The organism is Nocardiopsis sp. LOL_012, from assembly GCF_048060475.1.
Lineage (GTDB): Bacteria > Actinomycetota > Actinomycetes > Streptosporangiales > Streptosporangiaceae > Nocardiopsis.
In genome coordinates this window covers 112,058-167,334 of sequence record NZ_JBHMIV010000006.1, presented here as the reverse complement: position 1 = coordinate 167,334, position 55,277 = coordinate 112,058, and the positions used below count along the sequence as shown (strand labels likewise).

Here is a 55,277-nt window from a genome sequence, read left to right as displayed (position 1 = left end):
CCGCACCCGTCGGCGCCTACGCCCAGTACGGGCAGGGCCGGCTCCGGCTGAGGGCCACCGTGGTCGCCACGGACGGCTCCGCCGCCGTGCGCCGTGAGGGCACCGCCGACGTCGACTCTCCCGAGGACCTGGCCGCCGCGACTGGGCTCGCCCGGGAACTGGCCCGGCAGATGATCGCGGAGGGGGCCGACCGCATCGTCGCCGAAGCCTTCGCCGAGAGGGACGACTCACAGTAGGAGCGAGCACGTGAACGCCAACGCCACCCCCCAGCCCCAGGAGCCGCGCCCCGCCGCCCGCTCCGGACACGTCGCGCTGGTCGGCTGCGGGCCGGGCGGCCCCGACCTGCTGACCCTGCGCGCCGCCGACCTGCTGGGCCGGGCCGACGTGGTCATCACCCCCAACGAACCCGGCGGTGAGGAGCTCGCCCCCTTCCGGAGACAGCTCCTGGACCACTGTTCGCGGGAGGTGTCCGTGGTCCAGGCCGACGAGTGCGGCGGCGACGCCAACGCGCTCGCGATCACCCGGGCCCGCGAGGGGCGGCGCGTGGTGCGCCTGTACTCCGGAGACCCGTTCTTCGGCTGCCGGGGCGGCGACCTCGTCGAGGCCTGCCACAAGGCCGGGATCGAGGTGGACGTCGCCCCGGGGGTCTCCGCCGTCACGTCCGTCCCCACGTTCGCGGGCATCCCCCTCCTGGGATCGGAGGGGGACGAGGTGCGCGTCATCCAGGCCCGCTCCCACGGCACCGGAGAGGTCGACTGGAACGAGGCGGCGGCCAGCGACGCCGCACTGGTGGTCCTGGGCGCGGACGCGCCCGCCGGAGAGCCCGAACGGCACCAGGGGCCCGGTTTCGACGTCCTGTGCAAGACCCTCATCGCCGGGGGCCGCCCGCCGTCGACACCCGTCGCCGTGGTGCGCGCCGGGGGCACCACCCGCCAGACCACGGTCACCTCGACCCTGAACCGGCTGGTCGCCGAACTCAAGTCCACCGACGCCAAGGGCCACCACCTGACGGCGCCCGCCCTGATGGTCGTCGGCGCCCCGGTCGGACGCCAGCGCGACCTGTCCTGGTACGAGTCCCAGCCCCTGTTCGGCTGGCGCGTGCTGGTGCCCCGCACCAAGGAGCAGGCCGCCTCGCTCTCCGAGCAGTTGCGCGAACACGGGTCGGTGCCCGAGGAGGTCCCGACGATCTCCGTGGAGCCGCCCCGCACCCCGCAGCAGATGGAGCGCGCCGTCCGCGGACTGGTCACCGGCCGGTACCAGTGGGTGGCGTTCACCTCCGTCAACGCCGTCCGGGCGATCCGCGAGCGGCTGGAGTCCTACGGCCTGGACGCCCGGGCGTTCGCCGGGGTCAAGGTCGCCGCCGTCGGCGACGCCACGGCTGAGGCGGTGCGCGGGTTCGGCATCCAGCCCGACCTCCTGCCGCCCGAGGACACCCAGTCCAGCGCAGGCCTGGTGTCGGTGTGGCCGCCCTACGACGCCGAGATCGACCCGATCGAGCGGGTGCTGCTACCGCGCGCCGACATCGCCACCGAGACGCTGTCCGCGGGGCTCACCGACCTCGGCTGGGAGGTCGACGACGTGACGGCCTACCGCACCGTCCGGGCCGCACCGCCGCCCGCGCCGATCCGCGAGGCCATCAAGGGCGGCGGGTTCGACGCGGTGCTGTTCACGTCCTCCTCCACCGTGCGCAACCTGGTGGGGATCGCGGGCAAGCCGCACAACACCACGGCGATCGCCGTGATCGGACCCGAGACCGAGAAGACCGCCGCCGAGTTCGGGCTGCGCGTCGACGTCGTGGCCGCCAGGCCGTCCGTCTCCGCCCTCGTGGAGGGCCTGGCGGAGTACGGCGCCGCCAAGCGCCGCGAGGCGATCGAGGCGGGCAAGCCCGTGCTCAAGCCGAGCCAGAAGCGCCGCGGCCGCCGCCGCAAGCTCTGACCCGACCGCGTCCCCGTCCGCCCCACACCCCGGGAGCCCCGAGATGACCGATACCGTCCGCGACGCCGCGTTCCCCGTGGCCCGGCCCCGCCGCCTGCGGCGCGGCCCCGCGATGCGGCGCCTGGTCGCCGAGACGCGCGTGCTCCCGGAGAACCTCGTCCTGCCGGTGTTCGTCAAGGAGGGGATCACCGAGCGAGTACCGATCTCCTCGATGCCGGGCCAGTTCCAGCACACGCGCGACAGCCTGCGTGCGGCGGCCCTCGAAGCGGCCGAGGCGGGGGTGGGCGGCCTGATGCTGTTCGGCATCCCCGGTCACAAGGACGAGCGCGGCTCGGCCGCCGACGACCCAGACGGGATCGTCCAGGCCGCCCTGCGCGACCTGGCCGCCGAGGTCGGCGACGACCTCGTGGTCATGGCCGACCTGTGCCTGTGCGAGTACACCGACCACGGCCACTGCGGACCGCTCATGGCCGACGGGCACGTGGACAACGACCTCACCCTGGAGCGGTACGCCTCCGTCGCGGCGGCACAGGCCCAGGCCGGAGCCGCGGTGGTTGCGCCCAGCGGCATGATGGACGGCCAGGTCGCGGCGATCCGCGCCGGGCTCGACCGGTCCGGGCACACCGGCGTGCCGATCCTCGCCTACGCCGCCAAGTACGCCTCCGTCTTCTACGGCCCCTTCCGCGAGGCGGCCGAGGGCGCGCCCAGGTTCGGCGACCGCTCCGGCTACCAGCAGGACCCCGCCAACGCGCGCGAGGCGCTGCGCGAGGTGGCGCTGGACGTCGCCGAGGGCGCCGACATGGTGATGGTCAAACCCGGTCTGGCCTACCTCGACATCATCGCGAAGGTGGCCGACTCCTCACCGGTCCCCGTGTCGGCCTACCAGGTCAGCGGCGAGTACGCGATGATCGAGGCGGCGGCACAGCGCGGCTGGCTGGATCGGGAACGGGCCATCGTGGAGACGCTGACCTCCTACCGCAGGGCCGGAGCGGAGCAGATCCTCACCTACTGGGCGACCGAGGCCGCGCACCTGCTCCGGTGAGACCGGGCCGCCGTCCGGTCGCGGTCGCCGGGCGCCGGGCCACGCAGAGAGCAGGCCGCGCCCGGAACACGACGACCAGGGGGCCCACGGTGGATGTGCTGTACCGACGGAAACGGCGGCCTGTGGCCGAGAGCATGCTCGACTCCGCGCTGCGCTACGCGGAACTGGGGTGGCCGGTGGTGCGCGGCGCCTCCCCGGGAGAGGACCGCGCGTGCACGTGCGACCGGATGGGCTGCCCCGACCCGGCCGCCCACCCGGTGACCATGGCCTGGGGGGCGGAGGCCAGCACGGACGCCGGGACGCTGCGCCGCTGGTGGACCGAGCATCCCGACGCCAACGTCATCCTGCCCACCGGCCGGGTCTTCGACGTGTTCGACGTGCCGCGTGAGGCCGGGGTGATGGCCATGGCGCGGATGGGCCGCTCGGGTGCCGTCCCGGGGCCGGTGGCGGCGGTGGACTCGTCGCGCTACCTGTTCTTCGTGGCCACCCGGTCGCCGACGGACGAGGACGAGTGGTGGTCGTGCCACCTGGACTGCGTGCCCGAGTCCGTGGAGGAGATGCCGGGGCTGCGCTGGCACTGCCGCGACAGCTTCGTGCCGGGCGCTCCGTCGCTGCTGCCCTCGGGCGGCCGAGTCACGTGGATCCGTGCCCCGCGGGTGGAGGACGGCGCGGTCGTGCTGCCCGACCCGATCGCGGTGCTGGACATCCTCTCCGACGCCAGCGAGGAGTTCGCCGCCAGCTGAGCCGCGCGGCCCCGGGAGGCTCAGATCCGCTCGGCGTTGACGACGATCCCGTCGTGGTCGCTGTAGAGCCACTCGCCCGGCACGAAGGTGACGTCGCCGAAGACCACCGGACCGTCCAGGACCCCGGCGGCGTCCTTGGCCGACTTGCGGGGGTTGGAGCCCAGGGCCTTGACCCCCAGGTCGAGGCCGCCCAGCGCGACGGTGTCGCGGACCACACCGTGGATGACCGCGCCGGCCCACCCGTTGGCCACCGCGGCCTCGGCGATCATGTCGCCCATCAGGGCGCTGCGCAGCGACCCGCCGCCGTCCACGACTAGGACCGCGCCCTCGCCCGGCGTGTTGAGGACCTTCTTGACCAGGCCGTTGTCCTCGTGGCACTTGACGGTGCGGATGGGGCCGGAGAACACCGCGCGCCCGCCGAACTGCCGGAACTGCGTGGAGCAACTGCGCAGGGTGTCGCCGTGGTCGTCGATCAGGTCCGCCGTGGTGAAGTCCGTGGTCATGTCGTCTCCGTCTTTCCGGGGTCGTACCCCAACCAAGCTACTGAGCGGTAGTTCAGTGCTCCCCGCCGGGTCCCGCGCGCCGGGTTCCCCTGTTCGGCGCGCCGCCACCATGGCCCACTGAAACGCCTGTGGAGGCGGGGTAAGACCACCATCCTCGGGCGGGGCGCCGGTCTGGGAAGCAGGAACCAGCGGACGCCGTGAGGCGCACCGCGCCCACAGCCGCGAGGCTGTGGGGATCCCCGGGGTTCACCCCGGGGAGAACGTCAATTCGACACGATGCGAGGCCACCCGGACGTCCGGACACACACGATCCGTCCCCGCAGGGCCAAGCACCCCCAGCGCGCGGCCGTGGTACGGGACGCGGCCCGCGCAGACCGCGACGAGTACACACAGGTGTGGGCGGTCTTCGACACCGACGGCCGCGACGTCTTCGCGCTGGTGTCCTCCGCCCGGCGCGACGGGATCGAGACCGCACCCTCCACCCCGTACTCCGCAGTGGCTGGGACAAGGGGCGGACCCGTTTCGGGGACTTCGCGCACGGCCTCGAAGCGGCCTGCGCGCGGGCCGAGCGCCTCCCGGAGGGGAGCGATCCGGGTACCGGGGTGCACCGTCTGGTGCGGGCGGTGCGCGGGCACTGAGTGCGGGGCGGGTCACGGTCACGGGACCTGGGGCGGCTGAGACACTGGTGACGTGGGTAATCAACAGACTTCCGCAGAGCTCTTCCAGCGTGCCACGGCGGCCGTCCCCGGCGGCGTCAACTCACCCGTCCGCGCCTTCGGCGCCGTCGGCGGCACCCCGCCCTTCTTCGTCAAGGGCGAGGGCCCCTACCTGACCGACACCGAGGGGCGCCGGTACGTCGACCTCGTCTGCTCCTGGGGGCCGCTCATCCTCGGCCACGCCGATCCGGGCGTCGTGGACGCGCTCCACACCGCGGTGGACGCGGGGACCTCCTACGGTGCCCCGACGCCCGGTGAGGTCGACCTCGCCGAACTGATCGTGGAGCGCACCCCGGTGCGCAAGGTGCGCCTGGTCAACTCCGGCACCGAGGCCACCATGTCCGCCATCCGCCTGGCCCGCGGCTTCACCGGGCGGAGCAAGATCGTCAAGTTCGCCGGCAACTACCATGGACACGTGGACGCCCTGCTGGCCGCCGCCGGATCGGGTCTGGCCACGTTCGCCCTGCCGGACTCCCCGGGGGTGACCGGGGCCAGCGCCGCCGACACCCTCGTCCTCCCCTACAACGACCTCGACGCCGTCGAACGCGCCTTCACCGAACACGGCGAGGAGATCGCCTGTGTCATCGCCGAGGCCTGTCCCGCCAACATGGGCGTGGTCCCGCCCAGGGCGGGGTTCAACGCCCGGCTCAAGGAGATCGCGCACGCCAACGGCGCCCTGCTCGTCCTCGACGAGGTGCTCACCGGTTTCCGGGTGAGCGCCTCCGGCTGGTACGGGCTGGAGGGCGTGGAGCCCGACCTGATGACCTTCGGCAAGGTCATGGGCGGCGGCCTGCCCGCCGCGGCCTTCGGCGGGCGCGCCGACGTCATGGACCGCCTCGCCCCCGAGGGCCCCGTCTACCAGGCGGGCACCCTCTCGGGGAACCCGCTGGCCACCGCCGCGGGCCTGGCCACGCTCCGCGGCGCCACGCCCTCCGTCTACGCCCACATCGACCACGTCTCCGCCCAGGTGGAGTCGGAGGTGTCCAAGGCGCTCAGCGCCGCAGGGGTGCCGCACCGGGTTCAGGGCGGGGGCAACCTGTTCACGGTGTTCTTCACCGACCAGGATGTTCACGACTTCGACACCGCCCGTACCACGGACACGGCCAGGTTCTCGGCGTTTTTCCACTCCATGCTGGAACAGGGCGTCTACCTGCCGCCCGCGGCGTTCGAGGCGTGGTTCTTCTCCGCCGCGCACGACGACACAGCGATCGACAGGGTGGTCTCCGCCCTGCCCCGGGCGGCCAGAGCGGCCGCGGAGGCCGGGGCCTGACCCACCGGGGCCGCTCCCCGGGGCACCGCCTCCACGATTCACCGACGAGAAGGACGACCGACGATGACGACGACCACCGTTGTGCACTTGTTGCGCCATGGCGAGGTGTACAACCCCGCCGGGGTCCTGTACGGCAGGCTCCCCGGATACCACCTGAGCGACCGTGGACAGCAGATGGCCGAACTCGCCGCCGAGTGGTTCGAGGGCCGTGACATCACCGCGCTGTTCTCCTCCCCCCTGGACCGGACCCAGGAGACCGCGGTCCCGCTCCAGAAGGTCCTGGACCTGCCCGTCGTCCTCGACGACCGGCTCGTGGAGGCGGGAAACAAGCTCCAGGGCCGCACCCTCTCCAGCCGGTCCGCACGTGATCCCCGTGTCCTGCGGCGCCTGTACAACCCGTTCCGGCCCTCCTGGGGGGAGCCCTACTCCCAGATCGTCGAGCGCATGCTCCAGGTGGTCAAGGTCGCACGCAAGACCGCTTGGGGACACGAGGCGGTCTGTGTGAGCCACCAGTTGCCGATCTGGATGATGCGCCGCGTGGCCGAGAGCAAACGCCTGTGGCACAGGCCGGACCGCCGAGAGTGCAACCTCGCGAGCGTCACCTCCCTGACCTTCGCAGACCAGAGCCTCGTCCGTGTGGACTACGCCGAACCGGCGGCCTCGCTCTACACCGGTGAGGCCGCTCCGCCCGGGGCATGAGCCCGAGCGCCGCCACGAACCGGTAAGCTGGGGCTTCGGGCGCGGTGGGTCCACATCCCCGCGATGTCGGCCCGGCCGCTTCGCCGGGGGCCGGATCGCCCGGGCCTTTCCGCGCCTGAAGCCGGTCGGCGCCGGGCACGGCGGCCGTACCCGAACTCCTCGCCGGTTCCCCACCGCCAGCGGTGCGGTGTGTCCGGCACGTCAGTCAGCGAGAAGGTGGTCCCATGGGTTCCGTCATCAAGAAGCGCCGCAAGCGGATGGCGAAGAAGAAGCACCGCAAGCTGCTCAAGCGCACTCGCGTGCAGCGCCGCAACAAGAAGTAGGGCCGGGCGCGGCGAACGTCGTCTCTCCGCGGACGGAGACGGGCCCCGTGCGCGTCCCCCGACGCGGAGAAGCCCTCCCCTCCCCCCCCGCGCTGTCGGGCGAGCGGCCAGAGGGAATGTTCCGGGCGTAGCGCCGTTATAGGTCATGTGTTCCGGTGGGCGGTACGCCTCCGGTGCGCCTTCGCCGGCTCTCCGCTCGCTGCTTCCAAGGAACGTGTCGCCATGGCTCGTGTCGCCGTCGTCACCGGCGTGTCCGCCCCCTTCGCCGCCAGGGTCGCCCAGATCCTCGCGGAGGCACCCGGCGTGCACCGGGTCATCGGCGCGGACTCCGTGCCGCCACTCGGGGGTGAGCCGCCGGGAGGGGTCGAGTACGCCCATGTCGACCTGCACGACGAGAGCCTGGCCCGGATCGTCTCCGAGTCCGGTGCCGACTTGGTCCTGCACCTGGGGCTGGACGCGACTCAGGGCCACGGGCGCGAGGAGCACCTCCTGGGGGCCATGCGGGCACTGACCGCCGCGCAGCGCTCCTCCTGCGTGCGACGCCTGGTCGTGCGGTCCAGCGCCGCTCTGGAGGACGGCGGCGCGGAGGAGGTCGAACGGCACACGCTCGGCCTGCTGCGCCGCCGCCCCGACATGTCGGTCGCGGTCCTGAGGTTCGCCAACCTCATCGGGCCCACCGCCGACACCCCCCTCACCCGTTACCTCGACTCCCCGGTCGTCCCCACCGTGCTCGGCCACGACCCGGACGTGCGGTTCCTGCACGAGGACGACGCCGTCGAGGCCGCCGCCCGGATGGCGCTCAGCGACGAGACCGGCCTCTTCGACCTGGCGGGCGAGGACTCCGTGCCCCTGTCGGAGTGCCTGCGCAAGGTCGGTGGACGCCGTATGCCGGTGCCCGCCGCCGGCTTGCGGGTGCTGCGCGGCCTCAACAGGCACGGCCGGATCGGCTACGCCAGTTCCAGCGCTCCTCGCATGGGTACCTCGGCGCCGGGGGAGTGGGAGCCCGCGCCGCTGGAGCACGCACTCCGGTGGGCGCCCGAGCACAGCTCTCCCCAGGCCTTCGAGTCCTACGCGGCCCACCGCCGCCGGGCCAGGGCCGGCCTGCGGGCCGTGCACCTGCTCACGCTCGCGAGGGCGGGTCTGCGGCGCTGAGGGCCGGGCCCGCCGAAAGGGCGCGTTGAGCGGGTCCCTTCCGCCCGTCGCACCCTCAGGGCGTTCCACGGCGCCGCAGGGCGCGTATCGCAACCGCTCCGGCCGCCGCCCCCGCGAGCGTGACCGGTATCGCCGTCTTCAGTGTCTGGCGGTGCCTGCGGAAGTCGTGCACGGGCCAGGCGTGCGTGCGCGCGTAGCGGCGCAGGTCCCCGTCGGGGTTGACCGCGTGCGGCTTGCCCACGAGCGACAGCAGAGGCAGGTCGTTGGAGGAGTCGCTGTAGGCCGAGCAGACCGCCAGGTCCCAGCCCTTCTCGCGGGCTAGCGCGTCCACCGCCTTGGCCTTGGCCGGACCGTGCAGCAGGTCGCCGTTGAGCCGTCCCGTGTACACGCCGTCGATCGTCTCGGCCCGGGTGCCGAGCGCACCGGTCAGCCCCAGGCGCTTGCGGATGATCTGGGCGAGTTCGACGGGGGTGGCCGTCACCAGCCACACCGCCTGTCCCGCGTCCAGGTGGTGTTGGACGAGCCTGCGCGTGCCCTCCCAGATGCGGTCGGCCATGGAGTCGTCGTAGATCTCCTCGCACAGGTCGACCAGGTCGGCGACGCCGTGTCCGGCCACGAACGCCAGGGCGGCCTCGCGGGCGGCGTCGATGTGCTCGGGCTGCTCGGAACCGGTGACGCGGAAGAGGGTCTGCCCCCACGCGAACCGGAGCAGGTCGCGGGTGGTGAACAGGTCGCGGGCCGCCAGGCCCCGCGCGAAGTGGTAGATCGACGCCCCGCGCATCAGGGTGTTGTCCACGTCGAAGAAGGCGGCTCCCGCCCCCGCCGCAGGCGGTCGCGGCACGTCGTGCGGCACGGTTCTCTCCTGGCTCGACTGGGAGGCGGAACCTCCGGCTGTCCGGGGTGAGGTCCCCGCTGACCCGACCCTATGGCCCTCCGGAGGGAGGGTGGGGCCACCTGCTTCCCACGATATTTCACGTGATGAACATCACATGGCTGGGGGCGAGATGCGCCTGCATTCTGCGAAATCATCCCATGTCATGCACTCTGTTCTCTTCGTTCTCTTCGTGACGTGCACATCCACCCGTCAGCGTGCAGCATCATTGTCGGGATGGTGACGGTAGGACTGGCATTCATAAGCGCGTTGGTGGCTTGGAGCGCCACCGCCGCGCTCGCCGCGTATGCCCAACGTCGTCCCAGCGCTTCCGCGGTCGGCTGGCTGGTCGCGGCCCTCGGCATGGCGGTCGGGCTCAGTTCCGGCGTGATCGGTGCGATCCTGGGCTTCGGCGAGTTCACCTTCCGACTGCTGCAGATCGGGGTCAGCCTCCTCGGACCGCTCTACATCGCCTGGGGCGCGGTCGAGTTCGGCGTGCGCTCCGCCCGGGGCCGGTTCACCTCCCGGCTGCTGCTGAGCGCGTTCACCGTCGTCCCGCTGGTGATCCTCTTCGTCGACCGGGTGAGCGGCCACTTCGAGCGCGCCTTCCCGGCGATGGGCGAGCACTACGACCTCATCCCGCGCGCGGTCCTCGGCGCCGCCCACGTGGTCGTGATCGCCTTCCTGGCCTGGGCCATGATCGCGTCGGCCCGGCGCCCGGACGGCGACCGCGACCGGCTCACCGAACTGTCCGTCCTCGGTCTGGCCGCTCTGGCGGCCCTGCTCAGCACCCTCGTCGGCCGTGTCGGCCTCGACGTCGTGGGGCCGCTCCTGGCACTGGGCTCCGTCGCCGCGCTGTGGGGCGCCTGCGCGCTGGCCGCGGGTGTGCCGCGGCGCTCGGCCCGCCGGGACGACGACTACGACGACTACGACGACGGGTTCGACGGTGACACAGAACCCTATGACGACCCCCGGGAGAAGCCCGTGCGCCGCAGGCGTCGCACCTCCAAGTCCGCCGACTACGACGACTACTACTACGACGAGGCGCCCGAGCCGGAGCGGGTCCCGTCCCGGCTGCGCGGCGTCATCACGATCTACACCCTCGCCGACGGCCAGGCCACCGAATTCGACCGGCTCACCGACGCCGTCGTGGCGGAGGTGTCGCGCCGGGAGCCGGACACCCTGCTGTTCGCGTGCCACACGGTCCCCAGCGCCCCCCTCCAGCGCATCGTCTACGCGATCTACCGCGATGAACTCGCCCAGGAGGAGCACGAGCGCCAGCCGCACGTCATGGAGTTCGCCCGCCGCGGCCCCGCCCACGTGGTCGCCACCAACGTGATCGAGCTCTCCCTCTCCGGGGCCTCGGCCAGCGACAGTCTCGTCTCGATGCTCATGCCGCACTGAGGCCGTGTGCGCGGGTGCTTCCCCGTACACGCGCGAGCCGCGGTCCGGTGAGCGGATGTATCGAACCGGTGTATTCGGTGCGGGTCGATGAACCGGCGCGAGACCCCTCGCGTCCGATGGGGGTGAAGTACCCTCCTAACTGTTCTCATGACCGGCCCCCTCTGGTGCCGAGGGCGTGCGATGACAGCCCGGCGGAACGCCCCGCCCGCGGCCGCGCCTGAGCGAAAGAAAGTGTGCTGGGACTCATGCGTAAGTTCCTCATCGTCCTGTTGTTCCTCATCGCGTGCGGCGTCGTGGCCGCCGACATCGTGCTCCGCGGCGTCGCGGAGGACCTGGCCTCGGAGCGGATCGTCCAGACCGGTGCGACCGACGAGGCGCACGTGGCCATCGGCGGATGGGCCTTCCTCCCCCAGGTCATCACCGGCGAGTACGAGCGGATCGTCATCACAGCGGACAGCGCGTCCGCCGCCGGTATGACCATCGAGCAGATCGAGGTCTCGGCGACCGGGGTCGAGGCGCCCCTGTCCGAACTGCTCGCACAGCCCTCGCTCGTCGCCGGTCAGGTCGAGGGCTCGTTCGTGGTCCCCTACTCCTACTTCGGCTCGCGCCTGCCGGAGGGCGTCTCCTTCAGCACCGAGGGCGGCGAACCGCGCATCAGCGGCGAACTGGCCCTGCCGGGGACCGGCAGGAGCGTCCCGGTCACGGCCGGCGGCGAGTTCACCGTCGACGGTGACGTCGTGGCCCTGACCCCCGTGGACGTGCAGGCGGGTGACGGCTCCCTCGACGCCGGACCCGTGGCCGAGGGCATGCTGAGCTTCGACTTCCAGACGCCCGAACTGCCGTTCGGCCTGTCGCTGACCGACATGGAGGCCGCCTCCAACGGGCTGCGGATCACCGGCGTCGGCCAGGACGTCTCCCTGACGGGATCCGAGGCGGCCTGACCGGAACCGCGCGCGGGGCCGGGGAGGCGCGGCGTCCGCCCCTGTGATCCAGGCCACCCGTGACAAACACCCGCGCGGGCCTGTAGTTTCGAGTGCGTGACTTCTTTGACGAGCGCGTATCTGACGAAGCGACGGGCAGTGGACTTCTGCCGTGTCGCCGCCGCGCTCTGTCTGTGTCCCTAGGGTGCGGGTCCCGCCGACCCGTCCCCCCGCGAACGGCCTGGTTTCCCACGCACGCGGTTGGAAACGATCACGCCATGCGCCTCGGTACCTCCCAGCGGCACACCGCCGCGCCCGCTCCGTGCCCCACCGCTTCCGGCACGCCGTGCGCACCCCCGTACCCGGGGCGCTTCCGCCGCGGAGCGCCCGACCCCCGGCCGACCGGGCGTAGTCTCTGCCCGGAGAGCACCGACCAGATACACGCGATCACCACGCGAACAACCACAGGAGGTTCCCTATGAGCCGCTCCGACGTCCTTGTGGACGCCGACTGGGTGGAGGCTCACCTGGACGATGACAACGTGGTCCTCGTCGAGGTCGACGAGGACACGTCGGCGTACGACAAGGGACACATCCCCGGCGCCGTCAAGATCGACTGGAAGAAGGACCTCCAGGACCCGGTCCGCCGCGACTTCGTCGACCGCACCGGCTTCGAGAAGCTGCTGTCCGCCAAGGGCATCTCCAACGACGACCTCGTGGTGCTGTACGGCGGCAACAACAACTGGTTCGCCGCCTACGCCTACTGGTACTTCAAGCTGTACGGCCACAGCAGCGTCCGCCTCATGGACGGCGGCCGCAAGAAATGGGAGCTCGACTCCCGCGCGCTCGTGGAGGAGGTCCCGGAGCGGGCCGCCACCCAGTACAAGGCCCAGGACCAGGACCTGTCCATCCGAGCCTTCCGCGACGAGGTCGTCGACGCCATCGGCGCCAAGGACCTGGTCGACGTACGCTCCCCCGACGAGTTCACCGGCAAGCTGCTGGCCCCCGCGCACCTGCCGCAGGAGACCTCGCAGCGCCCCGGCCACATCCCGACGGCGCGCAACATCCCGTGGGCGAAGACCGCCAACGAGGACGGCACGTTCAAGACCGCCGAGGAGCTGCGCGAGCTCTACACCGACGCCGGCGTGGACCTGGACAAGGACATCATCGCCTACTGCCGTATCGGTGAGCGCTCCTCGCACACCTGGTTCGCCCTGCACGAGATCGTGGGGCTGGAGAACGTGAAGAACTACGATGGCTCGTGGACCGAGTACGGCTCCCTGGTGGGAGTCCCGGTCGAGCTGGGAGAGGCTGAGGCCAAGTGAGTGACGGATGCGGAGCCCCGGTCGGCGGGGTGGCCCTCGCCGATGTCGACGCCGGTGACCAGGCGGTCATCCAGGGCACGGTGACCCGGGACGGCAAGCCGCTGCGCGGCGCCTACGCCCGGCTTCTGAACGAGTCCGACGACTTCGTCGGCGAGGTGGCCACCGGTGACGAGGGCACCTTCCGCTTCTTCGCCGCCGACGGCACGTGGAAGGTGCGCGTCCTGGCCTCCCAGGGCTTCAAGGGCGAGTACCCGGTCCAGGCCGAGGTGGGCAAGGTCATCGACCTCCAGGTCCAGGCCTGACCCACGGGCCCGGCACACCGAACGGGGCGCCGGCCGCGACGGGATCCCCCGCCGCAGCCGGTGCCCCGCCGCCGTCGGGGCACCCCCGCCGACGGCCCGCCGCCGCGCCGATTTCGGCGCCCTGGCCCTGGAAGCGCGGTGCGCGGCCTGCTTGACTTGGGGCCGCGGGCCGTCGACGGCCTCCGGTCCGCGGCTCGGACACGCAGCCGGACCACCCCGCCGAGGCCGCGCAGGAGGTGTTCGGGCCGTGGCCGAACGGTCGGGTGGCACAGCCCGCCCAGAGACCGGGCGTACCTACCTGGGCTGGTGCCACGCGGTGCTCCTCCCACACCCGGGCCCGCCCCCGCGTCGGCCGGTGCCCGACGGGGCCCTCGGCCTCAGCGAGGAGTGGATCGCCGGGGAGCGCGACAGCGAGGCCCGGACCAATCGGCCGCTGTACCTCTCCCTGACCGGTCTCGGCCTCCTCGCCGCGCTCTTCCTCCTGCTGTGGACACAGCGCATCCTCCCCGCCAGCCTCGCCGTGGGCGGGGTCCTGGCCTGCGCGGCCGTCGCCGCACCCGTGGCGGTCGCCCTCGTGCAGAGCCGACACGTGGTCGCCGCGCGTCTGGCCCGCGCCCGGGAGCGGCTGGAGGCGGAGCGGGAGGAGCGCGAACGCGCCCTCCACGAACGCCAGCGCGACCACGCCCGCCTGTATACGCGGTGGCAGGCGGCCACGCGGGCCTACGAGGCCCAGCCGCGCTGGTACGGCGTCACGGTCCCCGACGACACCGGGGCCGTCGTGGTCGTGGGCGGAACGGACACGGGCTGGTCGGCCCTGCTCACCACCATCGGGGTGTCCCGGCTGAGGGAGGGCGGCGATCTCACCGTCGTGGACCTCACCGGCCGGTCGGCCACCCGCGAACTGGTGCGCCTGGCCCGGCGGTGCGCCGTGGCGCCCCGCCACTGGGTCCTCCCCGCCGACCTGCCCCGGATGACGCTCGGGACCAACCTCGACGCGGGCCAGCGCGCCCGCATCCTGTCGGCGGTCGCCGCCGCGTCCGGTTCGTCCGAGGCCGTCGACGCCGACGAGACCCTCCTGCTGCGCCTCCTGGAGGTGCTGGGGCCCCGCGCGGGCATCGTCGAACTGATCGGCGGGTTGCGCGCCCTGCTCACCCCGGCCGGCGACACCGCCCACGACGACCCCGCGCTCGCCCGGCTGTCCGCCGAGCAGCGCACGGGGGTGCGCGAACGCTGCTCCGAGACACCCGGGCTCCGGGAGCGCGCCTGGGCGCTGGAACGCCGGCTCAGCCCCTTCGAATCGGTCGGCACTCGGGCGGAGGAGGCCGCCTACGCCCAGGTCAAGATCATCTCGACGGACCGGGCCTCCGGTGCGGCCGCGGCCCGGATGTACGGCACCTACGCGGTGGCCGCCCTGAGCGAACTCCTCGGCGACCCCGGCGGGACGCCCGCGCCGGGGGTCCGCCGGGACGGCGGCAGGACCCGCACCGTCGTGGTGTGCGGGGCCGAGACGCTCCCCGGCGGCGAGATCGACCAGGTCCTGCGCGCCGCCGCGGACGGCGGGGTCGAGGTGGTCCTCATGTTCCGCACGGCGGTCCCCGAGGCCCTCGAACGCTTCTCCGACCCCGGCTGCCTGCCCGTGGTGATGCGCCAGTGCGAGGGGCCGGTGGAGGCGGTCGCGCGTGCCGTGGCCGCCGTCCCGGGCGCGGCGTCCCACGGGCGGGCGCGGCTGGAGGTGCACCGCCTGAGCGAGGTCATCGGCGAGGCGCTGGGGGGAGCGGTGACCGAGCCCGAGACCGAGGCGGAGGCCGACGACCGCTTCTTCTCCGCCTCGCACACCGAGTCCGGCGCGATGATCCGCAACGCCGCCGCCGGGGTGTCCCCGCTCGATCTCGTTCGCCGTGTGAGATCAGCCACGTCATGGGGCAGGGCGACCGCCCAGGCCGCGGAGATCGGCACCCCGGCGGGCGCCGTCGGCGGTGAGGAGCCGCCGGTGACCGCCCTCGGCCTGGATGCCACGTCGCTGCGGGGTCTGCCGTGCACCGCCGCGCTGGTCCTGGGGCGCCGCGGTCCTGTTCTCGCCGACACCAATCCGGGTATTCTCACCCTGTCCACGGCCACCCTGGCCACAGTGGACGACTCCCGCAGCGCCGGGGCGGCGGCCGAGGCCGCACGCGCCGGCGGGGACCGTCCGCGGCGGACGGACGGCGCGGCGGCCCGCGGCGGCCCCGGCACAGCGGTGGGACCCGCCGGGGACCCCGGGCCGGACGGTGGTGGCGGGGCGTCCGATCCGGCCCCGCCCAACCTCGGTCCCCCGCCCGAACGCCTCGACTGGCGGGTTTGACCGAAAGTGGACAATAGGCTTGGTTCCACCGCCACCCGCGGCCGCCGCGCGCGGACGCGGTGATCCAGCGACCTGGAGTATGCATGAGCGAGCTTCCCCTACGCGCCCAGTTGGCATCGGTACTGGGTAGGAGCGCGGCCAGTCTGTCGCGCGCGACCGGTCGCGGAGACGGGTCGGTGATCGGCGGGAGGATCGCGCTCAAGGTCGAACCCGACCTGCTCTCCAAACTCGCGCGGGGCCGCCGCCTGGCCCTGGTCAGCGCCACCAACGGCAAGACCACCACCACCAAGCTCATCTCGCAGGCCCTGCGCGAGCTCGGCGAGGTCGCCACCAACGAGTTCGGCGCGAACATGCCCACCGGGCACATCACCGCCCTGTCCAACCACGCCGAGGCGGTCAACGGCGTCCTGGAGGTGGACGAGAAGTACCTCCCGCAGGTCCTGCTCGCCACCCAGCCCGCGTTCGTGGTGCTGATGAACCTGAGCCGCGACCAGATGGACCGCGCCTCGGAGATCAACCTGCTCGCCAAGAAGTGGCGCACCGCCCTCGGCCGCAGCAGCACGCACGTCGTCGCCAACGCCGACGACCCCCTCGTCGCCTGGGCTGGGCTGGGCGCCCCGAACGCCACCTGGGTGTCCGCGGGACAGCGCTGGAAGGAGGATTCCTGGTGCTGCCCCGAGTGCGGGGGCCACCTCAAGCGCGAGGTCGACCCGTACTGGGAGTGCCCCGAGTGCGGCCTGGCCCGCCCCCGCACCACCTGGGCGGTGGACAACGGCTCCGACACGCTCGTCACCCCCGAGGGGCAGCGCATCAAGCTGCGGCTCAACCTGCCCGGCGACGCCAACCGGGCCAACGCCGCCATCGCCGCCGCCACCGCCGCGGGGTACGGCATCCACCCCGAGCGCACCTTGCAGCGGCTGCGCGAGATCACCTCCGTCGCTGGCCGCTACACCTCCGTAGTCACCATGGGGGTGGAGGTGCGGCTCCTGCTGGCCAAGAACCCGGCCGGGTGGCTGGAGTCCTTCGCGGTCCTGGACCCGCCCCGGGTACCGGTGATCCTGTCCGTCAACGCCCAGATCCCCGACGGCAAGGACACCTCCTGGCTGTGGGACGTGGACTACTCCGTGCTGCGCGGCCGCCGCGTGTTCGTCATGGGCGAGCGCCGCACCGACCTGGCGCTGCGGCTGGAGACCGACGGGGTGGACTTCGAGACCGCCGACCGCGTCGACGAGGTCCTGGGCCGCCTCAAGGCCGAGCAGCCCGGTATCACCAAGGTCGACGTCATCGCCAACTACACCGCCTTCCAGCAGATCCGCACGGCGTACGGCCGCGTCCAGTAGGGGAGACAGACCATGACCGACACCAGCAGCGCCCTGCGGATCGTGTGGATCTACCCCGACCTGCTGAGCACCTACGGCGACCAGGGCAACGCCCTCATCCTGCGCCGCCGCGCCGAACTGCGCGGCATCGCCACCGAGATCGTGCACGTCCACTCCAGCGACCCGGTGCCCGAGCAGGGCGACATCTACCTGCTGGGCGGCGGAGAGGACCGCCCACAGATCCTCGCCGCCGAGCGCCTGCGCGCCGACGGCGGCCTGGCCCGCGCCGCCGCCCGCGGCGGCTGCGTCTTCGCGGTGTGCGCCGGGTACCAGATCATCGGGGAGACCTACGGCGACGACGAGGCCAACCCGCTGCCGGGCGTGGGCATCCTCGACATCCGCAGCGGGCGCGGCCAGACCCGCGCCGTCGGCGAGATCGTCGCCGACGTCGATCCGGCGCTGGGCGTGGGGCGCATCACCGGGTTCGAGAACCACCAGGGCCGCACGGAGATCGGCCCGTCCGCGCGCCCGCTGTCCACCACGGTGCGCGGCATCGGCAACGACGACCGCACCGAGGGCGCCTACCAGGGCCAGGTGCTGGGCACCTACATGCACGGCCCGGCGCTGCCCCGCAACCCGGCACTGGCCGACCTGCTGCTGCGCTGGCGCGTGGGCCAGCTCCCGCCGCTCGCCCCCTCCTGGGGCGAGCGCCTGCACGAGGAGCGCCTCGCCGCCGCGTTGAGCTGACGCACACCGGGGGTCCCGCGCCGCACGGGACCCCCGGCCGCACGGTTCAGGCGGCCTGGTGGTCGCCGTTCTCAGCGGGGGTGCTCTCGGCCGCCGCCGTTCTGGGAAGGTCCAGCGTGACGTTCAGAGGCCCCTGGGACACGGTCAGGTGCAGTTCGCCCCCGACGGCGCTGATGTAGGAGCGCAGGAGATCCAGGCTGTTGATCTGGCCGTGCTCGATCTGGGAGACGCGGGCCTGGCTGATCCCCATGACCTCGGCGACCTCTTTCTGTGTCATACCGCTGTCCCTACGCAGAGCCGAGAGCGCGTAGCCCTGCTGCTCGGCCTCGATGCGTTCGGTCTCCGCTTCGAAGATCTCCTGCGCCTCCTGGGAGGCGAACCAAGGGTCGGCCTTATCGGCTTCGGCTTTGATCTCTCGCCAGCTCTGTGCCTTCATGCCTCGTTCTCCTCTCGGTGCTGCAGGTATTCCAGATAGCGTTGCTCTGCGGTCGGGATGTTCTTCCGGTACCACTTGTTCCACTGGCCGGATTTGTCGCCTGCCACGAGGAACACCGTCTGTCGTTCCGGGTCGAAGGCGAAGAGGATCCGTATCTCGCTTCGTCCCGAGGATCCGGGCCGGAGCTCTTTGAGGTTGTGTATTCGGCTGTCTTTGATCTCGTCGACCAGGGGTCGCCTCAGGTCGGGTCCGCGTAGCTCCAGTTGAGCGAAGGCTGCTTAGAGCTGTACGGCGGTCGCTGGGTCGTCGGTCCGAAGCTTGAGGTACCAGTCCCTGACCGGCCCCAGCATGATGATGTCCCACATGCAGAAGAACATAATGCTTCTCTTATATCCAGTGTGGCCGAACGCGATGATTCGATCACCTGGGGCGCACATGCCGATGGCCCCGCAGTGCGGGGCCATCGGTCGTCGCTCAGGCGGCTCTAACGGGGACGGCGGCGCAGGTCGATCTGGGCGTTGGCGCCGGTGTCGGGGGCCACCACGACCTCCTGGCCCGCGGCGATCCCGTCGGCGGTGAGGTCGGTGTCCACGGGCACGGCGCGCTTGACCAGCCCCAGCGCGATCGGGCCCAGTTCGTGGTGGCGGGCCGACGAGCCCACGCGCCCCACGGTCCGCCCGTCGAACTCGACGGCCGAGCCCGCCTCCGGCAGGCGTTCGACGGTCCCGTCCAGGTGCAGCATGACCAGGCGGCGCGGCGGGCGGCCCAGGTTGTGCACGCGGGCGACCGTCTCCTGCCCCGGGTAGCAGCCCTTCTCCAGGTGCACGGCGCGGCCCACCCAGTCGACCTCGTGCGGGATGGTGCGCTCGTCGGTGTCCAGTCCGGGGCGGACCCGGTGCCCGGCGATCCGGTGCGCCTCGTAGGCCCACAGGCCCGCCGGGGACGCGCCCGCCTCCGTGAGCGCCTCGGCGGCCTCCACCAGGCGCTCCGAGGGCACGAACAGGTCGCTCTCGCCCTCCGCCGCGCGGACCGGCACGCCACCGATCCGCTCGACGGCCGCCGCAACTGCCTTGTCGCGCTCCGGGCCGAGCACGGTCAGCACCGACCGGGATCCGCTCAGGTCCGCCACCTCGACCCGCAGCATGAACCGCATCGAGTCCAGGAACGCCGCCAGCGCGGGCCCGTCCCCGGGTTCGGTGTGGATCCAGACGGCCTCCCCGTCGTCCACCAGGGACAGGTGGTGCCTCAGGTGGCCGCGGGTGTCCAGGACCAGGGCCTCCGTCCCGGCGCCCGGCACCAGGCCGAGGGTGAGCTGGCTCGTCAGGTCGTTGAGCCACCCCAGCCGGTCCGGGCCGCTCACCCGGACCACCCCGCGGTTGCTCCGGTCCACCCACGCGCCCGAGCGTTCGATGGCGCGGCCCTCGTGGGCGGGTCGGCCGTAGTGCGCGGCCACGCCCGCGTCGGTCGACTCGGCGCTCACGGCACCCGGTGTGGTCAGCAGCGGCGATGTCATACAGCCGAGCGTATCCGCCCCGCGCGCCCTACCGGAAAACCCGTCCCTGAACTGGTGTTACGCACCACGGAAAAACATTTGCCCCAGCGGCATCCGGGCGCATACCTTCGAGGCACGCAAGAAAGGAGGTGGTCCGAGGAATGAGTGACTCTAGGACTGGCGAGGTGGCCGTCCGCTAGGGCGACCCGCGCGTTCGCGCGACGTCGTTCGCAGCGAATCCCAGACGGACACCCGGATCCCGGGCCGCCGGAACTCGTCCGACCGGCCCCGCCCCGGCGGGAGAGGGCCCGGGATCCGCCTCTGCGCCCAAGCCCCGGTGAGGACGCCCTCCGCGCGTCACCCGGCCCCGTGTCAGCGCTTGTCGGCGCGCTTGAGCTGGGCGGACATGTACGGGCGCAGCTTGTGGCCGCGTGCGGCCAGGTCCCACGCGTACCCCAGTGTCTCCCGGTCGTCGCCGAACAGGCCGTACAACCGGTGCGAGGCCTTCACGTCGATCCCGGTCTCGGTGTGCACCACCGCGTCGGTGTGCATCTCCACACGGTGCGCGAACACGTTGCCCAGGTACACCTCGGTGAACCCCTCGGGGTGGGCGTACAGCGCCTCCAGGTGGACGATCTCGGACCCCTCCTCGGGGACCTCGGCGTCGCTGGCGGGTTCGGGCCGGGCACGCCAGTAGCCGTACTCCTCGGTGACCAGTTCCCCCCGGGCCCCGTCGGGGCCCATCCGCCAGGCCCGGCTGGAGAAGGTCAGGTACGGCGGCCCTGCGGCGGGGGCGAACTCCAGTTCCTGCTCGAAGCGGAACTCCTCCTCGTCGGCGTACCCGGCGACACCGGCGCCTTCCCAGCGGCCGAACAGGAAGGACAGTCTCGCCAGATCGGGGTGCACATCAGCGTCCATGACCCCGTAGCGTAGCCGCGCCCGGAGAGTGGGCGGGACCGGTCACGCGTGACCTGCGTGATCATCCGCGGGTCCAGGTCCGGTCATACCCAATTGGCCCCGCTTTCGCGGAGAACTGGTAAAGATTGTCAACGAAGCGGTGCGGCCACGGGGTGTGTCGAGCCCACCGCCGGGGTCGACCGCCACGGACTGGGACAAGGGGCATTCTGTGTTACTGCTGATCGGTTCGGTGCTGCTCGTCGCCGCAGCGGTCCTGGTTCCGCTCACGGTCGTCGCGCTGCGGCGCTGGTCGCGTCAGCGCGGTCTCACACTCCTGCGCCCCGCCGCGCTCGCGGCCCAGGAGGGCAGCCGTGTGACCCTCACCGGGGTGGCCGCACCCGGCCCCGCGGGCCCGATCGAGTCCAACCTGGCGGGCCTGGAGTGCGTCTGGCACGGCCACGAGGTCCTGCGCCACTACTGGCCCCTCGCCTCCGACCAGGAGGAGGGCACGGTCCGCGAGCGCGCCTGCGACTCCATCGCCGACCACGGCTCCGAGGAACTGTTCGGCCTGGTGGCCGCAGGCATGCCCCAGACCTCCGACCGCGTCTTCGTCGACCCCTCCGGCAGCGACCCCCGCAGCGCCGAACTCTGCCTCAAGCGCGTCGTGGGACGCCCCCAGCGGGGCGGGAACGCTTCCTCCGACGATCTCCTGTCCCGGGTGCGCGGCCGGATCTCCGGCGTCTTCCGCGGCGAGACTATCGAGTTCGAGTACCGCGAATGGGTCATCCGCCCGGGTGACCGGGTGCGTGTCAGCGGCGAGGTCCGCAAGCGCGACGGACACGTCCTGCTCGTGGCCCCCGACGGCGGTGCGGTCACCATCGAGCACGGAGCGGACGACCAGCCCGTGCGCGTCTCCCCCCGGCGCCGGGAGGCCCTGGTGCTCTGCGCGGCCCTGGCGTTCTGCGCGATCGCGGGGGCCCTGCTGGTCGCGGCCGGGCTCTGAGTAGGGTGGCGGCCATGGATCGTTCGATGGTGATCAAGGTCACGGTCGGGGGTGAGGCCCCCGAGCGGTGCAACCAGGCGTTCACGGTGGCGGCGGCCGCCCTGGCCTCCGGGGTCGGGGTGTCGCTGTGGCTGACCGGTGAGGCCGCCTGGTTCGCCGTTCCCGGGCGCGCCGAGGGCTTCGAACTCCCGCACGCCGCGCCCCTGGCAGACCTGCTGGGAGCGGTGCTCGCCGCGGGGCGGGTGACGGTGTGCACGCAGTGCGCCGCCCGCCGGAACCTGGAGCAGGGCGACCTCCTGGACGGGGTGCGCATCGCGGGTGCGCCCACGTTCGTGGAGGAGGCCCTCGCCGAGGGAGCCCGGGCCCTGGTGTACTGACCGCCCGCGCCGTGGCGGCGCGGGCGGTGACTGACGGGGGGAGGGGCTCCTACTTCTTGCCCTGGTTGGCCACGGCCGCGATGGCCGCCTCGGCGGCCTTCGGGTCGAGGTAGGTGCCGCCCGGGTTGCGCGGCTTCAGGTCCTCGTCCAGGTCGTAGGTGAGCGGGATGCCGGTGGGGATGTTCAGCCCCGCGATGTCGGCGTCGCCGATGCCGTCCAGGTGCTTGACCAGGGCGCGCAGCGAGTTGCCGTGTGCCGCGACCAGCACCGTCCTCCCGGCGACCAGGTCGGGGACGATGGAGTCGTACCAGTACGGCAGGGAGCGCTCCAGCACGTCCTTGAGGCACTCGGTGCGCGGCATCAGCTCCGACGGCAGGTCGGAGTAGCGGGCGTCGCCGGACTGCGAGTAGGGGTCGTCGTCGGCGATCACCGGCGGAGGGGTGTCGTAGGAGCGGCGCCAGACCATGAACTGCTCGTCACCGTACTCCTCGCGCGTCTGCGCCTTGTCCTTGCCCTGTAGGGCGCCGTAGTGGCGCTCGTTGAGGCGCCAGGTGCGCCGGACCGGCAGCCAGTGCAGGTCGGCGGTCTCCAGCGCCAGGTTGGCGGTGCGGATGGCGCGCTTGAGGAGGGAGGTGTGCAGGATGTCCGGCGTGATGTCGGCAGACTTCAACAGCTCCCCGCCGCGGCGGGCCTCGTCCTCGCCGGTGGCGGACAGGTCCACGTCCACCCAGCCGGTGAACAGGCCCTTCGCGTTCCAGACACTCTCACCGTGTCGCAGCAGTACCAGAGTTCCCATGGGGCCAAGCCTAGAGCCTGTTCCCCGAACGCGGTGCCGTGCCCCAGGGGGTCGGCGCGGGCGCCCGCGGGGCTCCGGGTCTTCGGCCCTACGGGCGGCCCCCGTCGTGGTGGTGCGGCTCGGCCAGGTGCGCGAACGCCTTCAGGTTGCGCATGTCGTGGCCGCGTTCGGCGCGCCAGATCCACTCCTTGCGGATCGCCGACGCGAACCCGCGCTCCAGCGCGGCGTTGAAGTTCTCGTCCGAGTAGGTGAGCACGCACCCCAGCAGCCGGTCGACCTCCTCCGGGGTGATGCCGGACAGCGGGAGCCGTCCGCGGATGTACACGTCGCCGACCTCGTCCGCGGCGAAGGCCATCCCGAACATGTCGGAGTTCCTGCCCATGAGCCACTGGTAGAACACTGCGTGGTTCTCGTCCGGCTGGCGGCAGAAGAACGACGTCAGTGTCAGGCTGTGCGGCCCGACCTCCAGCCACACCAGGGTCTTGAGCTTGGCCGTTCCCGGCAGGGTCACCAGGAACGAGCTCTCCCGGGGCCGCTCCGACTCCAGTCCGGCCTCGGCCACCGCTTCGGCGATCGCCCTCTCCGCGGCTTCGCGCACCGCATCCGTAGCCACCTCGTCCGCTCCTCTCGTTCGTCGGTCACCGGCACGCGGCCATCGGCAGGGGGGCCGGGGCGAGGCTCGTGCGGTACACGTCCAGCATGTCGTCCACGGTCCGCTCCCAGCCCAGGGTGGCGGCGTGCAGGGGGGCCTTCCCGGCCAGGGTGGCACGCCAGCCCGGCTCGGTGACCATCCGGTGCAGCACAGCGGCGTAGTCGTCGGGATCGTGGCCGTCCACCAGGACCCCGGAGAGCCCGTCCGCCACCGCCGTGGTCAGCCCGCCCACGCGCGAGGCCACCACGGGCGTTCCGCAGGCCTGGGACTCCACCGCCACCAGCCCGAAGGACTCGGAATAGGACGGGACCACCGTCACCGCGGCCGCGCGGTAGTAGTCGGCCAGCCGCACACGGTCCTGCGGCGGTTCGAGCCGGACCACGTCCGCCACCCCCAGGGAGCGCGCCAGGTCCCTCAGGAGTCCGGGTTCGCGCCGCCCGGTGCCGGAGAGCCCGCCCACCACGCCCACCACCAAGCGCGAGCGCAGCCCGGGTTCGCGTTCCAGCAGCCGGGCCGCGGCGCGGATGAGCACGTCCGGGGCCTTGAGCCGTTGCAGGCGCCCCACGAACAGCAGGAGTTCGGTGCCGGGGGCCAGCCCGATCCGCCGCAGGGCCTCCTGGCGCGGGCCGGGGCTGAACACGTCCAGGTCGACACCGGGCGGGACCACACTCAACTGCGACTCGCGTGCCCCGTAGAACTCGCGGAGCTGGCGGGCCTCGTCGTCGGTGTTGGCGATCAGTCGGTCGGCCTGGCGCACGAGCTGGTCCTCGCCGCGTACCCGGGCCTCGGGCTCGGGGGTGTCGCCCTCGGCGATGAAGGCGTTCTTGACCCGGGCCATGGTGTGCATGGACTGCACGAACGGCACCCCCCAGCGGCGGGCGGCGACGACACCGGCCCGCCCGGAGAGCCAGTAGTGTCCGTGGACGAGGCTGTAGTGGCCGGGCTCGCCCTGGGCCTCGGCCCGCATCATGCCGAAGATGAACGGGCACAGGTGGTCGGCGAGCGTGTTCTTGTCCACCTGGCCGTAGGGGCCGGCGGGCACGTGCCGCACCTGCACCCCGGGGGCCGGTTCGACGACGGGCGGGAGGTCCGGGCCGCTCGCCCGGGTGAACACGTCCACGGCCACGCCGCGTTCGGCCATGCGCCGGGCCACCTCGACGACGTAGACGTTCATACCGCCCGCGTCACCCGTTCCCGGCTGGTCGAGCGGGGAGGTGTGCAGACTGACGGTCGCCACGCGTCGCGGTACCGTCTGTTCTCCCTCAAGGACGATTCCGGACACCGGGGGTCCCTTCAGTTCGTGTATACGCCGCTGTCGTCAACAGCGATGAAGGTACACACTGTTCCCGCCTGGATTGTCCGAGGGGTCTGGTATTGACGGCCCGCTGCTCAGGAGGGGAGGGTCCAGCCCGAGACCAGGAACTCCGCGGCCCCGGGGAAGGCGCGTTTCCAGGCGGGGAAGCCGGGCTCGCCTCGGGGGCGGAGGGTGGCGACCGTCATACCGCGTCCGTCGAGCAGGCCGGCGAAGTGCGCCGCCCCTCCGCCGTCGCCCTCCTCCTGCGGCGGGGTGCGCTCCCGGGCGTCCTCGACGAGGACGAACCGGAGGTCGCCCACGGATCGGGAGTCCAGCAGGCGGTCTAGTTCGCTGTCACCGAAGCCCTCGGGGCCGTCGCCCCGGTAGCGGCCGGACCAGGACGCCACCTGTGTGTACAGCCCGGGGTTGCGCAGTGCCACGGCGGCCGCACCGTACCCGCCCGTGGCGAAGCCGCCGAGGGCGCGCAGCTTCCGGGGCCGGACGTGCTCACCCTCCACGGCGCGTACGGCCGCGCCGGTCACGAAGGACTCCAGCGCGAAGGAGCCGTCGGCGGCGTCGTCCCGCCCGGTGGCGGCTCCGGGCGCCGCCCGGACGTCGGGGGCCGCGATGACGAACTCGACGCCGGTGCGGCACATCTGCTCGTCCAGCAGCGCCCCGACCCCCTCCTCCATCAGGGTCTCGTGGGTGGACGCCGATCCGTGCAGCAGGTACAGCACGGGCAGGTCGGCGCTGTCGGGTCCAGGCGGCCGGCGGATCCAGACCTTGCGCTCACCCCCGGGCGCGGCCGAGTCCGGGGCGTTGACGACCTCGTCGCGGCCCGCCTCGTCGCACACCGCGACCTGTCCCGGCGCGGGGATCGGGGCGGGCACGGCGGCGTTCGGGAGGGAGGGCGGCCGCATCTCGCCCGCACCGGCCTCCGGAGCGGGGCCGGCCAGGCGCCGTCCGATCCGCTCGGCGAGCTGGCCGGGCGGCGCGATGGCGAGCAGGGCGGCGGAGGCGAAGACGGCACAGGAGCAGACGAGCACGAGGACAGGTCGGGAGAAGGAGGCGAACACACCGAAACCTCAGGGTTGGGGCCGGTCGGTGCCGGGGGATGCGGCGACACCGAATGTGACTCATTGTAGTCGCACCGATTCCCTGTGTCGCATGGGTGTTCCCTCTCGGCGGCTCAGACCGCCAGGGCGTGCCGCAGTCGCAGCTCGTCCGGGTAGGGGCGCAGGTAGGTCTGCTCGTGCGCCCACCCCGCGTCCTCGGCCGCGCAGTGGTGCCGCAGCAGCGCCACGGGCACGCTCAGCGGCGCTATCTCCGTGCGGTAGTCCTCGATCGCCGCCAGCAGGTCGTGCCTGCGCGCGTCGTCCAGCAGCGGGCTGAGCATCCCGAACACGTGCTGGAGCGTGTTGGCGTGCTTGCCGCGGCTCGTCCGTACCGCGAGGGCGCGGTGGAACTCCGCCGTGTAGGCCGCCGCGACCTCCCCGGGGTCGGAGCTCCCGGCCCGGGCCGCGATGCGCCCCGTCCGCCGGTACCCCTCCGGCGAGTGCGACATCAGTTGGAGCTTGTGCCGGGCGTGGAAGGCCACCAGGTCCCGGGGCGCCCAGTCCGACTCCAGGAGCGCGCGCAGCCGGGCGTGCGCGAAGACGCGCTGCACGAAGTGCTCCCGCAGTGCGGCGTCGGACAGGCGGCCCTGCTCCTCGACCGGCAGGTGCGGCAGGAGCCGGGTCAACCGTTCGGCGAAGGCCCCGCGGCCCTTGCCGTCCACCCGGTCGCCCTCGGGCGAGAACACCGGAAGGGCGAGCAGGCCGCAGCTCGGCGACTTGTTCTTGAGGATGTAGCCGTCGGCCCGGCGCAGTTGGAGGACGTGGTGGTCGGCGACGGAGGCGAGGTCGTCGGTGTGGTCGGCCCCGTCCTTGCTGGAGACCACGCGGTCGGCGCCCCCGCGCCGCTGCAACCGCAGTGTCGGCCGGGGCACGCCCAGACCGATCTCCGCCTCCGGGCACACCGGCAACCAGTCCACGTAGTGGTCCAGCTCGTCGGTCAGGAACCGTGAGCGGGAGTGGCCGCCGTTGTAGCGCACGGGCGCGCCGAGGAGGCAACTGGAGACCCCCAGCAGTGGGCGGACGGCCGTGGCGGTCTCGTGTACTGGTCTCATACCGTCTCCATGCCCGGGATCGGGGAGCGTACCCTCCGGATCGTCGATACGCTCGGTATCCGAGAAGCTACTCAAAGCGAGGATTCAGGTGCCGCCCGCCATCGTGCTGTTCACCCAGGACCTGCGCGTCCACGACCATCCGGCGCTGACGGCCGCCCTCGGGGACCGCGACGCCGTGCTGCCCCTGTTCGTGGTCGATCCGGCGATCACGGGCCGCGCGGCCCGCAACCGGTGCGCCTACCTGTCCGAGGCGCTCGCCGACCTGCGCGCGGCCCTGCGCGGTCGCGGCGGGGACCTCCTCGTCCGCGAGGGCGACACAGCCGACCGTGTCCGCGCGCTGGTGCGGGAGACCGGTGCCGACGCGGTGTTCCTCACCGCGGGGGTCGGCCGGTTCGCCGCGCGCCGCGAGCACCGGCTGCGGGAGGCCGTGCCCGCCGTGCACGCCCTCCCCGGGCTCACCGTGGTGCCTCCCGGCGCCGTCACCCCCGCGGGAGGCGACCACTACAAGGTGTTCACGCCGTACTCGCGGGCCTGGGCCGACCGCGAACGCAGGTCCGTCCTGCCCGCCCCGGAGAAGGTCCGCCTCCCCGCTGTCGACCCCGGCACCCTCCCCGGGGACCTGGCGGACCGGGGTGTGGGGGCACCGGCCCCCGACCGCCTCGCGGGAGGGGAGCGGGCCGCGCGCGCCCGGCTGCGCGCCTGGCTGGAGGGCGGACTGGCCTGGTACGACCGGACCCGTGACGACCTGCCCGGCGCGGCCACCTCGCACCTGTCCGCCGATCTGCGCTTCGGCTGCCTGTCCCCCCTGGAGACCGTGGAGGCGGCCGAGGCGTCCGGCGCCGGGCAGGGGGCCGAGGAGTTCGTCCGGCAGCTCGCCTGGCGCGACTTCCACCACCAGGTGGCCGCCGCCTTCCCCGGCCTGGCGGTCCGCGACTACCGGCCCAGGGACCGCGTGTGGCACGGGGACCCCGAGGCCCTCGACGCGTGGAAGCGCGGGAGGACCGGGGTTCCCGTCGTCGACGCGGGCATGCGCCAGCTCCTGCGGGAGGGGTTCATGCACAACCGGGCACGCATGATCACCGCCGCGTTCCTCACCCGGACCCTGCGCGTGCACTGGAAGGAGGGCGCCGACCACTTCCACGCCCACCTGGTGGACGGCGACATCGCCGACAACTACGGCAACTGGCAGTGGGTGGCCGGGACCGGCAACGACACCAGGCCGAACCGGCCGTTCAACCCGCTGCGCCAGGCGCGCCGGTTCGATCCGGAGGGGGACTACGTCCGGCGCTACGTGCCCGAACTCGCCGGACTTCCCGGCAGGCGGGCGCTCACCCCCTGGCGGGAGGAGCGGCTCCCCGACGGCTACCCGCCGCCGATCGCCGACCCCGGCCGCTGACCCCGGCCGAGGGGACACGAAGGTGGGGGCCCGCTCCTGGAGAAGGGAGTCCCGTGGGCTCCAGGAGCGGGGCGGTCTCTAGCCGCCCCGGCGGCACCGGTCCGCGAGTCGGGTGCGGAGTGCGGCGGCGTCGGCGGCGGGACAGCCGTTCGGCGGTGCGGTGGCGGACCACCGCCAGGGCGGACGGGTGCAGGTAGCGCAAAGCGCACACCTCCAGGGTCGGTTGCCGGGTGGGAGGCCCGGCGGGATGAGCACGAGACTCACCATGACCCTGTCAGACTGACGCGTCACTAGGATGTCGTCAGACTGACCGATATGCCCATTTCTGAACAGGAGCTTTATGATCCAGAAGGCTGAGAACCCCGAACCAGAGAAGGCAGACGCGCCCGTGGTACCACCGAACCAGCCCAGCATCGAGCGGCGCCGGCTGGCTGCCGAGCTGCGTAGTCTGCGCGAGGTCACCGGGATGACCATCGAGGAGGCGCGCATATCGCTCGGCTGGTCGTCAGGGCGCCTCAACCACATGGAAGGCGGACGGCACTCCGTTCCGGACACGTCCGGGCTCCGGGCACTTCTCCAGCTCTACGAGGTCACGGACCCGGCCCGGTGCGAAGCGCTCGAAGCGCTTCGCCAGGAAGCCAAAGCGCGGCCGTGGTGGCGCGACTTCGACGACGTCATCACCGATGGGTTCCTCGGTTGGGAAGAGCGGGCGCGGAGGATCTTCGCCTTCCACCCGATCGTCGTCCCCGGGCTGCTCCAGACCCCGGAGTACGCCGCAGCGTCCGCACGGGCTTCTCTGGCGCGTACAGAGGACGAGATCGAGCGCATCGTCGCTGCCCGTGTCCAGCGGCAGGAGCGCGTACTGGGGCGATCGGACGCCCCCGAGTTCCGGTGTGTCCTCGACGAAAGCGTTCTTCTCCGCCTCGCGGCCATGCCCGCTCCGCTGGCCAACAGGCAGCTCCGCCATCTCGTGGATGTCGCTACGGCGATCAACACCGTGAGCCTGCTGGTGCTGCCGATCGCCGTAGGCCTACACGGATGCCTGCACGGGTCGACCGTGTTGCTTGAGTATGACGACGAGCGGGACCCGCCCATCGTCTACCTCGAAACCCGCAGCCGCGGTACTTACGTGACAGGACCGGCCCAGGTTGCGGACTACCGTCTCGCGCTGGACGACGTGACCGCTGACGCACTGTCCAAGAGTGCCAGCGTCGACCTGATCAAGAGCATGATCACCGATTAGAAGAGGCACCCCGTGTATTCATCCCTGAATTTCCGCAAGAGCAGCTACAGCGCCAACGACTCCGCGTGTGTTGAGGTGGCCGATGCCCCTGGTGTGTCGGCCGTGCGCGACACCCAGAACCGAGACCAGGTGACCCTGGCGTTCCCGTCGAAGGAGTGGCGGGCAATGGTCACCTCTGCTCGCCGGGGGGTGTAGCAGACGTGCGGAAGCCCCCATCCCGTTTGGGGCGGGGGCTTCCGTGTACTCATCCCACGCCGAGCCTACCGCCCGGGGTGACCGTCGAGCAGATGCCGCCCGGCCCGGGGCGCACCCGGCCGTGGCCCCAGTGCCCGGGATCACCGGCCGCCGCCGTCCTTCGCTACCCGTACAGGGCCAGCACGGTGACCACGGCGGCGGCGTTCCACAGGCTGTGGGCGACCACGGTCGCCGCCAGGCGGCGCGTCAGCAGGAAGAGGCCGGTGTAGACCAGCCCGGCGAGGACGATGGCGACGACGTCGGGGCCCGACGTGGGCAGGTGCAGGGCCGCGAACAGCACGACCGACACCACCGCCGCCCCGTACAGGGCGGCCCTCCGGTGGACGAAGGCCTTCGGCAGTCCGCCCAGGAGGAAGCCGCGGAAGTAGAGCTCCTCGGCCAGGCCGCCCCCCACCACGCCCAGTACCAGCGCAGCGACGAGCGCGGCGACGCCCGCCGACGCGCTGGCGAGGACCTCCTGCACCCCCGGGTTCTGGGCGCCCCCGGCCATCGGGATCAGCACGCCGAACTCGATCAGCAGTCGGGGCGGCACCGTCGCGGCGCCGATGAGCGCGTCCCGCAGCCAGTGCCGCGAGGTCAGGCCGACGTCGGCCGGGGACAGGGAGCGCCGCCGCAGCCACCAGAACACGAGGAGCGCCGCCGCGACGAGTTCGACGAGGGCCACCGCGACCAGGGCCAGGGGCGGCGGCGACTCCCCGGCCAGCAGGCCCAGGGCCAGCGGCGGCCCCACGAAGCAGACGATCGCTCCGGCGAGGAAGAGCACCGACGAGCGGACGGGGGCGGGGGGCGGTGACGTATCGGCCAAAGGAGTCTCCGGGGTTCAGAGGGTGGGAAGTGGATCCTACCGACCACACGTTCGGAGCCGGCGCGGCTCACGCCGTTCCGAAAGCCCGCCGGAAGACCTCCAGCGCGCGGTCGCCGAACAGCACCAGCCGGACCTCGGACACCCGGACCTCCGCGCCCCGGACCGCCTCGGCGGCGATGTCGGCCGCGTCCTCCAGCGGCCAGCGGTACACCCCAGTGGAGATCGCGGGGAAGGCCACCGACTCCGCGCCCAGCCCGTCGGCCACCCGCAGCGACTCGGTGAAGCACGACGCCAGCAGCGCGCTGCGGTCCTCCGTGGTGCTGTGCACCGGGCCGACCGTGTGGACCACCCACCTGGCGGGCAGCAGCCCGGCCGTCGTCGCCACGGCCTGGCCCGTGGGCAGCCCGCCGCCGTAGCGGGAGGCGCGCAGGGCCCGGCACTCCTCCAGGATCGCCGCACCGCCCCTGCGGTGGATCGCCCCGTCCACCCCGCCGCCGCCCAGCAGGGAGCCGTTGGCCGCGTTGACGATCGCGTCCACCCGCTGTTCGGTGATGTCGCCCCTGATGACACTGAGGCGTGTGTCTCGTATACCGCTCATATCCGCTACCTTCCCGCGCTCCAGGGCGCCACGCGTGCACCACCGGATACCCTGGGGGACACGGTTGACCCGGATTTAACAGGGGCTACGACAGCGTGTAGTACTAGCACCGGTAGACTCAGGGTCATGACTCGGCTTGGCGAACTCGAACGCGCGGTGATGGATGTACTGTGGGCGAAGAACGAACCCATGACGGTTCGAGAGGTCGGCAAAGCGCTCGCCGAGCGCGACCTCGCCCACACGACCGTCATGACCGTGCTCGACAGGCTGGCGAAGAAGAAGGTCGTCACCCGGGCACGTGAAGGTCGTGCGTGGCGGTACCGTCCGGCAGCCAGCCGCGAGGCGTACGTGTCCGAGCTGATGTTCGACGCTCTCGGGCAGACCGGTGACCGGGACGCCGCCCTGGCCGCCTTCGTCCAGTCCATGGACGGCAAGGAGGCTGAAGCGCTCCGGCGCGCACTCGCGGAAATCGAGCAGCCAAGGAACTAGCCCGTATGGTCAGCGCCGCCCTCCTGTCCCTCGTCGCGGTCGGCTGCCTGCTCGCCATGGAGGCCCTGCACCGGGCCAAGTGGCCCGAGCGCGGCCCCTACACCGCTGTGGTCACCTGGCAGGCGCTCGGACTCGCCTGGGGCGTCTCCACCATCGGGGCGCTCCTGGCCTACGGCCTCTCCTCCTACGAACTCGGTGCGCTCGGCGGCCTGCTCGCCCTGGCCCGCGACGCCGTCACCGGCGAACTGCTGTCCGCCGAACTCGCCCAGGGCGCCGAAGGGGTCGGCCACATCGCGGCCGTGGCACTCGCCCTGGCCCTGACCCTGGTCCTCTTCTGCGGCCTGGTGTCCTCCTTCGTCCACGTCATGCGCGTGCGCCGCCGCCACCACGACCTCATCGAACTCGTGGCCAGCGAGCACCCCGACGTCCCGGGGGCCCGCGTCCTCGACCACCCGGCCGCCGCCGCCTACTGCCTGCCCGGCGTCCTGCGCTCCCAGGTCGTCATCAGCGCCGGCGCCATGGAGGTCCTCGACCACAGGGAACTGGCCGCCGTCCTCGCCCACGAGCGCGCCCACCTGCGCCAGCGCCACGACCTCGTCCTGCTGCCGTTCTCCTCGCTCAAACGGGCCTTCCCGCACGTGCGCCTCATCCGCTCCTACTACGAGAGCGTCGCCCTGCTCATCGAGATGTGCGCCGACGACCAGGCCCAGCGCCGCAGTTCGCGGCGCGAACTCGCCACGGCCCTGCTGCGCTTCGGCGCCGCCGGACCCGCCCCCGTGCCCGCCGGGGCGATGGCCGCCCTGGAACAGCCCCAGTCCGGCGTGATGCGCCGCGTGGACCGCCTCCTGCACCCCGGCAAGGAACTCCCCTACCACGCCGGTGCCGTCATCATGGGCTCGTCCGCGTTCCTCCTCGCCTCGATCACCTGCCTGTGGCACCTTCCCGTGTGACTTCTGACTCCGCGGGCACGTTTTCCGTCGTCGAAGCGTTGACCGAAAAGGGCGGAGCAGACCACCGCCCGGACGCGTCGTGGGAGTGTGCGTAGTGTTCGGACTCATCTGGCAGCTCATCTACCTGGTCACCTTCGTGGCCAGCCTGTACGCGCTGATCGAGGCGATCCGCACACCGGCCTCCGCGTTCGAGATCATGGACAAGCAGTCCAAGAAGCTCTGGGTCGCCCTCACCGGTGTGGCCAGCGGCCTGTCCCTGCTCGCCGTGTTCTCCGGCCGGGGCATGTTCGTCATCCTCGGCCTGGTCGCCACCCTGGTGTTCCTCCTGGACGTGCGCCCCGCCGTCAAGGGTGCGGGCGGCGGACGGAACCAGGGCCCCTACGGCCCCTGGTAGACCGCGCGTCTCCGGCTCAGCTTGAGATGCCGCTGCCTGGTCGTCGAGGACCGTCTCAGGACGAAACCGCGGGCCGAGGATCGCCGTGGGGCGAAGGCCGCCCCCACGCGGCCCCGTAGACGGCCGCCACTGAGGGGTCGGCCGCCCCTCAGGAACGGCGGTCGGCCATAGCGCTCAACACCCTCCACAGCGACTCGGCGTACTCCGGGTCGCCGGTGTAGCGGGAGTGGCCCAGGATCTCCGGTCGCAGGACCTCGCCGGGCAGCGGGTCGTAGGACCTCGGGTCCGGCAGGGGCCCCTTCGGCGGTACCGCTGCCATCCGCTCGGAGCCGTCGGGTGAGCGCTCCACCGTGCGCACCGGGTCGGCGATGGCGTCGGTGACCCGCCACAGGTTCCGCCAGCCCGGCACGCGCCGCTCCAGGTCCGCGAACGCCCGGGCGTTGAAGTAGGCGGGGAAGTAGCGGGAGTAGAGGCGGTCCAGCGGAGACCCGTGCGTGACCAGCCCCGCTCGCCCCGCGCAGTCCTCCGGAAGCTGCCACACCGTGGCGGCCGCCAGCACGGACCCCTGGGAGTGCCCCGAGAGCACCGTGTCCGTGCCCTCGCGCGCCATCCGCGCCACCCGGGCCGCCAACTGCGGAACCGCCCGCTCGGCGTAGGACGGCGGAGCCAGGGGGTGCGCGGCACGCGGCCAGAACGTCCCCACGTCCCACAGCGCGCCCACCGCCTGGCGGGTCGGCCGGTCCCGGTAGGCGCTGCGCCCGATCCACACCAGCGCGGCCAGGCACAGCCCGCCCAGGAACGAGCCGAAGCCCACCAGGACCGCGAGCACCTCTCGGCCGCCGAACCCTCCGCCGCCGGCCGAGAGCGCCGCCAGCGCGGCGTCCGCCGACACCGGACCGGCCAGCACCGTCCCGGAGACCGCCGCGTACAGCACCAGCGCGATCAGCGGCACCACCGGAACCACGAACGCCGTGAGCACCGCGGGCAGCGACTCCGTCATCCGTCCCAGCGCCCGCGCGCGGGCGATCTCCCAGGTCCGCCGGTCGCGCACGCTGCGGGCGTACTGCTCGGTCACCTCCGACAACTGGGCCCTGGTGGCACGGCGCAGCCTCAGCGCGAGCACGGCCAAGGCCGCGATCGCGATCGCCGCCTCCAGTACGAAGGCGAGCTGGAGCCACGAGTAGGCCGTGGGCGGTTCCAGGGCCAGACAGCCGGTCTCCGGCCCGGCCAGCGGTGGGCAGTCACCCAGCCACAGCGCGGCCTGGTACACCAGCGCGGCGGAGAAGACCCCGCCCAGCAGGGCGCCGAGGGCCGCCGTCGCCGGACCCGCGAGTCCGCGCATCGCGGCCCGGCCCCCGTCCCTGCCGGACCGGTACAGGACGGCCGCCGCCACCACCAGCACCAGCACCAAGGCCCCCTGGACGGCGAACAGGGCCGTGAGCGTGCTGCTGTGGCCCGGCAGACGGCCGACGGCCTCCCATCCGGGGCGGGGCCAGACCGCGTACACCGCGGCGGCCGCACCGACGATCAGGGCGGCGTCGCGCAGCAGCGCGCACAGCCGGTCGGCGCGGGCGTTCCACCGGGGGTCGGTGCCGGGGAGCAGCACGCCCGCGGCGGCCACCGCCGTCACCAGGCCCAGCACCGCGGCCAGGACCGCACCGACCGCCCACACCCCCGGGGAAGGGAAGCCGCCGCCCAGGTCGTGCCTCAGGGGCGGTACCAGCAGGAGCAGGGAGACCGTGTTCAGCGCCACCGCCACGTGCGCCGACCGCAGCCGCGCCAGCACCTCGCCGTTGCGCCAGAACCCGGGATCGCTGAGCGGAGCGGCCTCCGTGGCCACCGTCGGCTCGGGGGTCGACACCACCTCGTACTCGCCCCCGGAGCTGCGCGAGAGCCGCCACAGCACCGCGACCACCGCCAGCGGGGCCACGGCCCCCAGCAGCAGCACGGTGCCAGGTGCAGACAGGGCCGGGGGCGCCACCGCCAGGAACGCCGACCACGGGTGGGCCGCGGCGCACCGCTCGGCCTGGGCCGAGCACTGCCACGCCGCCACGTCCATCCCCACGCCCGCAGCGGCCAGGGTGATGAGCATGGTCAGGGCCAGCGCCAGGAGGCGGACCGACGCGCCGTAGACGGCACGGGCGGTCCGGGGCGCGCCCTCCGGACCGGTTCCCGCCCGCCCCGGACGCATCCAATAGGCCAGGTTCACCAGCATGAACGGCAGCAGCGTGAGCCACAGGGCACGCGAGGCGCGTCCGGAGGTCAGGTTCCCCCAGGCGAAGATCTCACGGCGCACCCCCGGAACGGTCTCCGTGTCGGCCGCCCGGCGCCAGCGGAAGAAACCGGACAGGCCGTCGCCCGCCACCCGCATGGCGGGTTCGACGTCGAGGAGCTCCTCGGCCTGCCCGCCCGCCACGCCGTGTACGCGCAGTTCCACATGGTCGCCTTCGGTCCGGGCGGGGGATTCGGGGCTGTCAGGGTCGGTGTGGGAGGGCATGGCCGACATAGTCAGCATCCTGCCACGCAGCGTGCTCCGGCGATACCGATTCCCCGGATCCGCGGCACTGCCGGGCGCTCAGCCCACCAGGGACCCGTCCTCCTCGGCCCACGTGTTGCACGCGCCCGGGGTCTGCTGTTCCCAGCCCGTGCGCGTCCACCGCACACTGTTGTCCACCGAGCCGTGGGTGCGGTCCTCCTCGGCGCCTCCGACGCGGTCGGCGGTCGCCGCGGCGTCGGCCAGCAGGGTGGCGAGGTCGCCGTCGTCCAGCGGGTAGCTCACCCGCACCGAACCCAGGAATACCCCCGCCAGGCAGTTCGCCTGGAGTTCGCTCCGGCGCGTCCAGGCGTTGCGGTCCGAGACGTCGTCCTCCAGCCGCCGCTGCTCGTGGTAGTACTCCAGCAGCCCCGACTCCCCCTGGACGTGGTGCGCGTACTCGTGGGCGAGCAGGGAGGCGTACACCACGCTCTCGGAGGTGCCGTGCCACTTGTCCACCACGTCCGAGACGCCGATGTACACGCCGGTGTCGGCACGGCAGTAGAAGGCGCCCGCCGCTGAGGGGTAGGCGCGGCACGGGCTCGTCCCCGGCTCCGACCAGAACACGCGCTCGGGCGGGTCGAAGGGGATCCCCGCCCGCGCGAACTGGGTGGCCCAGGCGTCGTCGAGGCAGTCGGCGACAGCGTGCAGGAACGCCGCCATCTCCTCTGGAGCGTCCACGTCCGGCTCCGGAGCCGGACACGGCAGCGGGCTGAGGCGGCCGGTGCCGTAGAGCGGGTTGGCGAGCAGGGCGTCCTGCCCGGAGGGGCGCCGGCTCCGGCCGAACTCGCCGAGGGCGTCCGCGGCGGTCCCCCCGGACGGCTCCCCGGCGGTGTCGGTGGAGGAGGCCCGCGCCTGGTCCGCGGTCGGCACCGGCGGCCCCGGGGCGTCCCCGGCCGCGGCGGTCCAGACCACGGCCGTCAGAGCCAGGAGCAGCGCCGTCAGGGCGGACACGGCACTGAGGAACCGCCGCCCGTCCGCCGCCCGCACGCGGTCCGCTGGCCGGGCCGTTTCCCCGAAACCTTCGAACACCCTGGTCAGTCCGTCCCCTCGACCTCGGGGACCGGCCCCTTCCGGCCCCGGCTCCCCGGCGGGCCTCACCCCACCAGGTCCTCGTCCGCGTTCCACGTGTTGCACGAGGCCGGGTCCCTGCGGTCCATCCCGTGCTCGGTCCACAGGCGCGCGTTCCGCTCCCGGCCGTGCGTACGCTCGGCGCCGTGGTCGCTGCGCCGGGCGACGTCGTCGAGGATATTCGCCCGCTCGGTCCCCCCGAGACCCAGGGAGTCGCCCGAAGCGCCGAGGAAGACCCCGGCCAGGCAGTCGGCCTGGAGTTCGCTGCGGCGGGTCAGCTCGTCGGCGGTCTCCTCGCCGGCACCCACGCGCGCGGAGTGGAATTCGGCCAGGATCAGGGCCTGACCCTGGACGTGGTGCCCGTACTCATGGCTGAGCAGGAAGGTGTAGACCTCGGGGTGGCCGTTGCCCGCCGACGCCGCCACGATGTCCCGCACCCCCAGGTACAGGCCCTGGTTGGCGCGGCAGTAGAAGGCGGCGGTGCCCTCACGGGGGAAGGGGCCGCACGGGCTGTGCCCGTTGGCGTACCAGTACACCCGGTTGGGCGAGGAGAAGGCCATCCCCGCCTCCTCGAAGTAGCCGCTCCACGCCAGGTCGAGGCAGTCGGCGATCGCGTGCACGAACACCTCCATCGACTCCGGGTCGTGGGCGTCCAGTCCGGGGGCGGTGCAGCTCACCTTCCCCATCTCACCGGCCCGGTACAGGGTGTTGTGCACGAGGGGGTCGCCGTCCGCCGAGTCCACGAGCGGCCGTTCGGCCGAACCGCCGCCCCCCGACGGGTCGGGTTGGGACCAGGCGGCGTCCGTGCCGGGCACCAGCGCGGAGATCGCGAGGAACCCGGTGAAGCCGATCGCGGCCAGGCCGGTGCCCAGGGTGAACGAGACGGCCGGCCCCAGGTGCTGGAAGAAGCCGGTCCGCTCGGACCAGAACTCGGGACTCCTGCGGCCTCTCACCGAGGAACCGTCCGGGGGCGGCGGTCGCGGTCGGCTCGGGAGGACGTCAGTGCACGGGGGTACCGGGGGGACCGGATAGGCTCTCGCGTCATGTGGTGGGTCGGCTCCAGGCGCCCGGCCGTCGTGTTCGCGGCGGCCGCGTTCGTGTTCTCCTCTGTGCTCGTGGCGACCGTCGCCGGACCCGTGGGGGAGGCCGGAGCCGCGACGGCGGTACCACCGGCCACCACAGTACAAGGGCCGTTCCAGGCCCCCTCAGGGCGGAGCCTCGCCGAGGAGAGCGCCATCACCAACGACATCCGGTTGGATCTGGACGCCGACGGCGTCCTCCACGGCAGGGAGACCCTCACCTTCGAGGGAGGGGCTCCGGAGGCCTTCACCCGCGCGCTCACCGAGACCATGATCTACGACACCGAGCACGACCGCGCCTACGAGGTGCGCGACGTCGCCGCGGCCGACGGCGGCGGCACACCGCTGGAGGTGCGCACCGAGGCCGAGGACGGCCGCCTGTACGCCACCGTCGAGACCGGCGGCGCCGAAACGGTCGTGCTCACCTACCGGGTGGAGGGCGCCGTGAGCCAGGTGGCGGGCGGGGTCCAGATGGAGTGGCGCGCCGTGGGCGCCTACAGCCACTCCGTGCGGACCACCGACGTCACCGTGACCGCCCCCATGCCCCCGGAGGGGCTGTCCTGCCTCGCGGGCGAGCCCCGCAGCGCCATCTACTGCACGGCCTCGGACATGGGGACCGACTCGGACGTGGCGCACTTCCTCCAGACGGACATGGAGCCCAGCGACCGCCTCGACATCGCCGTCTCCTACCCGCCCGGCACCGCCGAGGGCGAGCCGTTCCTCGAACGCCGCTGGACCCTCGGCTCGGCGTTCGCGGTCACGCCGTGGACGGCGAGCGTGTTCGGGCTCCTGCTCCTCGTCCTCATCGGCGGCCTGGTGCTGCTCATCCGGGTGCGCGGCCGGGACGAGCGGGCACTGCGCGAGGAGGCCGGACGGGGCGAGCAGGCGCCCGTGGCCACCGGCGCGCGGGGCCAGGTGCGGTTCGAGCCGCCGCACGGCGTCCACCCCGGGCAGATCGGGACACTCGTCAACGAGACGGTGGACATCACCGACCTCACCGGAGCCGTGGTGGACCTGGCCGTGCGCGGCTACATCCGCCTGGAGGAGCTCCCGCACGAGCACTTCACGTCGGTGGATTGGCGCCTGGTGCGCCTGGAGGGCCCGGAGGGGGAGCACCTGCTGCCCTACGAGCGCCTGCTCATGGACGCCCTCTTCGGCGGGCGTCCGACCGTCCGCCTGTCCCAGGTGGGCACGGCCGGGGTGTGCGCCGACTTCCCCGCACGCATCGACCGCGTCCGCGAGGAGCTGTACCGCGACATGGTGCGGCTGAAGTGGTTCGCGCGCTCACCCAACCAGGTACGCAGCCGGTGGAGCACGGGCGGTGTGGTCCTCACCGCGTTCGGTGTTCTCCTGACCGCGGTCCTGGCCGTGTTCACCACCGCGGCGTTCACCGGCCTCGCCGTCGTCATCGCCGGGGCCGCCGTCACGATGGGCGCTCAGTACATGCCTGCCAAGACCCGCCTGGGCAGCTCGGTGTTCGCGCACACGATGGGCTTCCGGGACTACCTGTTCCACCCCAGGGCGGCGACCGAGCCGCCGGGGCAGCGGGTGGAGATCTACTCGCGCTACCTGCCCTACGCCGTGATCTTCGGCGACACCGACCGCTGGGCGAACATCCTGGCGGCGGCGGCGCTGACGGATCTGTCGGACGAGGAGCTGACCGGCGACGGGCTGGCCTGGTACACGGGCCCGCGCGAGTGGCGGATCGAGGACTTCTCCGACTCCATCAGCACGTTCGCCGTCGCCCTGACCGGCATCATCACCAACGCGCGCCGACTGCGGCTGGTCAACCAGTTCCAGCGCCGCAGGTGAGGTCTAGGGTGGTCTGACCGGAGCCGCGGTGGCGGCGGTCTACGAGGGGGGAACATGCGCGCGGTCGTGCAACGTGTGTCGCACGCGTCGGTGACGGTGGACGGCGAGGTGGTCGGGCGGATCACGGAGCCCGGACTGATGGCTCTGGTGGGGGCCACCCACACCGACACCGAGGAGCAGGCGCGCAAGGTCGCCAGGAAGCTGTGGGCCCTGCGGATCCTGGAGGACGAGAACTCCTGCTCGGACACCGGAGCGCCCCTGCTCGTCGTCAGCCAGTTCACGCTCTACGGCGACGCGCGCAAGGGCCGCCGCCCCACGTGGCAGGCGGCCGCGCCGGGTCGGGTCGCCGAGCCGCTCGTCGACACCGTCGTCGAGGAGTTGCGCGGGCTCGGCGCCCGGGTGGAGACCGGGGTGTTCGGGGCGCGTATGTCGGTGGCGCTCACCAACGAGGGGCCCTTCACCGTCCTGGTCGAGGTGTGACGGGTGCCGACGGCCGTTTCAGGGGGCGCCGACGCCCGCCACGGAGACCTCGGGTGCGGGGAGCGGGGACGGGGTAGCACTCACCCCACGTCGACGGTCACCGGCTCGAACTTGTAGCCGAGGCCGCGCACCGTGACGATGTACTGGGGGTGGCCGGGGTCCTCCTCGATCTTCGCGCGCAGCCGCTTGACGTGCACGTCGAGGGTCTTGGTGTCACCGACGTAGTCGGCGCCCCACACCCGGTCGATGAGCTGCATCCGGGTGAGCACCCGCCCGGCGTTGCGCAGGAGCACCTCCAGCAGTTCGAACTCCTTCAGAGGCAACTGGACGTTGTCGCCGCGCACGGTCACCACGTGCCGCTCCACGTCCATGCGGACGGGACCGGCCTCCAGGGCGGCGGGCAGGACGGGCTCCTCGATCTCCACACGGCGGCGCAGCACGGCGCGGATGCGGGCGACCAGTTCGCGGGAGGAGAAGGGCTTGGTCACGTAGTCGTCGGCGCCGAGCTCCAGACCGACGACCTTGTCGATCTCGGAGTCCTTGGCGGTGAGCATGATGACGGGGACGTTGGACTTCTGGCGCAGCGTCCGGCACACCTCGGTGCCGGGCAGGCCGGGCAGCATCAGGTCCAGCAGGACCAGGTCGGCGCCGGTGCGGTCGAAGGTCTCCAGGGCGACGGTCCCGGTGGGGGCCACCGCGACCTCGAACCCTTCCTTGCGCAGCATGTACGAGAGGGCGTCGCTGTAGGATTCCTCGTCCTCGACAACGAGTACGCGCGTCACTGTGCCGCCTCCTGACGGTCGGTGTTACCGGGGGCCTTGGCCTCCCGGTTCTCAGGCCGGGGCAGACGCAGAGTGAACGTCGACCCGGACCCCTCCTTGCTCCACACGGTCACTTCTCCACGGTGATGGGTCATGATGTGTTTGACGATCGCCAGGCCGAGACCGGTACCGCCGGTGGCCCGGCTCCGAGCGGCGTCCACACGGTAGAACCGCTCGAAGATCCTCCCCAGGTCCTGCTGGGGGATGCCGATGCCCTGATCGGCGACGCTGATGTCCACGCCGGACTTGGACTCCGCCACCGAGACGGCCACCCGCGTGTTCTTGGGACTGTAGGCCACGGCGTTGGAGACGAGGTTGCGCAGGGCGGTCTCCAGCATCGTCTCGTCGCCCAGGATGGTGATGCCCTTCGCCCCGCTGCCGACCAGCTCGATCCCCTTGGCGTCGGCGGGCATGCGCACCGCGTCCAGGGCCTCGTCCACGACGCTTCCGAGGTCGACGCGGGTGGGTTCGCTGATCGGCTCGGCGCCCTGGATGCGGGAGAGCGTGATGAGGTCCTGGATGACCGCCGTCAGACGCGAGGCCTCCTGCTGCATGCGGTCGGTGAAGCGGCGGACGGCCTCGGGATCGTCACTGGAGTCTTGTACCGTTTCCGCCAGCAGTGCCAGCGCGCCCACGGGTGTCTTCAGCTCGTGTGAGATGTTCGCCACGAAGTCGCGGCGGACCGCCTCCACCCTGTGGTGCTCGGTCTGGTCCTCGGCCAGCACCAGCACCAGCCCGGTCCCGCCCAGCGGGGCCACCCGGACGGCGAAGGAGGTGGCGTCGGGGCCGAACTTGCGGACCGCCACCTCGATGTCGGTCTCGCGGATGACCCCGTCGCGGCGCACCTGCCGTGCCAGGGCCAGGAGTTCGCCGATCACCAGCTCCTCGCCCCGGACGATACCGAAGGCACGTGCCGCCGACGAGGCGCGCAGCACGCGGTCGGTGGAGTCGAGGACGACGGCGGAGGAGGGGAGGGCGGACAGGACCTCGGCGATACCGGCCGGGAGCGTGGTCCCGTCGCGGCGCTCGGGCGCCGGGGGGCGGCGCTGAGTACCGCTGGTACGAAAGAAATGACCGGCGAGGACGCCGATGACGACGCCCGTCACGAGTCCGACTATGCCGGTCACGGCGGTGAGAAGTTCCCCTTGCACGATTCGATCGTAAACGGCAGGACTGGTTCTTTACCCGGTCGGGGGCTTGGTCCCAACCGAGCTTCTCGGATCGTTCACCGAATCTTGGCCGACTCTTCAACGAAGCACTGGGAGCATTGACGATATGCGCGATACCTACCACGAGGATCTCGACAGCCTGGGCGAACGCCTCGTCGAGATGACGCGACTGGCTCGGCATGCCGTCGCGCGCGCCACCACCGCGCTGCTGGACAGCGACCTGACCGCGGCCCAGGAGGTGATCTCCGGTGACGAGGAGATCAACCGTCTGGACCAGGAGATCGAGGACGCGGCCTTCCGCCTGATGGCCAGACAGCAGCCGGTCGCCTCCGACCTGAGAACGGTCATCACGTCGCTGTACATGCGCGGCGACCTCGAACGCATGGGCGACCACGCCGTCCACCTCGCCAAGATCGCCCGGCGGCGCCACCCGGACTCGGCCATCCCCAAGCCGCTCCGCTCGATCGTGCTGGAGATGGGGCACCAGGCGGAACTGCTGGTGACCAAGGCCGGCGAGGTGATCGCCGACCGCGACCCGGACACGGCGCTGGAGTTGGAGCACGACGACGACCGCATGGACCGGCTGCGCCGCAAGCTGCTGGAGCGCATTCTCAGCCCGAAGTGGGAGTACGGGGTGGAGGCCACCATGGACGCCACTCTGGTCGGCCGCTTCTACGAGCGGTTCGGTGACCACGCGGTGCACGTCGCCAACAACCTCGTCTACATGGTGACCGGTGAGAAGCGGGAGGACTACGAACCGGATATGTGAGACCGGGTGCCATCTCGTGTCCAAAACGTGATCTTCCTCGCTTTGAAGGTCCGCGGCGGCTCTGGAGGGGGCGTCGGGCCCCCTTCCGGAGCCGCCGGGCGAGGCCGGTGCTTACGCTGGCCAGCAAGGGATTCGGAGTCGGGTGCCGCCGTGGCCGGGCCCGGCGAGAGTGCTCGGGTACACTTTGTCAAGCCCCGAAAAGTAGTCCTTGACCTGCGTCTTCGCAAAGCTAATAGGTACGTTAAGTCACAGATTCATGGTATCCTCGTGGTAGCGGAAGGGGTACCTGTCACATGGCTTTCAAGGTCGGCGACACTGTTGTCTACCCCCATCATGGGGCTGCTCGTATTGACGCGATCGAAACTCGCACCATCAAAGGCGAGGAAAGAAGCTATCTCGTTCTGAAGGTCGACAAGGGCGATCTGACGGTTCGTGTGCCGGCTGAGAACGCCGAGGATGTCGGTGTTCGCGACGTTGTGGGACAGGAGGGCCTGGACAAGGTCTTCGAGGTCCTGCGCGCGCCGCACACCGAGGAGCCCACCAACTGGTCCAGGCGCTACAAGGCCAACCTGGAGAAACTGGCGTCCGGCGACGTCAACAAGGTCGCGGAGGTCGTCCGGGACCTGTGGCGCCGGGACAAGGAGCGTGGCCTGTCCGCAGGGGAGAAGCGGATGCTGGCCAAGGCCCGACAGATCCTCGTCAGTGAACTCGCCCTCGCGGAAAAGACCAACGAGGACAAGGCTGAGGCCCTCCTCGACGAGGTTCTCACGAACTGACATCGGCTGAAGAATCTCCTCGTTCATGAAGAATATGCCTCGGGTGGGCGTCGGAACCGACGTCCATCCGTTTTCTCCTGGAAGAACACTTTTTCTCGCCGGTTTGGAATGGCCGGGAGAAGACGGTGTCAGTGGCCATTCCGATGGTGATGTGGCCGCCCACGCCGCTTGCGACGCACTGCTTTCAGCGTGCGGGCTGGGCGATCTCGGATCCAACTTCGGAACCTCCGATCCTCGCTGGAAGGGCGCGTCCGGCTCCGCCCTGCTGGCCGAGACCGTCGCGCGCGTGCACGCGGCCGGGTTCGGGATCGGCAACATAGCCATCCAGATCATCAGCAACCGCCCCAGGTTCGCGCCCCGCCGCGACGAGGCGGAGAAGACGCTCTCCGAGGTCGTGGGGGCACCGGTGAGCGTCTCGGCCACCACCACCGACGGTCTGGGCCTGACCGGCCGCGGCGAGGGCATCGCCGCCGTCGCCACGGCCCTCTGCGCGCCTGTGGACTGACCTGGCCCGCCCCGCCGCGCGGGCCGCGCGGTCAACCGGTCCGGCGTATCCCGCCCGCGGCGGGGGCCGCCCCGCGTGGCTCAGAGCTCGTCCGCGTCGGGGCGCAGGGGGCCGCTGCGCATCCGCCGCGACGGCGGTACCGGGGTGAGGTCGATCGGCCCCCTGCGCGGCTTGAGCGCCATCGGCCGCTTCTCCAGCGGCGGACGGCTTCCAGCGGGCTCGGCGGACGCGGCCGGGCCGCCGTCGGGGGACGGTTCGGCGGGGAGCGGCTCCGCCTCGGGTACCGGCTCGGCGTCCTCCTCGAAGGTGTCCACCGGCTCGGGCTCCGTAGCCCGTCCGTCCGGCTCCGGAGCCGTAGGAGGGATACCGAAGGCGGCCCGAACCGACGGCCCGGTGTCGTGGTTGAGTGCGGGGAACGTCTCGGAGGGCCCGTCGGGCACGCCCTCCGGCGCCTCCCAGACCGGGGCCCCCTCGGCGGCGGGGGCTTCCGGAGCCTCGGGCGGGGTCCACACCGGCGGCTCGTAGTCGGTGGGCGGGCCGTGGCGGTCTGCGGGCGGCTCCCACAGAACCCGCTCCTCCTCGATGGGCTCTTCCTCGGCGGGCTCCGTCGGCGCGGGCGGTGTTGTGTCCTCCACCGGCCGGGGGCGGGCCGGGGGCACCCGGACGGGTTCGGGCTCGGCTCCGGCCCCGGGGCTCTCGGCGGCGGGCCCGTCAGTGCGGGGGGTGGAATCCGTACCGGAAGGTCCCGCCGCACTCGGCGCGGCGGTCGGCGGCTCGCCCTCGTCGGAGACCGGGTCTCCGGGCAGGGCCTCGTGGACGAACCCCTCGTCGGAGGGCTCCGGGCCGCCGCCCTCCACCGGGCGCTCCGGCTCCGGGCCGGTGGGGCGGGCCGCCGTGGACACGGCCGGGGGGCGCTCCGCGGCCCGCTTGATCGGGTTGCCCGCGGCCTGGGGGCGCCGGGGCAGCGCGGGGGTGGACACATCCGCCTCCGGTGACTCGTGGCCCTGGTCCCCGGTCTCGCGGGGGCCGGTGTCCGGGCCGTCCTCCGGGGACCGCTCACCCGGTTCGGGGGCGGGCCGGGCGGGTGCCGGGAAGCGCTCGGTGTCGGCCTCGGGCAGCGCGGCGGCGAAGTTCGGCGGGAGGTCCTGTTCGGCATCTCCGTGGTCGGCGGCCTCCCGCGGCCACTCCGGCTCCTCCTCCGCACGGCCGTGCAGCACGGTGGCCCGGTCCGTGGCGGGCAGGTCCCGTGGGACGGCCGACCTGCGGGCACGACGCATGTGGGACCGGACCGTCATCCACAGCAGGAAGGCGATGAGCAGCGCGGCCAGTGGAGCGACCGCCACGATGACGTCGGCGACCCCCTGGTGCACCGACTCCACGAGCCCCAGCCTGTCGAGAGCCATGGCGGCGCCGGCCACCAGGATGAGGAAGAGGATCAGGGCGTCGACCCACAGGCGGTCCCGGGGATGGTCCTGGCGGACGACGTAGCTCACCCCGAACGCCATCAGCAGCAGCAGGGCGTGGGTGAGGGGGAACACGTGGGCCACGGCGCCGTCCCCGTGCCCGCCGTAGCGCACGAAGGCGTAGATGCCGTTGTAGGAGACGACGAGGTCGCACACGGTGATGAGGACGGCGAACAGCACACCGACGGCGAGGGCACCGGATCCCGCGCCGTGGCCTGCGAGCCGACCGTTCCGTGCCCCGGTCCCGGGGGCTTTGTCGTAAGGGGCCATCGTCTCCGCAGCGTAGTCGAGAAGGCCCGTTCGGCACGAGGTTCCGGAGGATTGTCGGATGCCTCCGGGAGGTGCGGAAAGCCGGCCTTCCCCGGTGAGGGGCCGAAAGGCGTGGAACGGGGCCGGGCGGCGGAGGGGAACGGTTCCGGGAAGGGGGCGGAAGGCCGTGGCAGGCACCCGGATACGGCTCAGCACATATGCGTCCTGCGGACTGTCCGGGACCGGAGAACACGTACCGAAGTCCAAGGGAATCAGGGGCCTCACCGAAGGCGGAACCGGCTACGCTTGACGGCGTGAGTCTGCGCTTCTATGACACCAGTGCCCGGCAGGTCCGAGACTTCGTCCCGCTTCGCGAGGGATGTGCCTCCCTGTACCTGTGTGGTGCCACGGTGCAGGCCCCTCCGCACATCGGCCACATCCGCTCCGGCGTCAACTTCGACATCCTGCGGCGCTGGCTCACCTACCTGGGCTACGACGTCACCTTCTGCCGCAACGTCACCGACATCGACGACAAGATCATCAACGTCGCCGCCGCCGAGGGCGTGCCGTGGTGGCAGGTCAGCGAGCGCAACCAGCGGGAGTTCACGCGGGCCTACGACATCCTGGGCTGCCTGCCGCCGACCGTCGAACCCAGGGCCACCGGGCACGTGCCCGAGATGATCGAGCTCATCCGGCGCCTCATCGACGCGGGCCACGCCTACGCGGCCGGGGACGGCTCCGGAGACGTCTACTTCGACGTGGCCTCCTACCGGGCCTACGGAGAGCTGTCCAACCAGCGCCCCGACCAGGTGGAGGAGTCCGCCGACCAGGCGCGCGACAAGCGCGACCCCCGCGACTTCGCCCTGTGGAAGGGCGCCAAGCCCGGCGAGCCCAGTTGGGAGACGCCGTGGGGCCGAGGGCGCCCCGGCTGGCACCTGGAGTGCTCGGCGATGGCCACCAAGTACCTCGGCCCGAGCTTCGACATCCACGGCGGCGGCCTGGACCTGGTGTTCCCCCACCACGAGAACGAGGTGGCGCAGTCGCACGCCGCCGGCGACGGGTTCGCGGGGTACTGGCTGCACAACGGGATGCTCAAGGTCGGCGGCGAGAAGATGGCCAAGTCGCTGGGCAACTCCATGCGCATCCCGCAGATGGTCGAGAAGGTCCGCCCGGTGGAGCTGCGCTACTACCTCGGACAGGCGCACTACCGCTCCACGATCGACTACTCCGAGGCCGCGCTCCAGGAGGCCGCCGTCGCCTACCAGCGGATCGAGGGCTTCCTGACCCGCTCCGCCGAGGCGCTGGGCGAGGTGGCCCCGGCGGAGCGGGTGCCGGCGGAGTTCGCCGCCGCCCTCGACGACGACCTCGGCGTCCCCCAGGCGCTCGCCGTCGTGCACGGGCACGTGCGCGAGGGCAACACGGCCCTGACGGCGGAGGGCACGGAGAAGGCCGCCGAACTGGCCGCCGAGCTCCGCACCATGCTGGGGGTCCTCGGACTGGACCCGCTCGGCGCTCCGTGGGCGGGCGGGGGCGACCACGGGCTGCGCGAGGTGGTCGACGCCCTGGTGTCGGTGGCCCTGGAGCAGCGCCAGGCGGCGCGCGGGCGCAAGGACTACGCGGCGGCCGACGCCATCCGAGACCGGCTCACCGAGGCGGGGATCGTGGTGGAGGACACCCCGCAGGGCCCCCGCTGGGACCTCAAACGCGGCTGACACGGGCCCGGGCGGTGCGCGGACGGCACTAGGCTGGAGGTTTGCCACCGCCCGCGAGGCCAGGTGGCCGATCTCCACCGGCCGGACGCGACGCGCTTCCGGCATGCTCGCGACAACGGGAGGCGGCGGACATGCCGGCGAAGAAGAGCAAGAAGGGCCCGACCAAGGGCAGCGGCGGCAAGGGGCGGCGCTCGCTCCAGGGCAAGAGCGGCACCCTGCCCGCCCAGGAACGGCACTGGTACGAGGGCAAGCAGCGCGCCCGGGCGGCCAAGCGCACCCCCGCCGGGGGCGGCGCGGCACCGGCGCGCACCGAGCGGCGCAGGGCCGACTCCGACCTCCTGGTCGGGCGCAACCCGGTCGTCGAGGCGCTGCGCGCGGGCATGCCCGCCACCCGCCTGTTCATCGCCAACAGCCTGGACCCGGACGACCGGGTGACCGAGGCGGCGCGCCTCGCCGGGGACCGCGGTGTCGAACTCCTGGAGGTGACCCGGTCCGAACTGGACCGCCGCTGCGACAGCAACGGCCAGCCCGACGCCGCCCACCAGGGTGTGGCCCTCCAGGTGCGGCCCTACCGGTACTGGCTGCCCGAGGACCTGCTGGACCGGGCGCGGGCCTCGGAGACCCAGCCGCTGATCGTGGTCCTGGACGGCGTCACCGACCCGCACAACCTGGGCGCGATCGCGCGATCGGCCGCCGCCTTCGACGCGCACGGCATCGTCATCCCCGAGCGCCGCTCGGCGGGCGTGAACATGACCGCGTGGAAGACCTCCGCCGGAACCCTGGCGCGGCTGCCGGTCGCCCAGGCCACCAACCTGACCCGCGCACTGGAGGGCTTCAAGAAGGCGGGGCTGTTCGTCGTCGGCCTGGACGCCGAGGGCGACACGTCCCTGCCCGGCCTGGACCTGGCCACGGGGCCGCTGGTGGTCGTGGTGGGCTCCGAGGGCAGGGGGCTCTCGCGACTGGTCCGGGAGACCTGTGACCTGGTCGTGAGCATCCCGATCGGCGGGGCGGAGTCGCTGAACGCCTCGGTCGCCGCCGGGGTGTCGCTGTACGAGGTGGCCCGGCGCCGCCGGTCCGCGACCGAGTAGGCCTACGGACACCGGAACCGGTACCATGCGGGTGGACGGCTCGGGACCTTTGGCCCTGGGCGCCCGCCAGCGTAGCTCAATCGGCAGAGCAATCGCCTTGTAAGCGATAGGTTAGGGGTTCAAGTCCCCTCGCTGGCTCCCTTGCACAGGAGAACAGCAGGTCAGCGCACGAACAGAACGGCCACCGGGGAAGTCCCCAGGTGGCCGTTGCACATACCGTGCACATCCGCTCAGGCAGCAGACCTTTCGTCTTCCTTCGCCAGGTGTTCCGCCCTCTTGGCACCGAGCGCGTCCGCGACCTCATCGAGCCGGTCCGGCCACAGATGGCCGTAGGTGTCCAAGGTGATGCTGGGTTTGCGATGTCCAAGCATGGTCTGAACGACGTAGACGTCCGCTCCGGCGGCGATCGCGAGAGACGCGGCAGTGTGCCGTAGCTTGTGAGGTGTCAGCTTACGATCTTCCAGCCCTGCTTCCTTCACCGCCTTCTTGAACGCCCGGGGCCGCCAGTTGCGCAGCCAGATCGGACCGCCCCGGGGAGCGGTGAACACCAATGCCTCAGCCGATCGGCCTTCCACCAGTGCCCGCAGCTCTGGCACGAGGAAGGACGGCACCGGAACCGCACGAGTCTCGCCCTTCTTGGGCGCTCCCATAGTCAGCTTGCCCTTGTTGTCCTTGTAGGCCTGCTTGATCTGGGCCCGACGAGTAACCAGGTCCAGGTTTCCCACGGTCAGGGCTGAGGCTTCCGACCACCGGACTCCGGTGTAGGCCAGGAAGCGAATCAGCGTCGCATCCTCCCTTGCAGCCAGGGCCAGCCGTTCAACCTCCACATGTGACAGGTAGACGTGGCTACGCGGGGGGAGCTTGGGGAGCGGAACGCCACGCGCGGGGTTCTCCCCGATCTTCTTGGTCTTCACCGCCCAGTCCATGACGGACAGCAGGACCAGATGGACACCGCGAATCGTTGCCGCACCGAGCGGCTTACGGCCACTTCGCACACCGGAAGTACCTTGCAGCTCCAGCACCCAGGTTGTCACGTCTTCGTATGTCACCGCAGCCACGGGCGTCTTCCCCCACCGGGGAAGGACATGGTTGTCCAGGTGGTCCCGATACAGGTCACGCGATCCCTGTTCCAGGTCAGTCTTGGACTTGAGCCACGCGTCAGCGACCGCGCCGACCAGCACCTTGCCCGCAGCAGGATCACGGTAGTTGCCTGCGGCTAGCTGGTTCTCGATCTCGGTCTCGAAAGCTTCGGCCTGACCTTTCCTCGCGAAGATCCTGGCTTTCGGCTTGCCCGCAGGGTCGTACCAGCGGACCTGCCAGCGGCCGGGAGGTTTGCGCTTGTCCTTCTTAGCCTTGGCCAGAGCGTCACGGTAAGCCCGGTCGTTCTGCCGGTCGTAGATCCACACCCGAGCCATCAGGCGGCCTCTTCCAGCTCTGCGAGCTGTTCGCGTCCCACACGGCGGCTGTACACCCGGCTGCGGTGGTGGGACTCGGCCAGCCAACGGTCAACGGGGTGCGCGTAGCCTTGTCCGGCATAGGAGAACGAGCCGACCACGAGCGTGGTCTCCTCAGCGGTTTCGGGCAGGTCGCCGAGCAGTTCGTCATGACCGGCCGCGCGTGCCTGCCCCGCCCGGAAATCCCGCCTCACCCGCCGCAGCTCCCCGAGGGTGGTGGAGTAGCGGCGCGACTTGGTGGAGAAGTGACCCCGAAACCCCAGGGTGTGCGCCCACCGGTCCAGCTTGCGCTCCTCCAGGCCGGGGACCTCGGACAGACGCCAGCAAGCATGGATGAGCCGTCGCTGGTGGTCGGTCAACCCCAGGTGGCCCAACGGGGCACCGGCGAACACGCGCCGGTCCAGGGTGCCGTCATCGGTGGTGGACTTGGTGGCGTACTTGGCGATGTAGGCGGCCACCGCCTCCTCACCCAGAGCGCCGGAGGTGAACGCACCCGAAGTGATCGAGTGGACATCGACCTGTGCACCCCAGGACAGGAACCGAACGCCGCTGTCGGCCTCGACCGGGACCACTACGGCCGCAGCCGCCGACCTGATCGCGGCGGTGAGCAGCCCTGTCGTGGCCCACACGGGCGGATGCTCCACCACAGTGTCAGGGCGTTTGGCGTCCAGGCGGACCACGGCGTGGAAGTGCACCAGCCCCCGGGCCTGGAACTCGGCGACCTTGGCGTAGGACACCCGCACGGTGTCGTTGAACTCGCTACGCCCGATCCCGGCGGCGTCGGCCAGGTGGCGGCGCAGGTAGACCGTGAAGCGGCTCCACAGGTCCCCGGCGTGGTTGTTCCACAGCACGTGCCCGTCGTAGTCGTAGCCCTGCGCGTCCAGCGGTTGGCCGATGAGCGGGTCATCTGCGGTGTGGCGGCGGTAGCAGGCCGCACCCGAGCGGCGGGGGTGGCACACCACCGAGCGCCCGGAGGCGTCCGGCCCCCGGTGGACGGGGCCGAAGGAGGGGGCGGTCAGGGTGGCGAACACCCGGGGGTGCGAGCGCACCGCTTGGGGGACGCCCTTGTCCCCGCCGACCAGGCCGGAGCGGATGAGGTGGAAGGTGTCGCCCCGGTAGGTGTCGGCGCAGGCCGCACAGCGCGAGGCGCGGCGGTTGCCGCAGGCCACCGCGAGCGCTTGGCCGGGCTGTCCGGTGGTGGACCACAGCGGGGTGCTGGCCCCGGTGTGCGGGTCTACGGCCGAGAGGTGTCCGCGCAGGCGCAGGGGTTGGGAGCAGCCCCCGGTGCGCTTGATGGTGGCCAGGACGTCATCGAGGGCGCCGGAGGCCAGGCGCTGGCTGATCTGCTCGGTGGAGGGTGCGCGACGGGGCTGCGCAGCGTCGCCGGGGTGGGGCATGATGGGAAGCGCCTTTCGTTCCTTGCACTCGCGTGTTGGGTGTGTTGGGTAGGTGAAGCCCCGGCCCGGGTGGTGTGTGGAAGCAGCCCCGGGCAGGGAGCGTTTCGCGGCCCCCGCGCAGCGACGGTTCTTGGTCGGATCAGGCGCTGTGCGGGGGGCGGGTCTACAGGAAGTCGTCGCCCCACTCGTGGTCGGGGGCCGGGGCGGTGCGGTGCATCTGCCATCCGGTGTCGGCGCACGTGGTGCACTCGACCGCCCAGGGGACGCGGGCGTTCTGCGCGCCGTGGCAGGGCGAGACCGGATCGGTCGGGCAGTCGCGGCAGGGCCCCCAGTACTGGCGCACGGTCTGCTGGGCGGTGGTCACGTCGCGGTGGAAGCAGGGGGTGCCGTAGGCGCTGCGGGTGTAGCGGTCGAAGTCCCAACCGCGGTGGCGTCCGTTCATACCGGTGCAGGAGGGGCACAGCTTCCACTGTCCCTTGCGGCCCTTCTCGGGCAGGCAGCCCCGGCCCTCGCACTGGTCGCACAGCTCTTCGGGGGACAGGAAGGCGACCGGGGCGGGCACGGGCAGGCTCGCGAAGTCGCCAGCGGTGAGGGCTCCCTCGACCCTGGCGAAGTAGCCCGAGCGGGTGGGCAGGGAAGCAGGGGCTGAAGTAGCAACGAGGACCATGAGTACCTCTCTCATGAAGACGTTGGAGCAGCGCCAGCGCACTGCCTAAGGTCATGCCTTATACGTTAGAAGTTACGCTTCTAATCTGTCAAGTCTGCCACTGGCGAAACCCGTTTGCCCTGATAGCCTGGCCTTCAGGAGTCGGTGCCATCTCACGACAGCGAGGTCGAAGCCCGTGCAGGCGAACGGTTCTGTCCTCAAGAGCACTGACTTCAGACGTGAAAGTGTTAAGCCATGACCAAGGTTGAGACGAAGGACGAACGCCAGCGACGCCTCCGCGCCGCCGGTACCTGGCTGCGCGAGCAACGAGAAGCTCGCGGGTGGAGCGGAAGCGATCTAGCCCGACGCCTTGACCTGAACCAGGTCCGGGTCTCGGCCTATGAACGGGGACAGTATGAGGTCCCCAACGCGGTTGCCGAAGGCATCGCAACCGCCCTAGACCTGCCAGTGGTCGAAGTGCGTCAACAGCTCGGGCTATGGGTTCCGGACGATGCTGACCTAGAAGACCTTCGTCGTCACGCTGACCCAACTCGACTCGCTGATGACGTTCTCCTAGGGGAGCTTGTCCGGCGTTACCAACGACGTACTGATCGTGAGATCGTTAATGTCTACCCCTATCGCTCCAGCGTTCCTGGGGAATTGTGGGACAGGCTTATACACGACGCTCGCTCTGAGATCTCTCTTGGGGGCTACACCAACTACTTCTTCTGGACTGAACGCCCTGGGTTCAATGAACTCTTGCGGGCTAAGGCCGAGGCGGGAGTCCGGGTTCGAATACTCGTTGGCGATCCTGAGCACGAGGTAACTCTACGTCGGGAAGAGATCGAATCAGCTGCCCTGTCCGTCAGTACACGCATTCACATTACCCTTGATGAACTGGCAAAACTTGGCCCAGTCCCAGGCGTCGAGGTTCGCCTTTCAGATCAGAACGCCGAAGCACACGTGTCGCGCTCGATATTCAGGTTTGACCAAGAAGAGCTTGTCTGTGAACACATAGCAGAACGTTTGGGGCACGGGAGTCTGACGTTCCACATGCAGAAGATGCAGGACAACGGACCGTTCAGTCAGTACGCAACGCACTTCGAGCATCTATGGGATGGCGGGCACCTTTGGACGCCTCCTGGGGCCGAGTAACCAACTCTTCGCCCTGAGTCCCGTGTGCTCGGTGATATGGCTGTTGAAGGTTTCCTTACTTCCTCAAGCCCGCACCTGGCGGTGCGGGAGGCCGCAGCGGGGTCGGTGTCGTTCGGACTTTAGGCACCTCTCCGGAGCGGGTCCCTCCTGAACCACCGCCAGGGGGCCGGAGGAGCAAAACCCGGGGTGAGGGGCCGGAGCCCCTCCCCATTGGCGGGCCAGCGTAATGGCCCCCTGGCGGTGGTTCAGCCCGCACCGGACAGGACACCGCCCAAACTCCGCCCGCCACCTCACGCAGGCGGTGAAGGTGCAGGAGGGCGCGGGGCGGGGGTGAGGGGAGCCGCGGAAAGGGGTGGGCTGGTGTGGGGGCCTGGTTCCTTTGCTGGTTCGACCCGGGCGGGTCGAAGCGCGAAACGGACGAGGCCGGGCCGGAGGGAGGGGACGCGGGAACGGGGACGCAGGGGCCGGCGGGGTGTTCACAGGGGGCGGGCACGTGGACCGGGGCACGGAGAGCGCGGGTGTCGCGGGGCACGGACCCACCGGGGGTTCTCTCCGGCGGATCAGTGCAAGCCGTTGTGGTGTACCGAGCAACCAGGGTGCGCGGAGCGCGGTTGCTGGCCACCCTGAAGGGGTGTCCGGCGGTAGGCGCGCCTTCGGGCGCGCTCGCCAGCGTTCCGCGCGGCGCGCCCGGGCGCGCCCCGCCGAGCCCGAGGAGATCGGGCACGGCGTTCGTCCAGGGGTCGAACCAGGGGCAACAAGAGTCCAGAGGCCAAAGGGGTGGACTGGACCGACAAGGCGGCGGTGCCGGAGCGGCCGGTCTCCAGAGAACCGGGCCGGAGCAGTGAGCGCGGGACACCGGGGGAAGGGCCTCACCGGGGCGCGGAAGGCAGAGAAGGGAAGAGAGGGGAGGGAGGAGCAGAGAGGCGGAGAGGGCACACGAAGCAGGGAGGGCGGCGTGCACATTCAGTGCACACGGCGCAAGGAGAGACCGTGAAACAGCAAGAATCAACGAGATCTGTTCTCGCAGTTCAGGGCTGGTTTCCCTCCGTTCTCTGAGGTCATGAGCGAACCATGAAGGTAACGATAGGTTAGGGGTTCAAGTCCCCTCGCTGGCTCCCTTGCACAGGAGAACAGCAGGTCAGAGCAGTTGACGGACGGCCGCACCGGGAGCACCGGGGCGGCCGTCTCGCGTCGGGTCGGCTCTGCCGTGCACGGCTCCGGCGGCCCGTCCGCGCCGTCTTCTTCCTCGGCATACGCGGTGAAGACACCCTCTTGGGCCCGAAACTCCACGTTCGTGTAACCCTGTGGGGGCAGTGTGACGCGGTGGAACGTCGGAGCGAGAAACGGGGCAGGGGCGCATGGGGCACACGCGGACGAGGCTGGTCGGCCTGCTCGTCGCCGTATGGATCGTGGTCCCCGTGCTCCTGGCCGTGCTGCGGTGGCCGGACTACTGGGAGTGGATCGCTCCCGAGCGCACCCCGATGACGTGGGCGCAGAGCGTCGTGCTCATGCTCGCCGGAGCGGGCTGCCTGCTGACGGCGCTGGTCGCGGGCCGGGCCGGGGAGCGGGCCGGGATCTGGTCGCTGCTGGGCGCGGGCCTGCTCGCGCTGGGCACCGACGAGCGCTTCGCCTTCCACGAGAGCCTGGGGGACGACCTCTTCGGGTCGGACGGCGACAGCGTGCCCTTCCTGCCCTGGGTGGCCCCGGGCGACTTCCTGCTCTTCGTCCTGGCCGCCGTCGGCCTGCTGCTGCTCGTCTGGGTGTGGTGGGCGGTGCGCGCGGACGGCGCGGCCACCGTCGCGCTGGCGGTCGGGGTCGTCCTCTCGGCCGGGGCGGTGGGGATGGAGCTCATCGACTCCAGTACCTGGAGCACGGCCGCCGACCGGGTGCACGGTTCGGTGCAGGAGGTCGTCGAACTGGCGGGCGGCCTGGCGCTGCTGGCCATGGTGGCGCTGCGCCTGCTCGGCATGCTCGACGCCCACCTGCCCGGCGCGGAGGAGGAGGGGGAGTAGGGCCAGACCGGCCCCGTGTACGGCGGGGAGAGTGGGCGCGGAAGGTGAGGGAACGACCACGTTATGGCTGTTGACGGCCGAAATGACTCAGAGGTAAAGTTCTTGGGAGCGCTCCCAGAACTGTCCGGAACCCCCTTGCGCCGCCGTCCGCCGATATGATTCGAGGTCTGCTCGCGCGCCCGACCCTGGAAGGTCCTATGGGGCTACTCTTCGGCCTGCTCGGTCCCGTCC

At 71.8% G+C, this 55,277-nt stretch carries 56 protein-coding genes and 1 tRNA gene (2 of these 57 running past the window's edge); 35 read left to right on the top strand and 22 right to left on the bottom strand.

Annotation, left to right across the window (positions count from 1 at the left end):
* From hemC to ACFHWE_RS06125, 4 genes are all read left to right on the top strand, one after another.
* Positions 1–236, top strand: partial view of a hydroxymethylbilane synthase gene (gene hemC, locus ACFHWE_RS06140; protein WP_416599620.1) — the end only. Its footprint begins 724 nt before the window's first position; the window shows 236 of its 960 coding nt (coding positions 725–960); its start codon lies beyond the left edge, outside the window; its stop codon occupies positions 234–236.
* A gap of 10 nt (positions 237–246) precedes the next feature.
* A complete protein-coding gene (locus ACFHWE_RS06135) occupies positions 247–1,935 on the top strand; it encodes a uroporphyrinogen-III synthase (RefSeq protein ID WP_416599619.1) in 1,689 nt (562 codons plus the stop codon).
* 43 nt (positions 1,936–1,978) lie between these two features.
* A complete protein-coding gene (hemB, locus tag ACFHWE_RS06130; RefSeq protein ID WP_416599618.1) occupies positions 1,979–2,977 on the top strand; it encodes a porphobilinogen synthase in 999 nt (332 codons plus the stop codon).
* A 134-nt stretch (positions 2,978–3,111) separates the two neighbouring features.
* Positions 3,112–3,720 carry a bifunctional DNA primase/polymerase gene (locus tag ACFHWE_RS06125; protein ID WP_416599646.1) on the top strand — a complete coding sequence of 203 codons (609 nt, stop codon included), beginning with the start codon at positions 3,112–3,114 and terminating at the stop codon, positions 3,718–3,720.
* Between the two features lie 20 nt (positions 3,721–3,740).
* Here ACFHWE_RS06125 and rraA read toward each other — a convergent pair whose 3' ends face one another.
* On the bottom strand, positions 3,741–4,223 hold the full coding sequence (rraA, locus tag ACFHWE_RS06120; RefSeq protein WP_416599617.1) for a ribonuclease E activity regulator RraA: 483 nt from the start codon (positions 4,221–4,223) through the stop codon (positions 3,741–3,743).
* Between the two features lie 690 nt (positions 4,224–4,913).
* Between rraA and hemL the strand changes: the two genes are divergently transcribed.
* The 4 genes from hemL to ACFHWE_RS06100 all read left to right on the top strand — a co-directional run bounded on the left by hemL (position 4,914) and on the right by ACFHWE_RS06100 (position 8,383).
* Entirely contained in the window at positions 4,914–6,209 is a 1,296-nt protein-coding gene (hemL, locus tag ACFHWE_RS06115; RefSeq protein ID WP_416599616.1) for a glutamate-1-semialdehyde 2,1-aminomutase, read from the top strand.
* 63 nt (positions 6,210–6,272) lie between these two features.
* A complete protein-coding gene (locus ACFHWE_RS06110; RefSeq protein WP_416599615.1) occupies positions 6,273–6,908 on the top strand; it encodes a histidine phosphatase family protein in 636 nt (211 codons plus the stop codon).
* A gap of 224 nt (positions 6,909–7,132) precedes the next feature.
* A complete protein-coding gene (locus ACFHWE_RS06105; protein WP_003948845.1) occupies positions 7,133–7,231 on the top strand; it encodes a 30S ribosomal protein bS22 in 99 nt (32 codons plus the stop codon).
* Positions 7,232–7,453: 222 nt separating this feature from the next.
* A complete protein-coding gene (locus ACFHWE_RS06100) occupies positions 7,454–8,383 on the top strand; it encodes an epimerase (protein WP_416599614.1) in 930 nt (309 codons plus the stop codon).
* Positions 8,384–8,438: 55 nt separating this feature from the next.
* Here ACFHWE_RS06100 and ACFHWE_RS06095 read toward each other — a convergent pair whose 3' ends face one another.
* Positions 8,439–9,236, bottom strand: coding sequence for an HAD family hydrolase (locus ACFHWE_RS06095; protein WP_416599613.1), 798 nt, complete (start codon positions 9,234–9,236; stop codon positions 8,439–8,441).
* 288 nt (positions 9,237–9,524) lie between these two features.
* Between ACFHWE_RS06095 and ACFHWE_RS06090 the strand changes: the two genes are divergently transcribed.
* The 8 genes from ACFHWE_RS06090 to ACFHWE_RS06055 all read left to right on the top strand — a co-directional run bounded on the left by ACFHWE_RS06090 (position 9,525) and on the right by ACFHWE_RS06055 (position 17,611).
* Positions 9,525–10,658: a putative quinol monooxygenase gene (locus ACFHWE_RS06090; RefSeq protein ID WP_416599612.1), complete on the top strand. Its 1,134-nt coding sequence runs from the start codon at positions 9,525–9,527 to the stop codon at positions 10,656–10,658.
* A gap of 245 nt (positions 10,659–10,903) precedes the next feature.
* Positions 10,904–11,599: a DUF2993 domain-containing protein gene (locus tag ACFHWE_RS06085; protein WP_416599611.1), complete on the top strand. Its 696-nt coding sequence runs from the start codon at positions 10,904–10,906 to the stop codon at positions 11,597–11,599.
* A gap of 96 nt (positions 11,600–11,695) precedes the next feature.
* Positions 11,696–11,782, top strand: coding sequence for a putative leader peptide (locus tag ACFHWE_RS06080; protein WP_352983320.1), 87 nt, complete (start codon positions 11,696–11,698; stop codon positions 11,780–11,782).
* 274 nt (positions 11,783–12,056) lie between these two features.
* Positions 12,057–12,902 carry a sulfurtransferase gene (locus tag ACFHWE_RS06075; protein ID WP_416599610.1) on the top strand — a complete coding sequence of 282 codons (846 nt, stop codon included), beginning with the start codon at positions 12,057–12,059 and terminating at the stop codon, positions 12,900–12,902.
* Positions 12,899–13,204, top strand: a complete 306-nt coding sequence (locus ACFHWE_RS06070) for a DUF1416 domain-containing protein (RefSeq protein WP_416599609.1) — start codon at positions 12,899–12,901, stop codon at positions 13,202–13,204. Before ACFHWE_RS06075 ends, ACFHWE_RS06070 begins: the two co-directional genes overlap by 4 nt.
* Before the next feature lie 316 nt (positions 13,205–13,520).
* The gene (locus ACFHWE_RS06065) at positions 13,521–15,545 is read left to right on the top strand and encodes a hypothetical protein (protein WP_416599645.1); all 2,025 of its coding nucleotides are present in this window, start codon (positions 13,521–13,523) and stop codon (positions 15,543–15,545) included.
* 83 nt (positions 15,546–15,628) lie between these two features.
* Positions 15,629–16,885 carry a MurT ligase domain-containing protein gene (locus tag ACFHWE_RS06060; RefSeq protein ID WP_416599608.1) on the top strand — a complete coding sequence of 419 codons (1,257 nt, stop codon included), beginning with the start codon at positions 15,629–15,631 and terminating at the stop codon, positions 16,883–16,885.
* A 12-nt stretch (positions 16,886–16,897) separates the two neighbouring features.
* Complete coding sequence (locus ACFHWE_RS06055) at positions 16,898–17,611, top strand: type 1 glutamine amidotransferase (RefSeq protein ID WP_416599607.1); 714 nt, start codon at positions 16,898–16,900, stop codon at positions 17,609–17,611.
* 46 nt (positions 17,612–17,657) lie between these two features.
* Here the strand turns inward: ACFHWE_RS06055 and ACFHWE_RS06050 are convergent, their stop codons facing one another.
* The 4 genes from ACFHWE_RS06050 to ACFHWE_RS06035 form a co-directional block, all read right to left on the bottom strand.
* Entirely contained in the window at positions 17,658–18,047 is a 390-nt protein-coding gene (locus tag ACFHWE_RS06050; RefSeq protein WP_416599606.1) for a helix-turn-helix domain-containing protein, read from the bottom strand.
* The gene (locus tag ACFHWE_RS06045) at positions 18,044–18,310 is read right to left on the bottom strand and encodes a type II toxin-antitoxin system RelE/ParE family toxin (RefSeq protein ID WP_416599644.1); all 267 of its coding nucleotides are present in this window, start codon (positions 18,308–18,310) and stop codon (positions 18,044–18,046) included. The genes ACFHWE_RS06050 and ACFHWE_RS06045 overlap by 4 nt, the downstream gene beginning before the upstream one ends.
* 221 nt (positions 18,311–18,531) lie before the next feature.
* Positions 18,532–19,560 carry a YgfZ/GcvT domain-containing protein gene (locus ACFHWE_RS06040; RefSeq protein ID WP_416599605.1) on the bottom strand — a complete coding sequence of 343 codons (1,029 nt, stop codon included), beginning with the start codon at positions 19,558–19,560 and terminating at the stop codon, positions 18,532–18,534.
* A 351-nt stretch (positions 19,561–19,911) separates the two neighbouring features.
* A complete protein-coding gene (locus tag ACFHWE_RS06035; protein WP_416599604.1) occupies positions 19,912–20,457 on the bottom strand; it encodes an FABP family protein in 546 nt (181 codons plus the stop codon).
* Positions 20,458–20,665: 208 nt separating this feature from the next.
* On the opposite strand from ACFHWE_RS06035, the gene ACFHWE_RS06030 reads away from it, so the two are divergent.
* Together ACFHWE_RS06030 and ACFHWE_RS06025 are read left to right on the top strand one after the other, a co-directional pair.
* A complete protein-coding gene (locus ACFHWE_RS06030; protein WP_416599603.1) occupies positions 20,666–21,439 on the top strand; it encodes a GIDE domain-containing protein in 774 nt (257 codons plus the stop codon).
* A gap of 14 nt (positions 21,440–21,453) precedes the next feature.
* Complete coding sequence (locus ACFHWE_RS06025; protein ID WP_416599602.1) at positions 21,454–21,816, top strand: DsrE family protein; 363 nt, start codon at positions 21,454–21,456, stop codon at positions 21,814–21,816.
* Between the two features lie 49 nt (positions 21,817–21,865).
* On the opposite strand, the gene ACFHWE_RS06020 is transcribed toward ACFHWE_RS06025, so the two are convergent.
* The 5 genes from ACFHWE_RS06020 to ACFHWE_RS06000 all read right to left on the bottom strand — a co-directional run bounded on the left by ACFHWE_RS06020 (position 21,866) and on the right by ACFHWE_RS06000 (position 26,725).
* On the bottom strand, positions 21,866–22,612 hold the full coding sequence (locus tag ACFHWE_RS06020; RefSeq protein WP_416599601.1) for a phosphoglyceromutase: 747 nt from the start codon (positions 22,610–22,612) through the stop codon (positions 21,866–21,868).
* A gap of 88 nt (positions 22,613–22,700) precedes the next feature.
* Positions 22,701–23,225, bottom strand: coding sequence for a YbjN domain-containing protein (locus ACFHWE_RS06015; RefSeq protein ID WP_416599599.1), 525 nt, complete (start codon positions 23,223–23,225; stop codon positions 22,701–22,703).
* A 25-nt stretch (positions 23,226–23,250) separates the two neighbouring features.
* A complete protein-coding gene (gene mshA, locus ACFHWE_RS06010; protein WP_416599598.1) occupies positions 23,251–24,546 on the bottom strand; it encodes a D-inositol-3-phosphate glycosyltransferase in 1,296 nt (431 codons plus the stop codon).
* A gap of 107 nt (positions 24,547–24,653) precedes the next feature.
* Positions 24,654–25,634 (bottom strand): alpha/beta hydrolase-fold protein, encoded by a 981-nt coding sequence (locus ACFHWE_RS06005; protein ID WP_416599597.1) that lies wholly within the window; start codon positions 25,632–25,634, stop codon positions 24,654–24,656.
* A 113-nt stretch (positions 25,635–25,747) separates the two neighbouring features.
* Complete coding sequence (locus ACFHWE_RS06000; protein ID WP_416599595.1) at positions 25,748–26,725, bottom strand: YbgA family protein; 978 nt, start codon at positions 26,723–26,725, stop codon at positions 25,748–25,750.
* 88 nt (positions 26,726–26,813) lie between these two features.
* On the opposite strand from ACFHWE_RS06000, the gene ACFHWE_RS05995 reads away from it, so the two are divergent.
* From ACFHWE_RS05995 to ACFHWE_RS05985, 3 genes are all read left to right on the top strand, one after another.
* On the top strand, positions 26,814–28,121 hold the full coding sequence (locus ACFHWE_RS05995; protein WP_416599594.1) for a cryptochrome/photolyase family protein: 1,308 nt from the start codon (positions 26,814–26,816) through the stop codon (positions 28,119–28,121).
* 340 nt (positions 28,122–28,461) lie between these two features.
* Complete coding sequence (locus tag ACFHWE_RS05990) at positions 28,462–29,364, top strand: helix-turn-helix domain-containing protein (RefSeq protein ID WP_416599593.1); 903 nt, start codon at positions 28,462–28,464, stop codon at positions 29,362–29,364.
* A 12-nt stretch (positions 29,365–29,376) separates the two neighbouring features.
* Entirely contained in the window at positions 29,377–29,559 is a 183-nt protein-coding gene (locus ACFHWE_RS05985) for a DUF397 domain-containing protein (RefSeq protein WP_416599592.1), read from the top strand.
* 163 nt (positions 29,560–29,722) lie between these two features.
* On the opposite strand, the gene ACFHWE_RS05980 is transcribed toward ACFHWE_RS05985, so the two are convergent.
* The gene (locus ACFHWE_RS05980) at positions 29,723–30,424 is read right to left on the bottom strand and encodes a CPBP family intramembrane glutamic endopeptidase (RefSeq protein WP_416599591.1); all 702 of its coding nucleotides are present in this window, start codon (positions 30,422–30,424) and stop codon (positions 29,723–29,725) included.
* Between the two features lie 67 nt (positions 30,425–30,491).
* Positions 30,492–31,022 (bottom strand): O-acetyl-ADP-ribose deacetylase, encoded by a 531-nt coding sequence (locus ACFHWE_RS05975; protein WP_416599590.1) that lies wholly within the window; start codon positions 31,020–31,022, stop codon positions 30,492–30,494.
* A 126-nt stretch (positions 31,023–31,148) separates the two neighbouring features.
* Here ACFHWE_RS05975 and ACFHWE_RS05970 point away from each other — a divergent pair, with 126 nt between their 5' ends.
* From ACFHWE_RS05970 to ACFHWE_RS05960, 3 genes are all read left to right on the top strand, one after another.
* Complete coding sequence (locus ACFHWE_RS05970) at positions 31,149–31,511, top strand: BlaI/MecI/CopY family transcriptional regulator (protein WP_416599589.1); 363 nt, start codon at positions 31,149–31,151, stop codon at positions 31,509–31,511.
* A gap of 5 nt (positions 31,512–31,516) precedes the next feature.
* Entirely contained in the window at positions 31,517–32,461 is a 945-nt protein-coding gene (locus ACFHWE_RS05965) for a M56 family metallopeptidase (protein WP_416599588.1), read from the top strand.
* Between the two features lie 94 nt (positions 32,462–32,555).
* Entirely contained in the window at positions 32,556–32,855 is a 300-nt protein-coding gene (locus tag ACFHWE_RS05960; RefSeq protein ID WP_028649964.1) for a DUF2516 family protein, read from the top strand.
* A gap of 148 nt (positions 32,856–33,003) precedes the next feature.
* On the opposite strand, the gene ACFHWE_RS05955 is transcribed toward ACFHWE_RS05960, so the two are convergent.
* From ACFHWE_RS05955 to ACFHWE_RS05945, 3 genes are all read right to left on the bottom strand, one after another.
* Positions 33,004–35,361, bottom strand: coding sequence for a hypothetical protein (locus ACFHWE_RS05955; RefSeq protein ID WP_416599587.1), 2,358 nt, complete (start codon positions 35,359–35,361; stop codon positions 33,004–33,006).
* A gap of 69 nt (positions 35,362–35,430) precedes the next feature.
* Positions 35,431–36,420 carry a neutral zinc metallopeptidase gene (locus ACFHWE_RS05950; protein ID WP_416599586.1) on the bottom strand — a complete coding sequence of 330 codons (990 nt, stop codon included), beginning with the start codon at positions 36,418–36,420 and terminating at the stop codon, positions 35,431–35,433.
* A 65-nt stretch (positions 36,421–36,485) separates the two neighbouring features.
* A complete protein-coding gene (locus ACFHWE_RS05945; RefSeq protein ID WP_416599585.1) occupies positions 36,486–37,412 on the bottom strand; it encodes a neutral zinc metallopeptidase in 927 nt (308 codons plus the stop codon).
* A 90-nt stretch (positions 37,413–37,502) separates the two neighbouring features.
* Here ACFHWE_RS05945 and ACFHWE_RS05940 point away from each other — a divergent pair, with 90 nt between their 5' ends.
* Both ACFHWE_RS05940 and dtd read left to right on the top strand, forming a co-directional pair.
* Entirely contained in the window at positions 37,503–39,350 is a 1,848-nt protein-coding gene (locus ACFHWE_RS05940) for a DUF2207 domain-containing protein (RefSeq protein WP_416599584.1), read from the top strand.
* A 54-nt stretch (positions 39,351–39,404) separates the two neighbouring features.
* The gene (gene dtd / locus ACFHWE_RS05935) at positions 39,405–39,830 is read left to right on the top strand and encodes a D-aminoacyl-tRNA deacylase (RefSeq protein WP_416599583.1); all 426 of its coding nucleotides are present in this window, start codon (positions 39,405–39,407) and stop codon (positions 39,828–39,830) included.
* A gap of 80 nt (positions 39,831–39,910) precedes the next feature.
* Here the strand turns inward: dtd and ACFHWE_RS05930 are convergent, their stop codons facing one another.
* Positions 39,911–40,612, bottom strand: coding sequence for a response regulator (locus tag ACFHWE_RS05930; RefSeq protein WP_416599582.1), 702 nt, complete (start codon positions 40,610–40,612; stop codon positions 39,911–39,913).
* A complete protein-coding gene (locus tag ACFHWE_RS05925; protein ID WP_416599581.1) occupies positions 40,609–41,802 on the bottom strand; it encodes a sensor histidine kinase in 1,194 nt (397 codons plus the stop codon). Before ACFHWE_RS05925 ends, ACFHWE_RS05930 begins: the two co-directional genes overlap by 4 nt.
* A 124-nt stretch (positions 41,803–41,926) precedes the next feature.
* On the opposite strand from ACFHWE_RS05925, the gene phoU reads away from it, so the two are divergent.
* The 3 genes from phoU to ispF all read left to right on the top strand — a co-directional run bounded on the left by phoU (position 41,927) and on the right by ispF (position 43,870).
* Positions 41,927–42,589, top strand: a complete 663-nt coding sequence (gene phoU / locus ACFHWE_RS05920) for a phosphate signaling complex protein PhoU (protein WP_416599580.1) — start codon at positions 41,927–41,929, stop codon at positions 42,587–42,589.
* Positions 42,590–42,882: 293 nt separating this feature from the next.
* Complete coding sequence (locus ACFHWE_RS05915) at positions 42,883–43,365, top strand: CarD family transcriptional regulator (protein ID WP_028649972.1); 483 nt, start codon at positions 42,883–42,885, stop codon at positions 43,363–43,365.
* 34 nt (positions 43,366–43,399) lie between these two features.
* Positions 43,400–43,870 (top strand): 2-C-methyl-D-erythritol 2,4-cyclodiphosphate synthase, encoded by a 471-nt coding sequence (ispF, locus tag ACFHWE_RS05910; protein WP_416599579.1) that lies wholly within the window; start codon positions 43,400–43,402, stop codon positions 43,868–43,870.
* An 80-nt stretch (positions 43,871–43,950) separates the two neighbouring features.
* On the opposite strand, the gene ACFHWE_RS05905 is transcribed toward ispF, so the two are convergent.
* Positions 43,951–45,603: a hypothetical protein gene (locus ACFHWE_RS05905; RefSeq protein ID WP_416599578.1), complete on the bottom strand. Its 1,653-nt coding sequence runs from the start codon at positions 45,601–45,603 to the stop codon at positions 43,951–43,953.
* Between the two features lie 293 nt (positions 45,604–45,896).
* Here ACFHWE_RS05905 and cysS point away from each other — a divergent pair, with 293 nt between their 5' ends.
* From cysS to ACFHWE_RS05890, 3 genes are all read left to right on the top strand, one after another.
* Positions 45,897–47,294 carry a cysteine--tRNA ligase gene (gene cysS, locus ACFHWE_RS05900; RefSeq protein ID WP_416599577.1) on the top strand — a complete coding sequence of 466 codons (1,398 nt, stop codon included), beginning with the start codon at positions 45,897–45,899 and terminating at the stop codon, positions 47,292–47,294.
* Between the two features lie 131 nt (positions 47,295–47,425).
* Positions 47,426–48,382: a 23S rRNA (guanosine(2251)-2'-O)-methyltransferase RlmB gene (gene rlmB / locus ACFHWE_RS05895; RefSeq protein ID WP_416599576.1), complete on the top strand. Its 957-nt coding sequence runs from the start codon at positions 47,426–47,428 to the stop codon at positions 48,380–48,382.
* 65 nt (positions 48,383–48,447) lie between these two features.
* A tRNA-Thr gene (locus tag ACFHWE_RS05890) sits at positions 48,448–48,520 on the top strand.
* A 92-nt stretch (positions 48,521–48,612) separates the two neighbouring features.
* On the opposite strand, the gene ACFHWE_RS05885 is transcribed toward ACFHWE_RS05890, so the two are convergent.
* The 3 genes from ACFHWE_RS05885 to ACFHWE_RS05875 all read right to left on the bottom strand — a co-directional run bounded on the left by ACFHWE_RS05885 (position 48,613) and on the right by ACFHWE_RS05875 (position 51,915).
* Positions 48,613–49,797: a tyrosine-type recombinase/integrase gene (locus ACFHWE_RS05885; protein ID WP_416599575.1), complete on the bottom strand. Its 1,185-nt coding sequence runs from the start codon at positions 49,795–49,797 to the stop codon at positions 48,613–48,615.
* A complete protein-coding gene (locus tag ACFHWE_RS05880) occupies positions 49,797–51,233 on the bottom strand; it encodes a replication initiator (protein ID WP_416599574.1) in 1,437 nt (478 codons plus the stop codon). The genes ACFHWE_RS05885 and ACFHWE_RS05880 overlap by 1 nt, the downstream gene beginning before the upstream one ends.
* Positions 51,234–51,396: 163 nt before the next feature.
* Positions 51,397–51,915 carry a hypothetical protein gene (locus ACFHWE_RS05875; protein ID WP_416599573.1) on the bottom strand — a complete coding sequence of 173 codons (519 nt, stop codon included), beginning with the start codon at positions 51,913–51,915 and terminating at the stop codon, positions 51,397–51,399.
* 219 nt (positions 51,916–52,134) lie between these two features.
* Between ACFHWE_RS05875 and ACFHWE_RS05870 the strand changes: the two genes are divergently transcribed.
* The 3 genes from ACFHWE_RS05870 to ACFHWE_RS05860 all read left to right on the top strand — a co-directional run.
* Positions 52,135–53,034, top strand: a complete 900-nt coding sequence (locus tag ACFHWE_RS05870; RefSeq protein ID WP_416599572.1) for a helix-turn-helix domain-containing protein — start codon at positions 52,135–52,137, stop codon at positions 53,032–53,034.
* A gap of 1,358 nt (positions 53,035–54,392) precedes the next feature.
* Positions 54,393–55,046, top strand: coding sequence for a hypothetical protein (locus ACFHWE_RS05865; protein ID WP_416599571.1), 654 nt, complete (start codon positions 54,393–54,395; stop codon positions 55,044–55,046).
* A 197-nt stretch (positions 55,047–55,243) separates the two neighbouring features.
* Positions 55,244–55,277: the beginning of an AfsR/SARP family transcriptional regulator gene (locus ACFHWE_RS05860; RefSeq protein ID WP_416599570.1), read on the top strand. It continues 761 nt past the right edge of the window; only the first 34 of its 795 coding nucleotides appear in the window; its start codon is at positions 55,244–55,246; its stop codon lies beyond the right edge, outside the window.

Coding starts and splice junctions, on each gene's coding strand:
- ACFHWE_RS05880 (WP_416599574.1), bottom strand. CDS start 51,233: ATGCCCCACCCCGGCGACGCTGCGCAGCCCCGTCGCGCACCCTCCACC.
- ACFHWE_RS05905 (WP_416599578.1), bottom strand. CDS start 45,603: ATGGCCCCTTACGACAAAGCCCCCGGGACCGGGGCACGGAACGGTCGG.
- ACFHWE_RS06035 (WP_416599604.1), bottom strand. CDS start 20,457: ATGGACGCTGATGTGCACCCCGATCTGGCGAGACTGTCCTTCCTGTTC.
- ACFHWE_RS06125 (WP_416599646.1), top strand. CDS start 3,112: ATGCTCGACTCCGCGCTGCGCTACGCGGAACTGGGGTGGCCGGTGGTG.
- ACFHWE_RS06000 (WP_416599595.1), bottom strand. CDS start 26,725: ATGAGACCAGTACACGAGACCGCCACGGCCGTCCGCCCACTGCTGGGG.
- phoU (WP_416599580.1), top strand. CDS start 41,927: ATGCGCGATACCTACCACGAGGATCTCGACAGCCTGGGCGAACGCCTC.
- ACFHWE_RS06055 (WP_416599607.1), top strand. CDS start 16,898: ATGACCGACACCAGCAGCGCCCTGCGGATCGTGTGGATCTACCCCGAC.
- ACFHWE_RS06050 (WP_416599606.1), bottom strand. CDS start 18,047: ATGAAGGCACAGAGCTGGCGAGAGATCAAAGCCGAAGCCGATAAGGCC.
- ACFHWE_RS05870 (WP_416599572.1), top strand. CDS start 52,135: ATGACCAAGGTTGAGACGAAGGACGAACGCCAGCGACGCCTCCGCGCC.
- ACFHWE_RS06075 (WP_416599610.1), top strand. CDS start 12,057: ATGAGCCGCTCCGACGTCCTTGTGGACGCCGACTGGGTGGAGGCTCAC.
- ACFHWE_RS05940 (WP_416599584.1), top strand. CDS start 37,503: ATGTGGTGGGTCGGCTCCAGGCGCCCGGCCGTCGTGTTCGCGGCGGCC.
- ACFHWE_RS06060 (WP_416599608.1), top strand. CDS start 15,629: ATGAGCGAGCTTCCCCTACGCGCCCAGTTGGCATCGGTACTGGGTAGG.
- ACFHWE_RS05865 (WP_416599571.1), top strand. CDS start 54,393: ATGGGGCACACGCGGACGAGGCTGGTCGGCCTGCTCGTCGCCGTATGG.
- ACFHWE_RS05990 (WP_416599593.1), top strand. CDS start 28,462: ATGATCCAGAAGGCTGAGAACCCCGAACCAGAGAAGGCAGACGCGCCC.
- ACFHWE_RS05965 (WP_416599588.1), top strand. CDS start 31,517: ATGGTCAGCGCCGCCCTCCTGTCCCTCGTCGCGGTCGGCTGCCTGCTC.
- ACFHWE_RS05915 (WP_028649972.1), top strand. CDS start 42,883: ATGGCTTTCAAGGTCGGCGACACTGTTGTCTACCCCCATCATGGGGCT.
- rlmB (WP_416599576.1), top strand. CDS start 47,426: ATGCCGGCGAAGAAGAGCAAGAAGGGCCCGACCAAGGGCAGCGGCGGC.
- dtd (WP_416599583.1), top strand. CDS start 39,405: ATGCGCGCGGTCGTGCAACGTGTGTCGCACGCGTCGGTGACGGTGGAC.
- ACFHWE_RS06025 (WP_416599602.1), top strand. CDS start 21,454: ATGGATCGTTCGATGGTGATCAAGGTCACGGTCGGGGGTGAGGCCCCC.
- ACFHWE_RS06085 (WP_416599611.1), top strand. CDS start 10,904: ATGCGTAAGTTCCTCATCGTCCTGTTGTTCCTCATCGCGTGCGGCGTC.
- hemB (WP_416599618.1), top strand. CDS start 1,979: ATGACCGATACCGTCCGCGACGCCGCGTTCCCCGTGGCCCGGCCCCGC.
- ACFHWE_RS05975 (WP_416599590.1), bottom strand. CDS start 31,022: ATGAGCGGTATACGAGACACACGCCTCAGTGTCATCAGGGGCGACATC.
- ACFHWE_RS05875 (WP_416599573.1), bottom strand. CDS start 51,915: ATGAGAGAGGTACTCATGGTCCTCGTTGCTACTTCAGCCCCTGCTTCC.
- ACFHWE_RS05955 (WP_416599587.1), bottom strand. CDS start 35,361: ATGTCGGCCATGCCCTCCCACACCGACCCTGACAGCCCCGAATCCCCC.
- ispF (WP_416599579.1), top strand. CDS start 43,400: ATGCCTCGGGTGGGCGTCGGAACCGACGTCCATCCGTTTTCTCCTGGA.
- ACFHWE_RS06020 (WP_416599601.1), bottom strand. CDS start 22,612: ATGGGAACTCTGGTACTGCTGCGACACGGTGAGAGTGTCTGGAACGCG.
- rraA (WP_416599617.1), bottom strand. CDS start 4,223: ATGACCACGGACTTCACCACGGCGGACCTGATCGACGACCACGGCGAC.
- ACFHWE_RS06040 (WP_416599605.1), bottom strand. CDS start 19,560: ATGACATCGCCGCTGCTGACCACACCGGGTGCCGTGAGCGCCGAGTCG.
- ACFHWE_RS05970 (WP_416599589.1), top strand. CDS start 31,149: ATGACTCGGCTTGGCGAACTCGAACGCGCGGTGATGGATGTACTGTGG.
- ACFHWE_RS05885 (WP_416599575.1), bottom strand. CDS start 49,797: ATGGCTCGGGTGTGGATCTACGACCGGCAGAACGACCGGGCTTACCGT.
- ACFHWE_RS06110 (WP_416599615.1), top strand. CDS start 6,273: ATGACGACGACCACCGTTGTGCACTTGTTGCGCCATGGCGAGGTGTAC.
- ACFHWE_RS06105 (WP_003948845.1), top strand. CDS start 7,133: ATGGGTTCCGTCATCAAGAAGCGCCGCAAGCGGATGGCGAAGAAGAAG.
- ACFHWE_RS06100 (WP_416599614.1), top strand. CDS start 7,454: ATGGCTCGTGTCGCCGTCGTCACCGGCGTGTCCGCCCCCTTCGCCGCC.